Raw genomic sequence first — 57,671 nt, 5'->3', positions numbered from 1 at the left:
ACTTTTTATGGTACCCATCGGACTTGGTACAAAAGGTATGCGCTATGAGGTGGTTATAAGTTAGCGTTAACGTCGGGACTCTGTAAAAGGTAGGAGGGAAAGCACAGGACAATAACAATGCATAAGCCAAATGCATTAAATATAAATCATTGATAACATTGCATTTTATGACCTTAAATACCTTGAATTCAACTTAAATCACATTGAAATCAGGCGGAGTTTTTAAGGCCATTTTATTGAATTATGGGCGCATAATAACTGTCCATAAATTAAAATCAGATTTACTTCTCAATCAAAGAAAAGCTCTATGTCATGAAATTTACACTACCTTTTTCTGTGAGTATTCTGCTCAGTTTATTGATCGGAATCCTGAATCCTCCTGAAGATACATTGTCTATTGCTGCCCAAAAGAAAAATGCAGCCATTCATACAGGTAAGCATACCCCCGTTAAAGAGGGGGGGGGCACTTATTCATTTGGAAGGGGAAATCTAAAACCTTCCAATTCGCAAGAATTTAGCCCCTTCATTTACCAACCCAATGAATCTTCTTGGGAGGTAAATAGCGTTTCTTCTTTGCTTGCACCAACCATAACGGCAATCAAAAGTTTTGTATTACTCGAAAAAGCGGGAGGCTCAGTTGGCCCAACTCCAGGAGATACCCTCAAATATACCGTCGTTATCAGTAATGGCGCGGTGGCAGGTGCTGGAAACAATGCCTCTGGGGTGATTTTTACTGATCAGATTGATGCCAATACCACGCTTGTGCCAGGTTCACTAAAGTCAGGCCCTATTGCGATTGATGACAGTTATTCGACCGTAGGTAACGTTTCCATTGCTGTGCCCGTAGGTGCAGGCTTAATGTTAAACGATGTTAATTTGAACGGTACGCCCATGACGGTGACTGCCATTGACGATACTGGTACGATGGGAGATGTTACTTTTAACGCCAATGGGAGTTTTACCTTTAATCCTGACCCGGGTTTTGAAGGAACGACCACTTTTACCTACACCGTTGACAATGGTTATATGACCTCCACAGGGACCGTTACCGTTACCGTGACAGGCATGATTTGGTTTATTAATGCTTCTGCTGCTCCGGGTGGAGATGGACGCCTTAGTACACCCTGGAATAGCATGAACAACTTCAACGCATCTTCTCTGGATGATCCGGGCGACAATATCTTTGTCTATACAGGAACTTATAACAATACGCTCGCCACCATTTTGTTAGGACAACAAAAACTAATCGGTCAAGGTGCAGTTGGTGCGAGCCTCGCTGCTTTGGCAGGGGTCACTTTTTCAACTCACCCGCCTATTTCACCTGCTACCATACCCGCCGTCAACGGTACCAACCCTATCATTAATCAGGCCGCAAATAACATCAATATGCAGTCGCAGAATCAGGTACGTGGGGTCAATATCAACAACACCGGGGGCACGTCGCTGTTAGGGAGTAATTTTACATCTGCTTTGGTTCGGGAGGTTTCTATAAACAATACGGGTGGGGTGGCGATCAACTTCAACAATGGCGCGATGGATGCCATTTTTTTAAGTGTTTCTGCGTCAAATAGTGCCAATGCAATCAGTATCATCCAGACTACGGGTAGTGTGCAAATAACGGGTACGGGCATCACAGACGCTTCTGGAGGAACCCTGACCAATATATCGGGGCGGGGTATTGATTTGCGTAATGCAACCAATATTACCCTAAAAAACATGAACCTGCCTTCGGCCAATTCAACGAGTGATGGTGGTTTTGATACTCAATGTGACGAAGACGATGTAGCGGCTTGTTTTGCGGCTATTTACATGAATGGAGTGAGCACAGTTAGTCTAGATAATATCGACATTGGCGCTACAGAAGAACATGGTATTATGGGCCTCAATGTGAGCAATCTTACCATAAACAATTGTACTGCCACCAATAATGGCAACAGCAATGAAGAAAATGCACTAAAACTGCGCAACCTTTCGGGTACCTGTTCTATTACCAATTCGACTTTCCAGTTGTCGGCTTTCAGAATTGCTCACATAATTAATATAACGGGTAATTTGAATCTGACAGTAGACAACTGTACATTCAACAACACGGCCGCTTCAGGAGTTGGGGCGGATTGTTTTGAATTGCGTACCCAAGGCACTGCAACAGGTACTGTTAACTTGAAGAACAGCAATTTTCATAGAGCTAGAAGTAAAGGAATTCAGGTTTTTGCGGAAGGAAATTCTACTTTGAATCTCAACATAACAAATTGTAGTGTACAGCGATTTGGAGGACTCATGGCGGGAATTGAGGTCGGCTCCAATGGGGCTGCGGCTACCTTGAATTATAACGTCAATAATAATTCAAACATTGAATCTGCGGGTGAAGTGGCCTTTCTGGCTTCAACTTTTATCACTTCAGACCTCAACGGTCGTACAAATAACAACACTAATATTACCAATACAATCAATGAGGCAAATACGTTTTCTAATATAAGGGTTTTGCACGAAGGAAACGGGCAGGCAATTTTAGAAATAAAAGATAATTCCAATGTTTTATCAAACAATCTTGATATTCCAGTAGATTTTGTTGCTTTAAATGGTGCTGGGCCTGCTGCGCGCTTTGATATTACATTGGATAACAATAACATTACCAACACAATCACCGATGTTACGATGCCAATTGCTACTGGTTTGGAGGGGGTTGTGCTGCGAGCGGGGGATGGTACGGGGGGAGATATTAACACCCTTTGCGGATATATTGCCCGTAATGACCTGAACTTGGCTCCTTCGGTTGCGCGTGCTTTTCGGGTCAGGCACTTAGATGCAACCATAATGAATTTACAAGGTACTGGACCCACTACGGCCGACAACTGGATTAGCAATATGAATACCAATAACAATGGTACCATTAGTGCTTATGGGCCCAATGTGGGTATTACGTTTGGGGGTGTCTGCAATGTGCCAGCCCACGCTGCTCCAGCTTCTATCATGGATGAGCAGATTTTGGTAGCGTCAATCGGAAGTAATGACTCGCTAAACAATGTAACAGTAGCGGCCAATGAGCCTGAAAAACAGGAATCGAAAGCACCGCAACTTCAAAACGTCAAACCAGAATCTGACAAATCGCCACGGTTGTCAGCACCTGAGGTATCCCTTTCTGGTGAAACAGTTACGGTAGGAGGAATGTCAGGTTTCGCACTCCCAGCTGGCAAATCCATTACGATTGAATTTAAAGCAATAATCAATAGCCCACTGCCTCTAGGTACTTGCCAAATCTCAAATCAAGGAACTGTTACCGCCGCTGGTGGTATCAATGTTTTGACAGGAACTGCTATTGGTAACAATAACCCAACCGTAACTACCCTCAGCACCCATAGCTTAGGGAATCTTGTTTTTAAAGATAACAATAAAAACGGCACTTTTGATGGAGGTGATTTGGGAGTCAATGGGGTAACGGTTAACCTTTACCGCGACAATGGCACCACCGCTGGTACATTGGACGCAGGAGATGTATTTGTAGCCACACAAATAACGGCTGGTGGAGGTTTGTATAGTTTTACAAATCTTTGTTCTGGTGATTATATTGTTCAAATTCCTGCCGCTGAGTTTGGTGTTGGACAAGAGCTAGAGGGTTTACTTTCTAGTCCACAAGGAGCTGCTTCGGATCCCGATAACAATACTGATAATGACGACAACGGGCAAGATGCTCTTTCAGGGTCAATTGCGAGTCAGGCCATTACGCTAGACTTTTCTAATGGTTTAGTAGAAAACAATACGACCCTTGATTTTGGGTTCAAAACACCGATAAACGTTATCATTTCTGATGTAACATTGGCGGAAGGTAACGGCGGAGGAACAACTACATTTGGATTCACGGTTACGCGCAATGACGTTACAACCGCTTTTGATTTGACGGTTAATACCTTAGGAGGTACCGCCGTCAGCGGAACGGATTTTACCGCAATCACAAATGGTACCGTGAGCTTTGCGGCAAATGGTAGCCCAACGGCCACGGTGAATGTGTCGGTCAATGCCGATGAAATTGTCGAGTTAAGTGAAGCCTTTTCGGTGATTTTGTCGGGAGCACCCGCTGGAGTAATCCTGACCGATGCGACTGGAGCGGGAAGCATTACCAATGACGACCAAGCCACCTTCTCGGTCAATAGTGTCTCTCAGAATGAAGGAAATGCTGGAACCCAGAATTACAGCTTCACTGTTACCCTCGACAAAGCTATTGATGCCGCTGCGTCGGTGAATATCGCCACTACAAACGGTACCGCGACCACCGCCGACAATGATTATGTGGCCAACAGTACGACCCTCAACTTTACGGGTACGGCTGGAGAAACCAAAACATTTAACGTGGTGGTCAATGGTGACCTGAAAGTAGAACCCAACGAAACCTTCAGCGTTTCACTCAGCTCAGCAAGCGCCTCTGGTCGTAACGTTGTAATATCGGGCATACAGAATACAGGCACTGGTACGCTTACCAACGATGATGCTGCTACAATTTCCATCAACAATAAGACGCAGGCGGAAGGGGATGCAGGTACCACTACTTTTACCTTCGACGTAACCCTCAGCCAAGTGGTAAGTTCTGCTGTGACGGTTGATTTTGCCACCGCCCCCGGCACTGCTAACGCTGGTGGGGATTATACCACTAATTCTGGTACATTAACGTTTCCGGCAAACGGTGCTGGACAAACCCAAACGATTACGGTTCAGGTGATCGGAGACGCCGTGGGGGAAGCCAACGAAACCTTCTTTGTGAATTTGAGCAATATTATGGGAGCAGCGGGGGTAACCTTCGCTGATAATCAAGGGTTGGGAACCATTCTTGATGATGACCTTTCTTTCAGCATCAGCGATGCGACCATTTCAGAAGGAAATTCAGGAACAAAAACCCTGACTTTTACGGTAACGCGTAACAGCACAGCAACGGCTGAAACCATTGATTATCAAACAGCTGATAATACGGCCACCACTGCCGACAATGATTATGTTGCCAAAAATGGAACGCTTACTTTTGCAGTTGGGGATGCCTCAGAGGATATTGTCATTACGCTCAACGGAGACCTAAAGGTAGAACCCAATGAAACATTCTTCGTAAACCTGTCCAATTTAAGCAATGGTTCCATTTCCGATGGGCAAGGGCAAGGTACCATTACCAACGACGATGCGGCCGTAGTTACGCTCAGTGGCGGCACTGCCAAAAACGAAGGAGCAGCAGGAACGACCAGTTACACCTTCACGGCGACGCTTAATAACCCCGTACAGGGTGGCTTGTCGGTAGCTTATACCACCACTAACGGCACCGCTTCTACGGCCGATAACGATTATACCGATAACGACGGTACATTGACATTTACGGGAACGTCGGGAGAACAAAAAACGATTACTGTGTTGGTCAATGGCGATAACAAAGTCGAATTGGATGAAGCCTTTACGGTGGCTTTGGGAGCTATTACGCTTGCTCCTGTGGAAGTGACTACGGCGGGCAGCCCACAGACAGGCACCATAACGAACGACGACGCGGCCACGGTAGCTTTGGTCGGCAATGTGAGTCAGTCAGAAGCGATAACACCCCAGGTGTTTAGTGTTTCATTAAGTAATCCAGTGGATGTAGCAGTGACGGTAAATTTCTCAACCACAGATGGCACCGCCACCACGGCCGATAATGATTACACCAGCATCACCAACCAAGTAGTAACCTTTGCTGCGGGTACAACGACGGCACAGACGGTGAATGTGACGGTGGTCAACGATGCTAAAGTGGAAGCAAACGAAGGGTTTAATGTAGGACTTTCCAGTTTGGGTGCCTCGGGCCGCAATGTGATTTTGGGTACGAGTATAGGCACAGGAACGATTCAAAACGACGATGCAGCAACGGTGACCTTATCGATTCCGAGCACGCCTTATTTGCAAAACGAAGGGAATTCTGGCACTACAGCTTATGTCTTTACCGCTACGCTTAACAATCCCGTACAGGGAGGTTTTCAGGTAGCCTATACGACCAACAACGGTCTGGCCATAGCGCCCGAAGATTATACCGACAACGATGGTACATTGAGTTTTGCTGGGACGGCGGGCGAAATTAAAACCATCACGGTGCTTGCCAATGGGGACCTGAAAGTAGAAGCCAACGAAGATTTTAGCGTTGAGCTGGGGTCCATTACGGGCGCTCCTGCGGGCGTTACGGTTGTTGGTACCCCCAAACAGGCGGTGATTACCAACGACGAATTAGACTTTGGCGACGCGCCCGATACGTATAACACCTTGCTAAGCAATAGCGGTGCTCGCCACAATACTTCCATTATCTTCCATTTGGGAGCCACGGTAGACGGAGATGTGGACGGGCAACCCACCTCAACTGGCAACGGTGACGATATTGATGCTGAAGGTGACGACGACGATGGGGTGACGCTTCCGTCGGCCTTTATTACGGGTACTACTGCCAATATCACGGTCAATGCCTCAGGGGCAGGCTTTTTGAATGCTTGGGTTGATTTCAACAATGATGGTGATTTTGGTGACATGGGAGAGCAGGTTTTTACCAATCAAGCTTTAGCCACAGGCGACAACAACTTGACGATTGCCGTACCATCGGGGGCCGTACCCGCGCTGACGTTTGCGCGTTTTAGATACACGACTGCTACCGTAATGACGCCCTCGTTCGTTGGCTTACAAACGACGGGAGAAGTGGAAGATTATCAGGTAAATATTTTGAATACGCAGTTTTCAGTCAGTAGCCCAACGGTAGCTGAAGGCAATGCGGCTACCACGAGCCTTATCTTTGTTATTACCAGAACCAACAACGCGAATGCGGCTTCGGTAGATTATGCCATCACGGGGGGCACGGCTAGCTCCGGAACGGATTATGTGGCTTTAGCGTCAGGCACGGCCAATTTTACCGCAGGAGGAGCTTTGACTCAGAACGTGACGGTGACGGTCAATGGTGATTTAATGGTTGAAGACAACGAGACGGTTATTCTGACGTTGTCAAATCCCGTAGGTGGAGGCATTAGTGGTGCCACAGGAACGGGCAGCATTACCAACGATGACGCGGCTACACTCACGCTGAGTGGCGGCACTGCCAAAAGCGAAGGATCCGCAGGTACGACCAGTTACACTTTCACGGCGACGCTGAGTGCGGCGGTACAGGGAGGTTTTGGTTCTCCTTACACGACTACCAACGGCACCGCTTCTACGGCCGATAACGATTATACCGATAACGACGGTAGTCTGAGTTTTACGGGAACATCGGGAGAACAAAAAACGATTACGGTATTGGTCAATGGGGATAACAAAGTGGAATTGGATGAAACGTTCACGGTGGCCTTGGGGACCCTGACGGGTCTGACGCCAGTGCAGCTGGGGGCGATTACGATGGCGGGCAGTCCACAGACGGGTACCATAACGAACGACGATGCTGCCACGGTGGCTTTGGTCGGCAATATCAGTGAGTTGGAAGCGACAACTCCCCAGGTGTTTAGTGTATCATTGAGTAATCCAGTGGATGTAGCAGTGACGGTAAACTTCTCAACCACAGATGGCACCGCCACCACTGCTGATAATGATTACACCAGCATCACCAACCAAGTAGTAACCTTTGCTGCGGGTACAACGACGGCACAGACGGTGAATGTGACGGTGGTCAACGATGCTAAAGTGGAAGCAAACGAAGGGTTTAATGTAGGACTTTCCAGTTTGGGTGCCTCGGGCCGCAATGTGATTTTGGGTACGAGTATAGGCACAGGAACGATTCAAAACGACGATGCAGCAACGGTGACCTTATCGATTCCGAGCACGCCTTATTTGCAAAACGAAGGGAATTCTGGCACTACAGCTTATGTCTTTACCGCTACGCTTAACAATCCCGTACAGGGAGGTTTTCAGGTAGCCTATACGACCAACAACGGTCTGGCCATAGCGCCCGAAGATTATACCGACAACGATGGTACATTGAGTTTTGCTGGGACGGCGGGCGAAATTAAAACCATCACGGTGCTTGCCAATGGGGACCTGAAAGTAGAAGCCAACGAAGATTTTAGCGTTGAGCTGGGGTCCATTACGGGCGCTCCTGCGGGCGTTACGGTTGTTGGTACCCCCAAACAGGCGGTGATTACCAACGACGAATTAGACTTTGGCGACGCGCCCGATACGTATAACACCTTGCTAAGCAATAGCGGTGCTCGCCACAATACTTCCATTATCTTCCATTTGGGAGCCACGGTAGACGGAGATGTGGACGGGCAACCCACCTCAACTGGCAACGGTGACGATATTGATGCTGAAGGTGACGACGACGATGGGGTGACGCTTCCGTCGGCCTTTATTACGGGTACTACTGCCAATATCACGGTCAATGCCTCAGGGGCAGGCTTTTTGAATGCTTGGGTTGATTTCAACAATGATGGTGATTTTGGTGACATGGGAGAGCAGGTTTTTACCAATCAAGCTTTAGCCACAGGCGACAACAACTTGACGATTGCCGTACCATCGGGGGCCGTACCCGCGCTGACGTTTGCGCGTTTTAGATACACGACTGCTACCGTAATGACGCCCTCGTTCGTTGGCTTACAAACGACGGGAGAAGTGGAAGATTATCAGGTAAATATTTTGAATACGCAGTTTTCAGTCAGTAGCCCAACGGTAGCTGAAGGCAATGCGGCTACCACGAGCCTTATCTTTGTTATTACCAGAACCAACAACGCGAATGCGGCTTCGGTAGATTATGCCATCACGGGGGGCACGGCTAGCTCCGGAACGGATTATGTGGCTTTAGCGTCAGGCACGGCCAATTTTACCGCAGGAGGAGCTTTGACTCAGAACGTGACGGTGACGGTCAAGGGTGATTTAATGGTTGAAGACAACGAGACGGTTATTCTGACGTTGTCAAATCCCGTAGGTGGAGGCATTAGTGGTGCCACAGGAACGGGCAGCATTACCAACGATGACGCGGCTACACTCACGCTGAGTGGCGGCACTGCCAAAAGCGAAGGATCCGCAGGTACGACCAGTTACACTTTCACGGCGACGCTGAGTGCGGCGGTACAGGGAGGTTTTGGTTCTCCTTACACGACTACCAACGGCACCGCTTCTACGGCCGATAACGATTATACCGATAACGACGGTAGTCTGAGTTTTACGGGAACATCGGGAGAACAAAAAACGATTACGGTATTGGTCAATGGGGATAACAAAGTGGAATTGGATGAAACGTTCACGGTGGCCTTGGGGACCCTGACGGGTCTGACGCCAGTGCAGCTGGGGGCGATTACGATGGCGGGCAGTCCACAGACGGGTACCATAACGAACGACGATGCTGCCACGGTGGCTTTGGTTGGCAATATCAGTGAGTTGGAAGCGACAACTCCCCAGGTGTTTAGTGTATCATTGAGTAATCCAGTGGATGTAGCAGTGACGGTAAACTTCTCAACCACAGATAGTACCGCTACAACTGCCGACAGTGACTATACGGGAATTACGAATCAAACGGTGACATTCATGGCGGGTAGCACCTCTGCTCAAACAGTAAATGTTAGCATTACCAACGATACCAAAGTAGAAATAAACGAAGTCTACAAGGTTGCGCTAACAAATCTTGCAGCGAGCGGCCGCAATGTGATTTTGGGCACGAGCATAGGTCGGGGTAATATTCAAAACGATGACGGTGCAACGTTGACGCTAAGTGGCGGTACTTCCAAAGCGGAAGGTAACAGTGGCACGACGAGTTTTATCTTTACAGCAACGCTCAACAATGCAGTTCAGGGGGGATTCTCAGTAGCTTATACCACAAACGATAGTACCGCAACCGTGGCAGACAATGATTACACCGACAATGACGGTACACTGACGTTTGTGGGAACCGCTGGTGAAGCAAAAGACATCACCGTGTTGGTCAAAGGAGATTCTAAAGTAGAAGCTAACGAGGCATTTAAGGTCATTTTAGGCGCACTTTCGGGTACGGTATTAGATGCCTCTATTGCTAGAAAAGACACCATACAAATTGGAGACATCACCAATGATGAAATAGATTTTGGGGATGCTCCCGCATCTTATGGTACATTAACGGCCAATAATGGGGCACGTCACGCTACTCTTTTGGGAATGTATTTGGGGACAGCTATCGACGGTGACGAAGATGGACAACCCACTGCTACTGCCAACGGTGATGATACAGATACCGACGGCGATGATGAAGACGGGGTGACCTTCCCTAACTTTTTATTGACTGGAACCAACACCTCCGTTACTGTGACAGCCTCCGTAGCGGGTAAACTTGATGCGTGGATTGATTTCAATCAAGATGGCGATTTTGATGATATTGGAGAACGAATCGCCAATACTCTTTCATTGACCGCTGGCAGCAATCAAGTTAACTTTAGCGTACCAGTCGGCTCGCCCGATGGTAATGCACCAGCCCGTTTCCGTTTTAGTAGTATGGGTGGTTTAAATGCAACTGGCTTAGCCCCCGACGGGGAAGTGGAAGACTACGTGGCTGCGGTCATTAATACCCTTCGTATTTATGTCAACGCTGCAAATGTCAACCCGTCGCAAGATGGGTCTACTTGGGCGAAGGCATTTTCTAATTTACAATCGGGCCTGAACGCCGCAGCTACATCGATGTTTCCTGATATCGAAATTTGGGTAGCCCAAGGTACTTATAAGCCTGGTACACTGCGCACTGATGTCTTTAAGATTCCTTCCAAAGTACGGGTTTATGGAGGGTTTGTCGGTACTGAAATAAATCTATCAGAACGTAATTGGGTAACGCATCCCGTAATTCTCAGCGGAGAAATAGGCACCATACAACGCAACGATAACTCTTATCATGTGGTGCTGTTTAAGTCTACCGATTCATTGACACGTCTGGATGGATTCCGCATTGAAAGAGGCTTCGCTGAGTTTGTAGCGGGCACTCAAAATATCAATGTCCCTGATTTACTTGCCTCAGGGGGCGGAATCTTGGCTATTGAAAAAAGCAAAGGGTTGATTACTAACTGTGTTATTACTGACAACCGAGCCATCGGTGGCGGTGGTATGTTGCTGCGCGACAGTTCGCAGTTAGCCATTACCAAGACCATTATCTACGGAAATGAAGCTACTTTCGGGGGTGGGGTATACGTATTGGGTGGTAGTAAACCCTATTTTGAGAACGTATTAATGGTGATTAACAAAGGCTTAGGCGGCGGTATGTACGTTAACAGCAGTCAGCCATCTTTGATGAACTGTACGATTGCTTCCAACAAGGATGATGGAAACAATGCGGGAGGTATCTTCAATGCCAACTCGCTGACGACAGTGAAAAACAGTATTTTGTGGGGTAATACAGCACCTCAAAGTACCTCGGGGAGCGAGATTACTTACAGTACGGTCGAAGGTGGTTTTTCTGGGGTTGGTAACAGTAATCTGAATCCTCTGTTTGTCAATGCCAACCCTGTTGGGTTGGCCCCGTTGGGTACCTTGGGTGATTATCACCTGCAAATATGCTCACCTGCTATCAACGGTGGTGATAATGCGGGAGCTCCTAACGAAGACTTGGAAGGTAATGTAAGGCCATTCCCCGTTGGTTTAGGTATTGTCGACCGTGGTGTGTTTGAAAGTCAAAGTAGCGGCAGCAGTGGCCCAGCCAATTTGACGGTGACAGAACCTATCACGAGCGGAACGGTGCTGAAAGTTGCCGACAAAATAGTAGCGACTAATCAGGTATCAGGCGCAACGGTGGTATATCAGGCGGGAAAATCAGTGACGTTATTACCAGGCTTTACGGCGACTGTAGGAGAGGGCAACAGTTTTCAGGCACTCATCGGCGGCTGCGATAAATAAACCAAAATGAGCAGAAAATGAAAGCACTGACTACTCCAGATTCAATAATGTCACTTGAAGGTTTGCTGTATTTACCACGCTTCCAAACCAAAGACGGCAATAGAAGTGTTGATTTGAGGCGGATTGTCTATTTGAGTGCGCAGGTCAATTATACTATTTTTCATTTGGAAGATGGAGAAAGTGTAATTACCTCGCTTCCCTTAAGTTTCTATGCTTCTTTGTTAGAAAAATATGGCTTTCTGAGGCTTCATAAATCATCCCTTTTGAATTTGCATTATTTGAGTCAATGTCACATTCTGCGTTTTGAGATGTTGATTTTACCTTCGGGACATTCCATTGAAATTGCCCGTAGGCGCAAAGCAAAACTCAGAGAAATGATGAAATCTTGTTAATACTTGATGCAGATAGGGCGATTTGATGAGCTTTGAATCCAAACTCTAAAGGAGGCTAAGAATAAACTTTAAAGTGGTGCCGGCGTTTTTGAAGACGGCACCACTTACAACCAAAACTTTGTAGTAAACTACTCAATCAACTTTACTGCCAATTTGTACGCCTCTGTGCCGAAGATATTTGTAGAGGGTCATTTTTGAAATTTTCAAATCAGCGGCAATTTCATTGACCCCCAATTTACGTTCATTGTATAATGTTTGGGCAAGCATTGCTGTTTTTTCAGCTTCCTTAGACAAACCCCTTCTGCGGCCTCCTTTTCGGCCCCGGGCCCGAGCCGCCTCCAATCCAGATTTTGTCCTCTCTCGGATGAGGTCTCTTTCAAACTCTGCCAAAGAAGCAAAAATATTGAAAATGAGCCTGCCCTGGGCAGTGGTGGTATCAATGTGGTCATTGATTGAAACCAGACCTATGCCTCTTTTTGAAAAATCGGAGGTAATTTCAAGCAAGTGCTTTAAAGAACGCCCCAACCGGTCGAGTTTATAAATATAGATTACATCCCCTTGTCGGAGCATTTGCTGCATGGCTTGCAGTTGGGGTCGGTCCGATTTTATACCAGAAGCTTTTTCCTGAAATATCTGTTCACATCCCACTTTTGTCAAGGCATCAATCTGCATTTCCAAATTTTGATCTTGGGTAGATACCCGGGCATATCCTATTTTCATTTGTCTACTTAAACTTATTTTATACTTCAAAAATAATAAATATATGTAGATTTCTATACAAGTTTATTTTACAAACAAGTAACTTTTCAAGAGAGGATTTACTTCCCTTTAAGAAACAAAAAAGCCATCATTGCATATCTGACTTTGCAATGATGGCTTTGATTTATTCGTACTCTATTTATGATTTTGGATTAGATTGTTCTGAGGCAAACGGCTGGTTATAATAGCGTTTACCCGTCGTTTTAAACAACGCATTGGCTACTGCCCCAAAAACTGGTGGGAATGGCGGTTCGCCAAGACCCGTCGGGTCAACATCGCTTTCTACAAAATGTACATCAATTTTCTTCGGCGCTTCGTTGTGGCGAATGATGCGATAATTGTGGAAATTACTTTGTTCGGGGGCTCCGTCTTTGTGGGTCAATGCTCCGTAAAATGCATTACCGATACCATCAACTACCGCACCTTGTACCATATTTCGAGCGGCATCGGGGTTGACAACGACGCCACAATCAACGGTACTCGTTACTTGTTCAACATACGGTTGGCCGTCGCGCATGACCATATCAACCACATGACCAGCATACGAAGCGTGACAGAAATAAGCAGCTACGCCACGTTTTTTGCCAGCATTTTCGGGTTTGCCCCAGCCTGATTTTTCTTTCAGTAGTTCCAAAACGCCAATGTATCTGCTTGCATCGTAATCATTGTTTTTGCCTACTGGATTTTCTTTTGCCTTTTTCAATAAATCTAGGCGAAGTTGAATGGGGTCTTTGCCCATGGCTTCGGCTAATTCATCCAAAAAAGATTGCTCAGCCGCCGCATTGAAGTTGGAACGGGGCGCTCTGAAGGCTCCAATGGTCACGTTTGAAGGAATTTCCCACCCCTCAGCCAAATAGTTATCAACCGCTCCCGCTGGGAAACGATTGGCATGAACTGGGTTTTCGGGAATTCCGCCGCCAATGACATGAAACCCAATTAGATTTTTGTTGGCATCCAACGCTGCACGATACGTAGCGGTGTACATCGGGCGATAAATGCCGTACGTCATATCGTCTTCACGGCTATAAATCAGTTTGACGGGTGCTTTGAGTTTTTGAGAGATTCGAGCCGCTTCATATACGTACGACCCGTAGGCTCTACGACCAAATCCCCCACCCATTCGAGTCATTTGAATTTCAATCTTTTCGGCTGGCAGGTTTAAAATTTTGGCAAGGGTAGGCTCCATCCAACCGGGCGCTTGCAAAGGCCCAGCCACCACCGCTTTATCTTCCATTACATGCGCAAAGAAATTCATCGGCTCCATGCAGTTATGTGCCAAAAACGGTGCATTGTAGGTGCGTTCGATGATTTGAGCCGCATTTTTGAAAGCTGTTTCGGGGTCACCGTCTTTTCTTAATTGCTGGGCTGGTTTTTTTGCGTATTCGGCCATCATTTCAAATTGACGGCTTGTGGTTTCTAATCTACCTGGAACGCTTACTTCTCTTTTTCCGCCTCTTCCCGACATGGTTTCTTTTAAGTCGCCGGCGGCTTCCCATTGTACAATCAGCTTTTTGCGAGCGTTCATGACTTCCCATGTACTATTGCCCACTACGGCAATCATTTCATTGAAAGTACGGGTATCAAAACCGCCTTGTTCAAAACCATCATCGTATAGTTTAAAGCTAAATACATCTTTGATGCCGGGCATTTTCAGAGATTGCGAAGCATCAAAGGATTTAAGTTTCATACCGAAGGCTGGCGGATGCTGAATCATGGCAATCAACATACCATCAACCCGATAATCCATTCCAAATAGTGGTTTGCCCGTAACTACTTTTAGGCCTTCCGTATTTTTCTTTGAATTTCTGACAATTGAAAAATCTTTGGGAGCTTTCAATTTTACCTCTTTAGGCACGGCAATGGCGGCGGCTTTGCTTGCCATCTCTCCATATTTTGCCGTTTTCCCGCTTGTATGCGTTAAAACCCCTGCCTTGGTTGTGATTTCAGACGCAGGAACGCTCCATGTTTGAGACGCGGCTTCGATGAGCATTTGTCTGGCCGCTGCGCCAGCGTTTCTCAAGGGTTTCCAGTACATTCTAACCGAATTACTACCGCCCGTAAATTGTGGTCCCAATTTCACGTTGTCGTGCGGTCCCATTTCCACGACTACGTTTTTCCAATCTACATCCAATTCCTCCGCCACAATCATTGGTAATGAGGTCATTACATTTTGACCGAATTCGGGGTTTGGACAAAGAATTTTAACGACATTATCGGGGGTAATTTTAACATAGCCCGTTAGTTCTGACCATTGGTCGGGGAGATTTAATCGGGCGGCGTTCCGCTCCTGTATTTTTTCGGCGGCTTTCGCATTCGAAAACCAGCTGAAACTTAGCATCATTCCACCACCAGCCAACGCCGAAGATTTGAGGAATGAACGGCGATTATGTGTATTTTTCATTGCTATTTTGCTTTTTTTTAGTGCTACCGCTACACAATTTATACTTTAGAGGCCGTTTTTATCGCTTCTTTGATTCTCAAATACGTTCCACAACGACAGATATTCCCACTCATGGCGGCATCAATATCGTCATCGGTTGGTTTGGGATTACTTTTGAGCAACGCCGCTGCACTCATAATTTGCCCCGATTGACAATAGCCGCATTGAGCCACGTCGTGTTCGAGCCATGCTTTTTGTACGGGGTGGTCGCCGTTGGCAGAAAGGCCTTCGATGGTGGTAATTTCCTGTTTGCCAATCGCCGAAACGGGCAACACGCACGAACGAACGGCATTTCCGTCTAAATGAACAGTGCAGGCGCCGCATTGAGCCATGCCGCAGCCAAACTTAGTACCTACCATGTTGAGACTATCGCGTAGTACCCAAAGCACTGGCGTACTTGGATCTACATCCACTTGGCGGGCTTTGCCATTGATTTTAAGATTATACTTTGCCATGAGCAGGAATATGTTATAAAAAAATTTATCAAAATTATACCGAAAATTCCGTAAAAAACAACACTTTTCAATCGAATACTTACAAAAATCAAACAGAAAAATAACGAATTTGTTGCTGCTTTTTTCTGCCGTAAAAAAGGGTTATAGTATCTTTATTTTCTGCAACCACTTTTTTTAAATCATACAGATGTAATAAACTTTTTATGGGCGGTGGCAATTTCATCCACCAAGTAGGAAACCTAACAAACACTACGTTGTATTGGGCTATGCTGTCAATCTTTGTTTTGAGCGGTGGCAAATACCCTTTTTCATTTTCTTTGACTACCTGCGGCACCGTTTCCGTATAGTTTTCGGGATAAGGGTTTGTCAACTTCAAAGCTACCAATGTTCCACCTACTTCTTTGTGGATGATTTCGGCAATTGCTTTGGTATTGTTGGTGCGGAACAAATACACAATCAGTACTTTTTTGTCAGTAACCAGCGCTTGTGCCGACGAACTACCTGTAAAGAGGCAAATAGCGGTTGTAAAAAACAAGAAGAAAACTAAGTTGTTTTTCATGAGGATATTACCTCTTTTTACTGATTCGTAAAGAATTTACTTCTTAATCTGATGCGTATCGCGTACACTGCTAAATGTCAGGGCCAACATTTTCCAGCTTTCACCTTGTTTTTGATAGACTTCTGTGACGGTAAATTCAGTGATGGCCTCATTTCCTCTAACCATAGCTACCAGCGTAATTCTGTTCCAGACAATGGCTGTATTTCCCGAAACTTCTACCGCTGTATCATGCACTTTGGCCTCTTTGTACCAAATGCTGCCGGTTTTAATGATTTCCAGTTCTTCATCCGTTTTCCATGTACCGCTCATGTGAACAAACTTGGCTTTGGCATCAAATAAATTTTTTAATTTATCCACGTTTTTATCCGCCATCCATTGCCATTTGTCTTTAGAGAGTTGGATAAGTTCTTGTTCTTCTTTTGTTGATTGAGCAAAAGCCGAGATAGAACAAAAAAAGAGTAATGCTAAAAATTTGATATTTGTTTTCATTTTAAAAATGGTTTTGTTTTTTGAGATACAAATCTCTATGAACTTTCTTGCTTTGATAGTATATAAATTACTGCTTTTTCTACCATTTTTACTGATTACGGTATTTATGCGAAGTATGGTATTTTTTATATCTTAATTTTGAATGGATTTCAAAAGAAAAGGAAATGGAAAAGATAGTAAACATAGACAGCATCAGCGCGTTCAATGCCGCCAATAATCACAAAACGCTGCACCCGCTGGTAACCGTAATTGATTACTCAAAGGCGAATCCGCGAGAATGGGGAGATGTGGATTCCATAAAATTTAATTATGGATTGTACAGTATTATTTTGAAAGATGTGGTGTGTGGAGATTTGCGGTATGGTCGCCATTACTATGATTATCAGGCCGGTACACTGGTTTTTTATGCCCCTGGTCAGTTTATAAGTATGGAAAACCCCAAAGTTAAGTATCAACCTATAGGATTTGGATTATTGTTTCATCCTGATTTTTTGATTGGTACACCTTTGGGAAAAACCATTCAAAACTATAAGTTCTTTAACTATCAAACCCATGAAGCCCTTCATCTATCTGATGATGAGAGAACAATGATTCTTGATATTTTTTCTAAAATAGAATTTGAATTGAAACAGCCCGTTGATAAACACAGTAAAAAGCTCATAGCCAGTAATATAGAATTGTTTTTGGATTACTGTCAGCGATTTTACGACCGCCAGTTTATTACTAGAGATGTGGTTCACAAGGGCATTTTAGAAAAATTTGAAGAGCTCTTAAACAATTATTTTTTGTCCGAAAAACCACAAACTCTTGGCTTGCCTTCGGTGGCTTATTTTGCAGATGAACTTCATTTGTCGGCCAATTATTTTGGAGATTTATTCAAAAAAGAAACCGGACAATCTGCTAAAGAATTTATACAAGATAAAGTGATAGAAGAGGCAAAAAATAAGGTGTTTGGGAATGATAAAACGGTAAATGAAATTGCATTTGAGCTGGGCTTTAAATATCCACAACACTTTACAAGGTTGTTTAAACAGCGCGTAGGATATACCCCGAACGAGTATAGAAATCTTAACTGACGTTCAAAGTCATCTCATTGAATCGGGCTGTGATTCTCATCAATAATCTAAGGTTTAAATGAATGCCTCAGGCTAGAATCCAAATCGAATCCCCATTTTTTGGGGACTCAATTTGAGGCATTCAATCACCCTTTGTCATACTATTCAAGTAAAGCAGGTGTGAATGGCTGGTTATAAAATCGCTTACCAGTAGCTTTGTAAAGGGCATTGGCCAACGCCCCGAAAACTGGAGGATAGGCTGGTTCGCCCATTCCTGACGGGTCTATGGTGTTTTGCACAAAATGTACGTCAATTTCTTTGGGCGCTTCGTTCATGCGTATCATGCGGTAGCCGTCAAAATTGCTTTTATCGGGTACTCCTTTCGTAAACGTCATATTGCCAAACAAGGCCGTACCTATGCCATCCACTATTGCCCCTTCGGCCATGTTTTTGGCCGCATCTGGGTTGATAACGATACCACAGTCTATGGCACAATACACTTTTTTAACAACGGGCATTCCTTCTTTCATTTCCAAATCAAATACATGAGCGGCGTATGAATCATGGCAGAAATAAGCTGAAACACCTAAATGTTTGGTGTGCTTTGCCTGTTCATACCCTGATTTTTCCCGAACCAACTCCAAAACCCCTGCGTAGCGTTCGGGTTCGTATTCGTTATTTTTACCTACTAGATTTTCTTTGGCTCGTTTAAGCAATTCCAATCTGAATGTTATCGGGTCTTTGCCTGCCGCTTCGGCTACTTCATCTAAAAAAGACTGCTCGGCAGCCGCCATAAAATTTGAGCGAGGAGCCCTAAAAGAGCCAACGGTAAGGTTGGTTTCGACGCTCCAATCTTCGGCCAAATAATGGTCAACGGCCCCCGCAGGAAAACGATTGGCATATAAAGGCGACTCTGGCACTCCGCCCGCTTTTACATGGAAACCGATTAAATTATTGTTGGCATCCAAGGCCGCACGATAAGTGGCCGAATAGGCAGAGCGATAAATACCCGAAGTCATATCATCTTCTCGGGTGTACAGCAGCTTTACGGGGGCTTTCACTTTTTGAGAAATCAGGGCGGCTTCTATTAACCAATGCGCATACGAACGTCGCCCAAAACCGCCCCCAAGGCGAGTCATCTTAATGTCAATTTTCTCTAAGGGCATCCCCAAACGAGCAGATAAAGCCTGTTCTGTATTTTCTGGTTTTTGGATTGGACCCGCCAATTCGGCTTTTTCATCGGTTACATGCGCAAAGAAATTCATGGGTTCCATGCAATTATGGGCCAAAAAAGGGCCAGTAAAGGTGCGTTCCAGTACTTTTGCCGCGTTTTTGAAGGCAGTTTCAGGGTCGCCGTCTTTGCGACGGACCGTGGCGGGCTTGCCCATTCTTTCCGCCATTTTGGCCGTATGGTCTGTCGTACTTTCCAATCCTGCGGGAACTTTGGCCGTTAGCTTTCTTCCCATCATATTCTTTTTTTCGGAGTAATCGGCAAAAGGCTCCCATTCGATTTTTAGGGCTTTTTTGGCTTGCATCACCTCCCATGTAGAATTACCCACGATGGCCACCACTTCCAAAAAAGTAGTGGTATCGAAAAACTGCCTTTCGTAATCGTCTTGAAATATTTTAACGGGAAAAATGTCTTTAATCCCTTTCATTTTCCTGACAACGGCCTCGTTTTGGATAGACTTAAATTTCAATCCAAAGGCTGGTGGATGTGTAATCATCGCAATGAGCATACCTTCTTTTTTGGTATCAATGCCAAATAAGGGTTTTCCTGTGATGATTTTTGGGCCTTCTACATTTTTTTGAGAATGGCCAACAATCCTAAAATCTTTTACATCCTTCAATTTTACGTCTTTGGGTACTGGAATCTGAGCGGCGGCAGTGGCCATTTCGCCGTATTTTGCTGATTTTCCGCTTTTCTTGTGATATAAAACCCCCAATTCTGTACTAATCTCTGCCACGGGTACTTGCCATTGGTTGGCGGCTGCTTCTCGAAGCATCTGTTTGGCGGTGGCCCCTGCCATCCGTAAAGTCTGCCAGCCTTGGTGAATCGCCTGACTACCACCTATAAACTGCCGGGTAAAATGCTTAGTATCTAAGTCTGCTTGTTCCACAACTACCTTTTTCCAGTCTGCGTCCAATTCCTCCGCCACAACCATGGGCATGGAGGTTTTTACATTTTGTCCCCCTTCGGGATTAGGCGACATGATTTTGATGACGTTATCGGCCGTAATTTTCACAAAACCATTCAGTTCATTCCAATCAAGAGGAAGACCAGTTAGGTCTGGCGATTCGGCAGGTGTAAAGCCTGATAACCACCCAATACTAATCAGCATTCCTCCGCCCGAAAGGGCTGAGGCTTTCAGGAAAGAACGCCTGTTATAAGTTGTTTTTGCATTTTCCATGTTTAAGGTTGTTTTATCCCCAAAAGGTTGTTCATTATTTAGTACCTGTCAAATCAAGGTGATCACGCAGCACCCAAATCATAAGAGTAGAAGGGTCAACTTCCACTTGCTGGGCTTTTTTAAGTTATATTTAGCCATAATATGCTTAGGTTAAAAGTAATTGTTTTGGCACCCCACAGGCCATTTAAAGATTAATAATCAAGTAGTTGGTTCTTTTGTACTTGAGCAATTTACTGAAAAATACTGCTTTTTGGGTTTTAAGATTTGCTTTGACGGGAAATTGTACTTTTCTAATTAAATTTGGGCATTTAAATTGTAATTTTTAAGTTAAAAGTGTACCTAAACAATTACAATTAAAAATTGGCAAAAAATAGTTGGATGCAGGGCTTTCTCATAAAACTTTTTTGATTTTCAAAATTGAAACAACTCCTTTATTTTATCAAGAAACAGATCAATAAGAGCGCTCATACTCTTGTTTTGGCCGCTTAGTAGGCACACTGCCATAGGACTCACGGTAGCCATGACCTTCTGCACACTTGTCTTGAGGGACCGAAACGCATCCTCGCTCAAAATAACATCTCGCTTGCAGTGCATCTCCTCTACGCCCCAATGCCCTCTAATGGCCTCATAAAGGTTGTTGGCCTGACTTTGACAACTCACAGGGGCATTGCAGACATAGTAACTTCGCGTCTTATACATTAGGGCGTCGCAGCGCGTTCGCTTTACCTCAATCAGGGTGCATAAGCCCGCCTTGTGCCAGGGCTTGTCAAGTGACAAGCCCTGCAGTGAGTTATACTGATTTTGACGTGTCTGATGGCGGCCATGCTTGAATTGGGCTGAATCAAGCTCGACAAATTCGGTGGGTCTGAGCTGCGTTCTAACAATACGGCTACGCAACAGAGGTGTCATTAGGCCGGGGGTCAGGTACAAGGCATCAAGGGTTATCTTACAGGATAGTAAATCATTGTCTGTCAGTAGATTGATGATAGCAGAACGTTCACTCTGCTTACGGCAGTCGTAGTAACTTTGAGCCACAGGTAGTTGGATTTATTTCTTGGCCGTCCAAATGAATGCAATTAACTACTACAACCTGCTGTATCTATCGGAGCGTTTACGGCAATGCTCGACCGAAAGTGAACTGCAGGAGTTGTTGCGCACCATCCTGCAATCGTCGACCCATTCCTGGCATCACATCAATCTGAGAGGGGAATATGATTTTACGGATTGAAAGCCTGGAAACTGTTTTTGATCTGGTGGCTCTGTTAAATTTCCCCTTATCTAGACCTTCTTTGCCAACCCAATCCGCCAAATGACGAATTATCTCCAATTCCGCAGAACTACCCCACTTAGAGAAGTTAATTAAACTTTATGATAATCGGCATTGATTGAAAAAGACAATGTTCTCAAATCTAAGTTTGATCGCTGCGGCCTTTAGATTTGTCAGAGCATTTTGGCTGCCTAAAATCTCTCTTTATTTCCAGCGGCTTCTTGCCACTTTCACTTTATAACATACAGTTATAAGCACTAAAGTTGTGTCAACACTCTCATCAGAATTTGTTTGATTTCCTCAATATTCACCGTAAAATCATCTTCTAATCCGTCGGCCCAATACTTGAGAGGAACATCCTGATCATAATAATATGCAGTGTATTTAAGCCCCAACAATTCTGCCAAATATCGAAAATAATCTGGGGTGTAGGTTTTGGAAAATAATTCAAAAAGATGTGTGCCAGATCGACACCATATGATGTTGGAAAATGAAGCGCCGTGAGGCCCAATGATAAAAGTGGCATTTCGGTAAAGAGCTATTTGCTCGAAAACCGTCCGTGGTCGGTCTTCAATAATCTGAAAATCATACTTCTTTAAGAGGGTAATCAATTCATTTTCGTTCTTAATTCGACGACGACCGCTACGACTTATATAAATCCGCGCTTCTTTGTGTATTCCACTTGGGTCGACAAACTTAGGCAGAATGTATTTACGAAGGGCGTGTATGTCTGCCGCATTTGGATAAAACCAATGCCCATTGTTTCCAAGAATACATTCTTTAGGCGTAATTCGATAGCTTCTACTGTCTTTTACGCGGTGCAAATCAATTTCTAACAATTCAAAATACTCGCGCTCATAAGAAGTATTAAAAAGGGGGTAGGAGATGATTGCCTTGTCGAAGGTTGATGGTGGTAATACCTCTTTCATTCGACAAAGTTTTCCAACCACCAGCAGTAAAAAATCATAATATCCTCCCCATACAAATCCGTCGATATAGTGGCTCCACGGTACAATCAGTACCTCAGCGTCAAGATGGATTCGTTTTTTTCGATGCAATGTGTTACGATAAAAGTCAGTATTATTGGTATCGGTACAAACTACTTTATTGCTTAGGTGGACTGCGCCATAAGGAAGTAAAGTAATTTTACCATTCTGGGCGGCAAACTTCCAGACCATGATACGGTCGGTTTTAGCCAAAGTGGGTAAAAAGTAACGTTTTTTTGTATCTATTACATCAACTACTTCTGGCATGTGAAGTAGGTTTTCGGGGTGCTCAATCAATTGAAAAGGAGATAAAAAATCGTCCGTTTCCTGCTTGTTTAAGAGTCTGACCCCCAAAACCCCATAAATCCAGAATAATCCTCTCGTCAACATCATGTGACGAAACAAATGATAGGCTCCCCTGATTTTTTCTATTGAGCGGCCTAATATCAAGAGCCATTTTTTACCCTTGCTGGAGGTTATAACCATATTTATAAAATGTGGTGTATATTTTCTTTAAAACGCTATCGAATTCGAAGCATTTGCGCATTAATAGCCACAATAATGGTGCTGAGGCTCATAAAGACTGCACCAATGGCGGGCGAAATAACGATGCCAGGGATGAAACCAGTAGCAAGTGGCAGCGTAATGACATTATAAGCCGTTGCCCAAACTAAGTTCTGAATCATTTTTTGGTAGGTGGCTCGTCCAAACTGAATCAAAGAAGCCACATCTTTGGGGTCGCTGTTGACGAGGATAATATCGGCAGTTTCGGCGGCCACATCTGTCCCCGAACCTATAGCAATCCCAATATCTGCTTGCGCAAGAGCGGGAGCATCATTGACGCCGTCACCTGTCATGGCCACGAACTCCCCTTTTTGTTGTTGCTCTTTGATTTTATCTAATTTTTGATGAGGCAGTACTTCCGCCATAAAACCAGTCATGCCCAATTTTTCACTCACCGTTTTGGCTACTGTTTTGTTATCTCCCGTAAGCATGAAGGTTTTTATTCCTTGGTCATTAACTATTTTAATGGCTTCGGCTGATGATTCCCGCAATTGATCGGCCAATGCAATGAATCCTCCTAATTGACTATCAATCAAAATAAAAACAATGGTTTCGGAGGCGTCGCCAATGGCTTTATTGGGAATCAAAAGTTGGTTTTCCCGCAAATAACCAGGGCTGACGATCAACACCTTTTTTTCTCTTACTTTTCCTGAAACGCCTTTTCCAGTAATGGCTTCAAAGCCGTCTACGGTTGGAATGTCGAGGTTTAGTTTCTTAGCTTCATTGATTATTCCCGTCGCAATCGGGTGCTCTGAGTTTTGTTCTAAGGCCGCCGCCAATCCCAATAGTTCGTTTTCAGAAACTGAAGGTAAAAAACTGCCCATGCGGGTTACGCCAAAAATACCCGTGGTAAGTGTTCCTGTTTTATCAAAAATCAATGTTGTTATTTTTCGGGCGTTTTCAAACGCCGTACGATTACGAATCAACAATCCATTTTTGGCGGCAAGGGTGGTAGAAATAGCCACGACCAACGGGATAGCTAATCCTAATGCGTGCGGACAAGAAATCACCATCACCGTGACCATCCTTTCAATAGCATAAGCCCACGTTTGACCCAATACCACCCAGGCAGTCAGGGTGCCGATGCCCATCACCAATGCCACGATGGTAAGCCAAAAAGCGGCACGGTCGGCTAATCGTTGGGTAGAAGATTTTGTGTTTTGGGCTTCTTTTACCATTTGAATTACCTTCGCAAGGTACGTTCCTTCTCCTGTTTGCTCTACGCTTATGTCGAGTGAACCATTCCCATTAATGGCTCCTGCAATTACTTTTTCCCCTGACTTTTTTAGTACGGGGGTCGATTCTCCCGTGAGCATAGATTCGTTTAGGTAGCTTTCACCTTTCACAATGATGCCGTCTACGGGTATTTTTTCGCCTGGACGAACCAGAATTCGGTCGTTGGGTTTGAGTTCTTCTACGGGCATATCGTGCAACATAGCCCCGTGATACATGTGCGCTTCGGCGGGTATCATCTTTACGAGTAGCTCCAACGCTTTTGAAGCCCCCGAAACGGAACGCATTTCGAGCCAATGCCCCAATAGCATGATGACAATAAGGGTGGCCAGTTCCCAAAAGAAATCCATCCCTGGAAATCCAAAAACGGTAGCTGCACTATATACGAACGCGACAATAATCGCCATTGTGATGAGGGTCATCATTCCCGGTAAGCGATTTTTTAGTTCCTCCCAACAACCCTCCAAAAAAGGTTTTCCTCCGTACCAAAAAAGTGCGGTTGAAAGGGCTAAAAGAAGGTATTTTCTCCCCTCAAATTCTAATTGAAAACCTGACCAGTGCTGAATCATGTCTGACAACACCAAGATTGGAACCGTAAGAAATAAACTTACGTAGAATCTCTTCTTGAAATCGTCAATCATGCCAGAATGGTCATGCCCCGCTTCACCGTGTTTTGGGTTTTTACCATGTCCAGAATGTTCCCCCAGATGCTCAGCGGAGTGAGCTGCGTGGCCAGCAGGTGGTTGGTTCCCGCCGTTGGTCGAATGATTATGTTTGTGGTTCATAAATAGTATTTATCAAACGTAGATAATCAACTCATTTTCTGGTTCTTTTTTTGAACTGTGGTTTTTCGACTCACCCAAAATAAGGTAAACCCCGAGGCAACTGTCAGTAACCCGAAGAGAGAAAAGGCGCGTAACAATCCATTGGATAAATTATCCCGGCTTTCATAATCCATCAGGTGCAACATCCACAAAAAATCAAAAATCCGCCATTTGGTATTACGGTATTTCTGGACAGTGCCCAGCTCCGCAGCGATATAAACCGTAGTACTTACGGGTTTTCCAAAAGTAACGGCATAGGCGGGCAAAGGAAGGTTACGGTATTCATGGTGCCCATTTGTTTGGGTCAAAAATTCTACTTTTTCCACCTTGGGGTCGCCGACAAACCGATTTTGAGCAAGCACTACCGCCTCAGCCTGACTAAGCGCGGGGCGAAGTTTACCAGTTTCGGCATTGGCTAGGCAAACGTGGCTGCCCGAATGAAGGTGCACTTTTGATACAGTATAGTGAATTTGATAAAATGGCTTTCCAAATAACTCAATGCTTTCTAAACCAATAATGGAGTCAACGGGCGCATGGGCCCGTAAGGAATCAATAATAATGGAGGGAGAGACCCACGCTTGATTGACCTTAAACAACGGGACGGCGCGTTTTTGAGGGTCGCCGTGGACATCATCCATGTTGGACCAACTGAAATACAGCCCGCTGATGGTCCAAAACAAAAATTGGATTCCAAGAGCCACCCCTAAATAGCGGTGGCTCTTGCGAATCTTACGGTGGAAATCACTTTTTTTCATTAAAGTGTTTCTTTCACTTTTCCGCATTTAAGCATGGCATCTCCAAAATAGGGATTGGCGATTTCTTTCTTTTCGCTCAACCAATAGCCGCCTGTGTTATTATTGGCCATCGGACAGAAATCATAATACACCGTACCTCCGGGCTTCATGGTTTTAGCGGCGGCATATACTGCCTTTGTCAAGGTGCCAAGTTGGGCGCGTTGGGTATCAATATCCGAGCTTTTTGCCATGGCATCGGCGGCTTTGACGGCATCGGCACCGATCATTTTACCCGCTTTTTTTACGGCTGCTGACAATACCTTGGCTTCAGCCGCCGTGGCTTTGGCATCAGACGCGACCAGTGCATTTTTGACTTTAAAGTATGCGGTCAAAACGGGTTCAATGCCCATTTTAGTCATGTTGTGTCCCTCGTGTTGGGCAAACGATACTGCTGAAACCAAAAGTGCAAAGGCGAAAATGATTGTTTTTTTCATTGGTTTGAATTGGTTTTAAAAGATGAATAATTGAAAATAAGAGAATTAATAAACTAAGTTTCTCAAGTTGACTTTTACTACTAAATAAAAGATTTCATCAGCAACAACTCTGGTTTTGTTGAATCGATGGACAAGGCACATCACCATAACTACAATACACGCAACAATCACCATTTTTGGGCTTCAGTACGGTTTTGCAATGCTCACAATCATAAAAGAATTGACAAGTATCCGTAGGCATGGTTTCTGTTTTTTGATGGCCACACTTAGGGCAAGTAATTTTGGATTGCAAAATGAAAGTTGTCATTTTACTAAAGTTTTATGTTTAATTACTTTATAGCCTATTGCTTAAATATTTTGGATGATTTGGTTGAAAGTTGCTTGGGTAATGTCGAATTAGTGTTTATGTTCCATTTTACTGCCGCTGTTACCCATATCCGCGATAAACGCCTCCGCGATTTTAGCAGCGGCTTCGTTTTTGTCGGCACGAGCAACCTCTGCTGATTTTTTTGCGGATGCTATCGCTTCGCTGTGTTTACCCGCTTTCATCTGGATACGAGCTTGGGTTATCAAAAAATTAGCTTTGGCTTCCTGCGCCGTTGCTTGCTGAATCCATATAAGTGCTTGCTGGATATCTTTATCGTTTTCGTAGTAATAATTAGCAGCTTGAAACAATAGCATGGGACGACTTCCTTTATCGTCAATGATTTTTTTCTTGATTTCTGCCATGATTTTTTCATCAGCAGTAGTCTGGATGGGGATTTTTATTGAGGTATTTTCCCAAGCCAAATACAGGTTGGCGTTGTTTTTAATAATATCCTGAATTTCAATCGTAAAAGCTTCATAATAACGACCCACCATTTCAGGTTTTGCTTTGAATCGGACTAAATCTTTTGTTTGATCATATCCACCCGTACCGTGCAAGGTCGTATCACGATTTAGCACAATCGTCCATTCATTCGCATTTGGAATTGAGAAAAGTGAATAGTTTCCTGCGGGTACTTTTTGACCACCAATTGTAATGTCTTCACTAAATTTAATGGTGGAGCAATCGCCTGCGCCTGTTCGCCAGAGTTCGCCGTCATAGGGCACTAAGCCTCCCATGATTTTGCGTCCACGCGCCAAAGGGCGCTCATATTTAACCGTAATACGAGCAAAACCAACTTGCTGTGTAAAGTGGGCTTCGGGGCTTGGGGCAGGGAAGTTCAATTGGGCATTTGCCGAAAGGCCTGTTGCCATAAAGGCGAAAATGAGTGGTTTCTTCATTGAATTTTGAGTTGTTAAATTAGGGGGTGAGTTGAAACAACTTACCCTATTTTTGTTGGTGTTTTAAGCGGCTACCGTCAGCATTTTTAGCCATGCTGTTTTGAAAGCAATGAATCGAACAGGCACTGCCTTTGAAACTATCGTGTACATAGCCGATTACCTTGCCTTTGTTGTCAATGATTTTGCCGTCTTTATGGAGATTAAAAGACTGTTTGTAATTTACCTGCGCAAAAACTGACATTGAAACGAAAGACAGCAGGGTGATAAAAACCCCAATTCGGAAAATTTGGGAGTTTGTCATTTTTAGAAAAATTGAGTTAAAATTGGTTTTTGATTAAAAAAGTACTCTTAAAGGGCACAGCTAGAACAAGGGTAGCCCAATGACATCAATTATGTTTTTTGATCGCCTTTAAACGGTTCATTCTTCCTGATTTTCAATATCTTTGATACTACATTTTATGTCCTTCCATTGGGTTGCTGCCTTTTTTGAAAATGTATTCGCTGTTGAGCAGATAGGCCCCGGAAATCACCACTTTTTCACCTGCTTTTAGGCCGTCGGTGATTTCTGTATAATCTTTATTGGTCATGCCTACGCTTACCATGCGGCTTTCAAATGCACCTTCGGCATTTTCTAGCCACACCGTCACGCCGTTTGTGTCCTGAATAAGCGCGTTTGTCGGTACCGCAATCATATTTTTTACGGTTCCTTTCAGCGTAACGTAGGCCTGCATTCCTGGTTGATATTCTTTTTTTCCATTGGCGATATCCACCCGAATGGTCAGGATTTTGCTAGAAGTCTGCACTTCTGGATTGACGAAATTGACTTTTCCTTTGAGAATACGGCCTGGGAAATAGGGCATCTCCACTAAAGCCTCTTGGGTTTGGTTCAGAATAGACAACTCCGTCATATACAATTGTCCCTCTGCCCAAAGGGTGCTCAAATCGGCGAGCTTTAATACGGTTGTACCTTCACTTATGTAGGTTCCTTCGTCGGCCAGCACCTCCGTGACGGCTCCCGCGTAGCGGCTGAAAACCGTCAACTTTTTCTGAGGAAGTCCTTCCTTTTCCAGTTCTGCAATCTGCCCCTCATTCATCCCCCAAAGCAACAGTTTGTTTTTGGCGGCTTCGGTCAATTGCCTGAAATTGACATCAGCATCTTTCAGTACTTTTTGTTTTTGAACGGCTATAAGGTAATCCTGTTGCGCCGCCGACAGTTCTTCACTATATACCTCATAAATGGGTTGTCCAACGCGCACAAATTCACCGACATTCCGCACCAATAAGCGCTCAATACGCCCTGCCACCCGTGCCGTCACAGTAGCGAGTTTATCTTTGTTTTCGGTCAGGATGGCGGCTAGCGTAATCTCTTCCCCCAAGGGGCGCAGGGCAACCGTTTCGATTTGAATATTGGCCAATTGCTTTTGTTGGTCGCTCAATTTCAGCCCCGCATTTTTCATATTTGGGTCTACTACAATTTTGGTCAATGCCATTTTGCAGATGGGGCAGGTACCAGGCTTTTTTTCCATCACCTGTGGGTCCATAGAACAGGTGTAAAATACGTTATCTGGCACCTGCTCGCCGTTTTTGGACATGCAAGCTTCCCATACTACCGTGAGACTTGCCCAACTGACTGTATGTATAAATGCCCTTCTTTTCATCTTCTTGATAGTTCATTTGATTTGACAAAACTTTCGCTGTCCATCAGGAATTGGGCATTTTCTGCGATGGTTTCCTCGCTCGTAAGGCCCGACAACACCTCCACCCAGTTTCCTTCCTGCAATCCTGTTTGGACGGTTCGTGAACGAAAAACGCCTGCTTTACGCACAAATGCCATTTTTTCGCGACCCATATCGAGAAGCGCAGAAGAAGGGACCCATAGCCCGTTTTGAGTTCCCGCATTGATTGATGCTTTGACCAATGAACCAATTTTTAGATTACCACTTGGATTGGGCACATACACCCGCGCCCTTGGATTTCGGTTGTTGGTCGTAATCAGGGGTTCGAGGTAATTGATTTTACCGAAAAATTGATTCTCCGCCCCCCCCTCAAGTTCAAGCATTACCGATTGTCCCACCTTAACCTTGGGAACATCCGTCGGATAGAACTCTAGCATTGCCCATACCGAATGAGTATTTTGAACCTCAAACAAACGCTGTCCTTTTTGTACGTACATTCCTTCTTTTAATGCCAATTCGCCATTTGTAGTTATGGGTGGCGGTGCAATCTGGGCGGCAGACTTGTTTCCCCCCATGCCTTCATTCATTCGATTGCTTCCAGCAGAAGGCATGGGTATCTTCCCTGCGCTGCCTTCAACGATGATGCCGCTGTAGGGACTATAAATGCTGAGTTGCATGATTGGTTTTTTACTTTGCTCTACTGATTTGAGTTGGTCGGAAGTTAATCCCAAAAGGAGCAGGCGCTGACGAGCATTATCAATAAGCGTTTGATTTTCGGCGTCATTTTGGAGTAGAAAAATTAAGTTTTGTTGCGCTGTAACGATGTCAGGGCTGTAAATGTCCATGATTTTTTGGCCTTTGCGTATCGTTTGAAAAGGGTAACGGATGTACAAACGCTCAATTCTACCGCCAAATCGTGTGGCAATACTGCTCAGTGCCTGAGCATCATAGGATAAAAAACCAAAGGCATTAACCACCAACTGTTGCGAGCGACGTTGGGGCTGAACGGTCTTGACACCACTTAATACGTATTCGTAAGTAGGTTTGACCAGTATTGCCAAACTATCGTCGGCGGAGAGTTGTTCGTCAGTGACGGTCTCTTTTTTTTCCACCAAATCCATCCCGCACACTGGGCATTGTCCAGGGGTATCGTAGGTTTTTTCGCCTTCGCATTTCATGGTGCAATAGTACTTTTTGCCCGTTTTTCGTCGTTGGCCCATCATTACCACGGCCGTATCGGCGTGCGATGAATGAGAAGTCACTTTGACCAAATCCATGCCACAGACGGGACAAGAGCTAGGGGCGTCGTAGGTTTTATTGCCTTCGCATTTCATGGGGCATGCATAGGTATCTTGGGGCTGGGTGACTTCTTTTTTGAAGTATTGGCCGACAAAATCACAACCCGTTAGCCCACTGAGCAGCGCCACGATAAGCCAATGGAATAGCTTACCTTTTTTCCAGTTCTTTTTCATATTCTACGTGGGTTTGCAGTAATTGTTGCACTAAATCCAGCTGGTTCATTCGCGCCATTTTAAGCTCCATCCAGGCATCCAACACCATAAACAACTCGTCGGTATTTTGTTCATACGCTAGTAGTGTGCTTTGATAGCGCTTGCGCAAAACGGGAATCTGTTCCTTTTCGTATTGGTCGATTTGTGCCTGAAAGGTCTCCATCATTACCCAACGGTCTGCCAAGTTTCCTAAAATTTGATTGGCCAGTCCTTCGCGTTGTTTTACGTACGTTTGACGTTGATAATCAAGTCCTTTAAGGTTGGCTTTAATCTGTCGGCTTGACCATTTTGCAAACGGAATCGTCACCATGCCCATCAGGGTAAATTGCCATTGATTGCCAAACGCAAACATGTGTCCGTACTGAACGCCGTACATAGGTTTGAGCTTTTGCAGTTCTATTTCCTTTTTGTTGCGGGAGATCAACAGGCTTTGTTCAATCATCCGTAAATCACTTCGATTGCCAATTATACCAGTATCCAGCGCCATCAAACCATTGGTGAACGATGAGGTCGTCGTGAGCGTATCAATGTAAAAATCAAAGGTTCTCTCTTTAAGCATCAGTGTATTGAGCATTACTTTTTGCTGACGAATATCTCCGTCGAGCATCAGTTTCATGCGGTTCAAATCGCTCAGGGCGGCTTGGGCTTTGTAAATACTGCTCAATTTTTCTTGATTGAATTTGTAGCGAATCTCGGCCGATTGAATCATGTAACTGAGCAAGGATTGGCTCTCGCTCAACACTTTTTTTTTCTTTTCAAGCACCTGCCATTTGTAATAGGCCGTTTTGGCTTCGGCAAAGAGCATATTACGCACCATGCCTTTTTGGGCCGTTTCCATGCCTGACATGGATTTCATGTAGCGTTCTTCGGCGTCGAGCATCTTACGGTTAGGAATCATCTGCTCGCCCTGCACCATAAAAGAACCCATCCCCTGACTCATTCCTTCGTGGTAAAGTGCGCCCTTTCGACTCCACATCATATAATTATAGGGCGTCATGAAAAAGCCCGCCCCAAACTTGGGGGCTTCCCAGTTTCGGGCGCCTTCAGCGTAAGCATCCAGTTCTTTTACTTTGGCATCGAGTTGCTGTAAATTGGGGTGAGAAACCTCAATGTGTTGTAATATTGTTTCCAACGATAGCACCGATTGCGCCTGAGTGGTTGTTGACCAAACAATCAACAAACCCCACCACATCTTATTCTTTGACATCGTAAATTTCAATTTTTCCATTGCGTTTGAGTTCCCATTCTTTGGTCATTTCAAAGATGACCGGCGTCACCAGCAGCACGTAAATAGTGGACGAAATAGTCCCGCCAATCAGCGGAATCGTAATCGGCAGCATCACATCCGAACCTACACCCGTGGCCCACAAAATGGGAATCAACCCAAAAAGCGACACCGAGACGGTCATCAATTTAGGACGGAGGCGTTGCGCAGCACCCCGAATCACGTACTCCCGCAGGTCAGCATTGGTAATCGTTTCTTTGGAGTTTCCTTTTTCGGACACCAAATGCTGCATGGCTTCGTTTAGATAAATGGTCATCAGCATCGCGGTTTCGATGGCCATTCCGAAGAGCGCAATAAAGCCGACCGCCACCGCTACGGAAAGGTTTACGCCATAAAAATACACCATGAACACCCCACCGATGAGGGCAAATGGCACAGTAATCATCGTGATAAGCGCCTCTTTCATAGAGTTATAGGTAAAATAGAGCACGAAAAATATAATCACGAGTACAATCGGCAGGATGATTTTGAGCGTACGATTGGCCCTAAGCTGATTCTCCCATTGCCCGCTCCATTCAATAAAATAACCCTTGGGTAGTTTTTGGACCGAAGCCTCCAATTTCTTCATTGCTTCTTCAACGGTGCTTCCTAAATCCCGGTCGCGGACGTTAAACAGGACGGTGCCCCTCAGCATGGCATTTTCAGAATTAATCATGGGAGGGCCTTCTGAAATCTTTACTTCGGCTACGGATTCCAGTGGAATCGGGCCATAACCTGCCGTCTGTACCTGCATTCGTTTGAGGGCCTGAATGTTGTTTCTGAAATCCTGTGCAAAACGGGCATTGACCGTAAACCGCTGTCGCCCTTCAACAGTGGTGGTGAGAATCATACCCCCCAATGCACTTTCTACAATCATGTTTACGTCATCTACACTCAGGCCGAAGCGGCCAATTTCCTCCTTCTTTACCACTACGTCGATGTATTTTCCGCCTGTAATTGGCTCTACATACAAATCTTTGACTCCTTCTATTCCTTCCAGTTGTTTTTTGAGCATCTGCGAAACCCCGTTGATGGAGTCCAGACTTTGGCCGTAGACTTTCAAGCCAACATCGGTACGAATGCCCGTAGAAAGCATATTGATGCGGTTGATGATGGGCTGCGTCCAGCCGTTGGTTACACCTGGAATTTGGAGTTTGGCATTCAGCTCGTTGATAATGTCGTCTTTGGTTTTACCTTCTCGCCATTCATTTTTGGGTTTGAGAAGCACAATCGTTTCCAACATGCTGATGGGTGAATTGTCGGTAGCGGTATTGGCCCTACCGGCTTTTCCCATCACATGGCTTACTTCGGGAACGGTTTTTATTAATTTATCCTGAATTTGTAACAAACGTTTTACTTCCGAATTGGAAACGTCTGGCAGTGTGACGGGCATGAAGAGCAGCGAACCCTCATCGAGCGGCGGCATGAATTCGGTTCCGACGTTGAGCATCATCGGCACGCTTACGGCCAACGCCAACAGATTAATACCAATTGTTGTTTTTCGGTACTTCAGACACCATTTGAGAATGGGCGTATAGATTTTTTCCAAAAAACGGTTGATAGGATTTGCACTTTCGGGTTTTAGTTTCCCCCTTAGCAGCAACACAATCAATACTGGAGTGAGGGTGATAGCCAAAAACGCATCAACGAGCAAGATAAACGTTTTGGTCCAAGCCAAAGGCGAAAACAACTTTCCTTCCATGCCCGTCAGCAAAAAAACGGGCAGGAATGACGCAATCGTTACGACAGTCGAAAAGAACACCCCTGGACCCACTTGTTTTGACGATTTTTCGATAATCTCCGCTCGTTCAGTGGGGGTAAGTGGGTCCTTTTTGAGACGAAATATGTTTTTAAACCAACTCATAGCGACTCATTTTTTTCTTTTTTCAATTGGGCTTCTGAAAGGTGGCGGTAGGCGTTTTCCACCATCACGATGCCGTCGTCTACTACTACCCCAATGGCCAGCGCAATCCCCGTTAGCGACATGATGTTTGATGAAATCCCGAAAGCGTTGAGCAGAATAAAACCGATAGCGACCGAAATCGGCAACTGAATCAGAATGATGATAGCACTGCGCCAGTGGAGCAGAAAAATGAGGACCACAATCGACACGGTAATCATTTCTTCAATTAATGTGCCTTTCACGGATGCAACGGCTGCTTCGATAAGTTCACTTCGGTCATATGAGACCTTGAACTTGACATTGGGCGGCAGGCCTTTTTCGACCTCTTTCATTTTAAGCTTTACGTCTTTGATGACCGCATCGGCATTTTCACCGTAACGCATCACTACGATACCGCCCACCACTTCGCCTTCTCCGTCGACGTCGAAAATACCCAAACGCAATTCTCCACCCATTTGTACCGATGCTACATCTCTGATTCGAACGGGAACAGAACCGTAATTACCGATGGGGATGTCTTCAATATCCTTGGTATTTTTGATGTACCCTAATCCCCGAACGATGTAGGCCATGTCTGACATTTCAAATTTTCGACCACCCACGTCATTGTTGTTTTTCCGCACTGCGTTGAGTACATCCATGAGCGGTACGTTGAAATAATTCAGTTTGTAGGGGTCAATATTAATCTGGTATTGCTTGCCAAAACCACCGAATGATGCCACTTCACTAACACCTTTGACCGTTTGCAGTGCAAATTTGACATACCAATCCTGCAACGCCCGCTGTTCACCCAAATCCATCCCCGGCGCTTCGAGGTGATACCAGAAGATATGCCCAACGCCCGTTCCGTCAGGGCCTAATGAGGGAGTAACGCCCTGAGGCAGCAATCGTTGGGCGTAGTTAAGTCGCTCCATTACCCGCGTTCGGGCCCAATAGACGTCAACGTTGTCTTCAAAAATGACATAGACAAAGCTCATTCCAAACATCGACGTACCGCGTACATTCTTGATTTTGGGAATGCCCTGAAGGTTGGAAACCAACGGATACGTAATCTGGTCTTCAATCAGCTGCGGACTACGCCCCATCCATTCGGTAAAGACTATTACCTGATTTTCAGAAAGATCTGGTATGGCGTCAATGGGGTTGGTCTGGACAGAATAGATACCCCAGCCAAACAAAAAGAACGACAGGGTGAGCACAACAAATTTGTTGTGAACCGCAAACTGGATGAGTTTCTCTACCATGATTCTGCTATTTTACTTCAAAATTGAGCATCATCCCGTCGTCCTCGTGTTCGAGATTATGACAGTGAAAGGCAAATTTTCCAGCATTCGTAAACTTGATGATGATGCGGACTTTCTCGCCTGGCATGACTAACACAGTATCTTTCAAACCTTTTTCGGAAGCAATCAAACGACTACGTCCACCCGTGCGACTGACTACCTGAAAGAATGTACCGTGCAGGTGCATAGGGTGCGGCTCGTCGCCGGCGCTGTTGTTAAATTCCCAAATTTCGGTGCTATTGAGGGGTACAGATTCATCAATTCGCTCACCGCTGTATACTTTTCCGTTGATGGTGTGCATTCCTTTCATCGCCATTGAACCACCATGGCCGCCCGATGTGCCCATGCCTACCCCAATATCAAAGGTTCGGATTTTGGTGGTTGCAGATGAAGAAATCGGAGCAATCTCTGGGAGTGAAGTCGGTAGTTTGAAACTATCCGTTTCTGCTTTATTGACGACAAATTTTACAATTTTGAAGGCTTGACGACCCTGAGAATTTACCCCCGAAAAAACGCTGCTTTGTAGATATACCTCGCTGTTGAGGGCTGATTTGCTGAAATCGACCAATAAATCAACCCGCTCCCCAGGTGCTAACAAAAGGTCTGTGACGGTTTCAGGGGCAGGGAGTAACCCGCCATCAGAGCCAATGACCGTAAAGGCATTTCCGTTGCTCAAGGCCAAGTTATAAATACGTCCGTTGGAACCGTTCAGAACGCGCAAACGGTACGTACGAGTGGCCACATTGTGAAAAGGCGAATGAACTCCGTTGACGATAATCGTTTCGCCCATGTAGCCAATCATTACCTCATCCATGGTAGGGCTGTAATCAATTCCCCCGCTCGTATTTAAGCGCTTATCTTGAATCACCAGCGGCAGTTCGTATGCACCTGCGGGTAGATTGAGGGCTTTTTCCTCGGCAGATTCAATAATAAATAAACCCGCCAAACCCATAAAAACCTGCTTCCCCGTTTTTTCGTGCGGGTGCGGGTGGTACCACGATAGGCCAGCCCGTTGGTCAATTTTAAAGGAATAATTAAACGTTTTTCCAGGCATTACCATTTGGTCAGGGTGACCATCCATGGCCGCTGGAACCAATAGGCCGTGCCAGTGAATATTGGTTTCTTCGGTCAATCCATTGGTAAACGGAATCGAAACAGTGCTTCCACTTTGGATACGGAAAGTAGGCCCCAGAATGCCGTTTTTATATCCCCATGCCTGTGTATTTTTTCCCGTAATAGTAGTGATGTTTTGGCTGCCAGCATTTAAGGCGGTACCCGTCAGAGAAGTTTCAGGAAATGATAACGGTGTTGAAAAACTCCCCTCCAATACATCGGGAGCTACGGCAGGGGTCATGGTTTCCATGTCGTGGTTCATGCAACTGGATAATATGGCTCCCCCAGCCAGTGTGCTGACCGTTCCGAAACCAAGTGTTTTCAAAAATGTGCCTCTTTTCATCTTAATTGTGATTTATCCGTGTGAGGAATGCTACACTATAAATTATCCAGCGACTTTCGCTGATTATCCCGTAACTGTTTAAATTGACTGGGTGTCATGCCTGTCACGGACTTAAACTGGGTTGACAAATACGCCAAACTGCTGTAATTGAGCAGGTCTGCAATTTGGGAAAGCGACAGCTCATCGTAGACCAGCAACTCCTTAACGCGTTCGGTTTTTTGGTTGATGATAAACTGTTCAATTGTTATACCCTCAACTTCTGTGAAAAGCGTGCTGAGGTAGCGGTAATCGCGGTTGACTTTTTCGGCGAGGTAGTCGGAGTGTTTTTGTCGACGCAGCCCATCGTTTTGCTGATGCACTAATTCGACAATGGCCGTTTTGACCAGTTCGATAAGTTGCTGTTTTTTATTGCTCAGCAACTCAAAATCGTGCTTAAGCAAACGTTCGGTGATGCTTTCGAGTTGCGCCTCTGTTGCAGGTTTTTTGAGGGTAACTTCCCCTAACTCAACCGTGAGGACTTCGTGCCCGAGGGCTTCAAGTTCTTGGCGGACCACTGTTTTACAGCGACTGCACACCATGTTTTTAATGTACAGTTTCATCCCAACTAGGTGATAAGAATAGTGATAACATTGTGAATCAGGTGATATTGGTGGAAAGAAGAAAACACCAACAGGCAACGAAGAGGGTTGCCCTTAGCTACGGAGCTATTACCTAATCAAATCAGAAAAGACTGGATAAAAACGAGCATACTACGCCCGTGAAGCGGAGGCGCCGCACTGTAATAATGCGGAAGACGAAACGAAATAGCTGGACTGAACCAAGTCCTTGGTGAAAAATAAAGGGGTAATGAAGCCAAAATAGCCCCCACATATTGACCCACCAAATCCACTGAATGACCATGTGCAGAAGGAGTCTGTATCTTTTGAAGTGACACCTTTTCGGCACAACATTTACTGCGTTGAATCGAGTTGGTGCACTCTTTAGAATATGGCTTTAAGATTTCATTGTGCCGAATCGAGCAGGTTTGTTTATGAACGAGAGAGACCGTTTTGGAGCCTCTCATCAGGCACCAATGCTCATACATTGCAAATCCAGTACTGGCTAGCAGTACTTGAAATGCCATGTAAAAACATAAAATACGCTTGAAGAGAGTCATTTGCGGTTTTGTATTTTATACTGCAAATATACAACACTGTATGCTCTGTCTTGATTACATGTTTACCTGAATCATTTATAGAATTTTCAGATTATGACTGTAACTGATAAAATCTAGCTTAATTTATTAAGAATGACGGTTGAGTTTTTGGCAGTTGACAACGGCATAATCTATCACAGCGGATGGGAGTAGAAGTTGTCGAGTTCGAATAAACGAGGGGTGACCTCAGATCATTCTTTGTAAATGGGCTTAAATGTATTGATTTATACTAAGGTTTAAATCCTTTTATAAATACCGTCTGCTATGCCGTATTCTAATGAATTTTTTGATAAGCGAGATAGGCGCTGATCATTGAAACATCAGCTATATACTACCACTTTCATCGATTCGATTACTCAAAAAAGCCTTTGTTAAGCTATTTCTGGGAAATACACTTTTCAGTGCCCGCTTTAGTAGCTTTTTTGCCTGCTTCATACAGCAATTACGGGAGGCGGTTAGTCTGGGAACATAGTTTTGCTGAAAAAATGCAAACTATTATGTACTGGATCTCTTTTCTAATCCTCTTACAATTATTCACTTCTTCCATTGTTTCTGCACAAAGTAGGTTCACCATCAGCGGTACCGTAAAAGATGCCAAAACGGGAGAGTTGATGATCGGAGCAACCGTTCGAATCAGGGAATTGACCAATGTAGGCATGTCGTGCAATGAGTACGGGTTTTATTCGCTGACAATACCTCAGGGTTCGTACACGCTTTCAGCGGGAATGATGGGGTATGAAATCCAAGAAGTAAAAGTTGTTTTGACATCAAACCAAAAAATTGATTTCCGGCTCTTGGAAGAAGCAGCTCTGCTCAATGAAGTAGTGGTAAAAGCTTCGGAAGCCAACGAAAATGTGAGCAATCCCATCATGGGATTTGAAAAGCTCAATATCAAAGAAGTGAATCAGCTTCCCGTATTGATGGGAGAACGAGACCCGCTGAAGATCATACAACTATTGCCCGGCATCAAATCGGCAGGAGAAGGAAGCAGCGGGTTCAACGTGCGAGGGGGAAATGTGGATCAAAATCTGATTTTGCTGGATGAAGCCCCTGTTTATAACGCCTCACACTTACTGGGTTTTTTCAGTACGTTCAATGCCGATGCTATCAAGGACCTGAGTATTTATAAAGGCAATAGCCCCGCACAATACGGCGGGCGACTGTCGTCGGTATTAGATATCAAAATGAACGATGGCAATAACCAAGACTACAAAATCGGAGGAGGCATTGGATTGATAGCCAGCCATTTGTCGGCAGAAGGTCCGATTCAAAAAGGAAAAAGTTCATTTTTGGTGACGGGGCGACGAACGTATGCTGACGCGTTCCTTAAATTATCAAATAACAAAAACATAAACAAAAACACCCTTTATTTTTACGATCTTAACGCCAAACTCAACTACACATTTTCGGACAAAGACCGTTTGTATGTATCGGGGTATTTTGGACGGGATAAGTTTGGGATCAATGATTTATTTAGCCTTGATTGGGGCAATGCCACGGGTACTCTGCGCTGGAACCACCTGTATTCTGAAAAACTTTTCAGTAATACATCGCTCATTTACAGTAAATACAATTACGAAGTCGGTGTTGCGAACGGAAGCAGTCAGTTTACTTTGACGTCTGATATCAAGGATATTAATCTGAAACAGGAGTTTAGCTACTTTCCCAATCCGCAAAATTCCATTCGCTTCGGTGCCAACGTGATTCATCATACGCTTACTCCCCGAACACGTGAATCAATGGGAGAAAATTCAAGCGTAAACACAACCGACGAACCCAACAAAACGGCATTTGAATCAGCCCTGTATGCATCAAACAGGTGGAGCCCAACGGAAAAATTTAACGTCGAATATGGTCTTCGTTTAAGTGCCTTTACGGTCATGGGAGGCAGTGATTTTTATGAATTTGATGCGGCAGGAAACATCGTCAATACGCTCAAATACGACCGCAACGAAATAGTAAAGAACTATTTTAATCTTGAACCCCGGATTTCAGCCGGTTATTCAGTAAGTCCGACCTTTTCGTTTAAAGCTGCCTATAGCCGAAATACCCAACATTTACACCTGCTCAGCAGCTCCAATGCCGCCTCTCCGACGGACCGCTGGCTGATGAATACCAACAACATTAAACCCGAATTGGCCGATCAGGTTTCGGTCGGAGTTTTCAAAAACTCGGAGGACAATATCTATGAATTCAGTTCGGAAATTTATTATAAATCCCTGCAAAATCAGGTGGATTACAAAGACGGAGCTGATTTTATCCTATCTGACAACATTGAATCACAGTTGCTTTTCGGCAAAGGCCGTGCGTATGGAGCAGAGTTTTTGGTCAAAAAGAAATCGGGCAAACTGACGGGTTGGATTGGATATACCCTCTCACGAAGTGAACGACAGATTGAAGGCATCAACAACGGGGCATGGTACTCGGCCAAACAGGACCGTACGCACGATGTATCGATCGTTGGCACTTATCAATTGTCAAAGAAATGGACGCTTTCGGGCACTTGGGTCTATAACACGGGCAATGCCGTGACATTTCCGACGGCCAAGTACCGAATTGACGGGGGAGTTGCGTTTCTGTATTCGGAACGAAACGGCTACCGAATGCCTGATTATCATCGCCTTGATGTAGGAGCAACGGTTAATCTCAACAAAAAGGCAAATCGTGAATCAAGTCTTTCATTGGGAATGTACAACGCCTACGGTCGCTCCAACCCTTACGCTTATAATTTTGGCCAAAGCATTGACAATCCGGAGGTGACGGAAGTAAGCCGCGTGACACTCTTTCAATATGTACCCTACATAACCTACAATTTCAAATTTTAAGAAACGATGAAAAATCTAAGCCTGCTTTTATTCCTCATTCTATGCATGACATCCTGTATAGAAGTCGTTCAATTGGACTTAAGAAGCGTAGAACCACAAGTCGTTATTGAAGGAAAAATCACCGACAGCGCTGTTGGCAATGAAGTGAAAATTACGTTGACCCAAGACTTTCAGCAAAAAAATGAATTTCCTCCCATTACCACTGCCGAAGTAACCGTGACCGATGTGACAACAGGTCAAAGCGAAACCCTCGCTCAAACGTTTTCGGGAGTCTATTCGATTCAAACCCTCAAAGGAGTGCCCGGTCATCACTACAAAATGGCTGTGAACTATAATGGCAACGTATATGAAGCTACGTCAACCATGCCTGCAAAAGTGCCGTTTGACGAGTTAACATACCGGGAAGTATCTCGTTTTCAGACCACTATTCGGATGGTAGCCGTGTATAACGACCCAAAAAGCCAAACCAATTATTATCGCTGGGCCACCATTGGAAACGACGGCATTCGCAGTCGCGCGTATTTTGTACGCAGTGATGCATTCAATAATGGCAATCGTATTGAACAGGTGATTGACAGCGGCATCGACATCCATACGGGCGATACCATCACGATTGAAATGCAGTGTATTGACAAAGCTACTTTTGAATATTTCCTGACGCTTGCTAAACAACAGGGACAAGGGCCCAATAGCGGCTCATCGGGTGTGAATCCACCGACTAATATTTCCGGAGGGGCATTAGGGTATTTCGGGGCTTATACGGTAGCGCATAAAACAACAGAAATCAAGTGAAAAAGCAAATCGTTCACCTAGTCACCTTCTGTTTTTTCGCCGGGCAGCCATGCATAGCCCAACGAAAACCTTTTGTGTTTACGCCCGACCAAAAGTGGCATTATGTAAGTGCCGGTGTCGGCTTGCCGTTACCTACTTTTTTAGGGTATGAGTATCGACTGAACAAATGGTCATACGGCGGCGAAATCGGCATTATTCATACCGGATTTTTAGTCGGTTTAAGAAGTTCTACCAATACAAATCCCAAAAATTTGTACATAAGAGAAAACCTGCAAAGAGGCATAAGCTATTCGGCCGATTTTAAGTACCATTTCAGTGAAAAAGCTCATTCGTTTTATGTGGGCAGCCACTTAAGGATGGTGAGAATAGGCTTACATCAAGATACACCAAGAGCTATGATTGGGATTTTTGCTCCGGATCGTTTGGACGAAATCGAAAATAAGCTGAGTAATAACCGCATTTTGAATAATCTATTGGGTGGCAAAAAATTTTTAGACGAAACAGCAATGCAGCCCAACTTTGTATTAATGATGGTTGGGGTAAGTCTGGGGAAGAATATCAAACTGGCTAAAAAACTAATTTTCGAGCCAAAACTGTCTTTTGATTTTAAAATCAACCAATCTGCCAAGTTAGACTTTGACTCCGACAGCCCTCAAATTGACAGGATTTTGAGCAATCAAGTGTCGCCTTACATTACAAGATCTATTAAAAATCAAAATATCATGAATTTCCTGCCCACATTGAGTTTGGGTTTTAAATACGAATTGAAAAGTAGGTAATAGTATTTCCAGAATCATGATTTTGGAGGAAAAACAGGGGATTAAACTGCAATTTTGTCAATATTCTCAAGAATCTTATGCATGCTACAAGTTCAAAATATGTTGTCCTGTTTCTGCTCTGGAGCATAAACACGTCCTTTGCCCAATACCCTTTTGGAGACAAATGGTACCAAAATCCCTTGGGGTTCAGCCCTCTCAACCTGCATACTTCAATGGCTTTCTTTATTCCTGCCGTAGCAGTAGGCGCTTCTGTTTTGCTCACGAAAAAAGACCCTGATCTGAAAAACAGACTGAGTGTATACAACGAATCGGGGTTTTCGTGGGGGTATAAATATCCGAATACCTTTATTCCTCAAAACAATACGGGCATCAATTTTATGCTGCGAAAATGGCTCTCGATCGGCGCCGATTTTGAGGCTGTTTTTCCGAGAGATAACTTCAACAACACTACGGGATTAGCGATTCGACCCTTTGCTCGTTTTTATCCTGTCAGTCGCTCTAATTGGCGTCTATATTTTGAGTCGGGGGGTGGTTTCATCTATTTGTTTGATGAATTTCCCAAACCCACCGACCGGGATGCTCGCTTAGGTACTCACCTGAATGGAATTACCAAATATGGAGTAGGCTCAGAAATAACGCTTAGCGGCAAAGCCGCTATTCTGTTCGGCATTCGTCATTTGCATATTTCCAATGGCAATACAAGCGGCGTTGAACGAAACCCGTCGCACGACAGCAATGGATTCTTTGTCGGATTTTCGTGTAGTTTGTAATTTATTAGTCATCAACCCTTTAAACAGTCATTTATGGAAAAGCATTTTGAACTGACAGATGAGCAATTTGAGCAACAGTTTCATGACTCTTTGCTCGCTCTGGACTTATTTACACATGAAGCCCACGTACGGCTTGCCTGGATTCACGTCAAAAAATATGGGGTAGAGCAAGCCCTCCAAAACATAACGACTCAGCTTCGGGCCTATGTTGAGACATTAGGAGCTACCGATAAATACAACGAAACGCTGACAGTGGCCGCCGTCAAAGCAGTATATCATTTTTATTTACGAACCGAAAAAGGCAGTTTCCAGGAGTTTATTTTGAAAAACAGAAGACTCAAAGAAAATTTCAGAGAATTGATGAATGCGCATTATGCGACCGATATTTTCAGGTCGCCGGCAGCCAAAAAGCATTTCTTAGCACCCGAACTGTTGCCTTTTGATTAAGCCATGAATTTCTCCACCTTTTTACTTTCTGCCATCAGTGCCTTTGGTATTTTTCTGAGTTTTGGCTTGGCTTTATTGCTGATAAAACACCGAAATCAAAACAGCCGCCCGGCCAATGTCCTATTGGCCACCTTATTGGTATCGGTTTCGTTGCGTGTAGTAAAGCCCCTACTGCTGCTGTATGCCGAATTGCCCTTTTGGTTAGAAAAAATCGGTTTGACCGCCATGCTTTTGGCAGTGCCTTTGCTTTTTTTATACCTCAAATGTTTACTCGAAAACAAACAAAAATTACAGTGGCTTGACAGCCTCCACCTGCTTTCGGCGCTGATTTATTTGGTTATTACGCTACCCGACAACGTTTTTAACGATCGTGTTTATCCGTTCATTTTAGCCCAAAATTTAGTGTATTGGGGGGCTTGTGTTTATTTGGTGGGGAGTCATTGGCAAGCCCACAAAAAAGACCTTTACAATTGGGCACTTATCATTACCCTGTCCATTGGCTTTATCATCGGCAGCTATGTGTTTGCGTTTGTGTATGATGGCAGCATCTATTTTATGTGCAAAACCTCCACGTTTTCTTACTCGTTATTAGTCTGTCTATTGGCCCTTGCCATGCTCATGCGGAAGTTTGTGTTTGCCCTGCCCAAAACAGAAAAATACCGAAATTCAAAAATCGGTGAAACCCAACGAAGTGAATTATTTGAAAAAATTTCCTGCCATGTACTTCAAAATCAAGTCTATTTAGATGCCGATTTGACCCTCCAATCGCTTGCACAGCAGCTTCAATTGGGGACAAGGGAAATGTCACAAATTATCAACGAACAAACAAAAACCAATTTTTCAGATTGGATCAATGAGTTCCGCATCGAAGATGCCAAGCGGCGAATCCTATCCAAAGAATACCGACAACAGAAAATTGCGGCGGTCGCTTTCGATTCAGGTTTCAATACTTTGTCGTCGTTCAATGCCGTTTTCAAAACCAAAACAGGATATACCCCTACCGAGTATCGTAATTTTCATAATGTAAAAAATTTGAACTGAGAATCGTTTCCAAAATCACGATTTCGGGAAATGGAGCCGGTTTTTCACAAGAGTTTTGTGTTGCAAACCACAAAACAATCCATGAAAACAGCGCGCTCAAAAACACAATTTCTCCTTCTGTATCTGTGTATCTCCATTTTAAAAAACGGTTATTCGCAAAGTGATTTCCACCAAAAATTCCGGCTCATTCCTCAAAAGTCTACCGATAGGTACCTCCAAGTTGATGGAAAATTGAACGAAAAGGTTTGGGCAACAGCTCCTCGAACCACTCCTTTTTGGGAAAGTAAACCCAATGATAAAGACGTAGCCAAAACCCAAACTACCGTGCAGGTGGCTTACGATGCAAAATACCTGTATGTGGCGGCCAAAATAGAGGGCAGCAATTTTGTAAGTCAAACCCGTAAACGAGACCAGGGCTTTTGGGACAGTGAGTCTTTTGCGGTCATTCTCGACCCGATGAATCAGCGTTCAAATGGATTTTTCTTTGGTATTTCGGCTAATAACGTCCAATCAGACGACCTGCTTTCGAGTGCATTGTTTAGAGACATGACTTTTTCCTGGGATAACACCTGGCTTTCGGCCACCCAAGTTCATGCCGGTTTCTGGACACTCGAAATAGCAATCCCATTCAGAATCCTGCCTTATAAAAGCGAAAAATCGGAGTGGGGTATCAATTTTGTTCGACCCGATTTCAACAATAATGAGATAACTACCTGGACCAACGTTCCCGTCAACTTTTGGCCGATTGATTTAGGACAAACGGGAGCTTTATGTTGGCAGGAAGCCCCACCCAAGCCAAGCAAAAACATCGCACTGATTCCTTATACCACTGGTGGCCTTAGCCAAGAGAGGGAAGTCAGTACACAGACAACCACGCTGAATGCAGGTTTTGACGCCAAATATGCCCTTACTCCTTCCCTGAATTTGGATTTAACTGTAAATCCTGACTTTTCCCAAATAGAAGTAGATGCGCAACAAACTAATTTGGGGCGTTTCAGCCTTTATTTCCCCGAAAAACGCACCTTCTTCCTCGAAAACGCGGATATTTTTGCTGATTACGTCATTCCCCAATTTATGACTCCTTTCTTTTCAAGAAAGATTGGATTGGACGATGACGGAAATCCTATCCCGATTCAATACGGGGTACGATTGTCGGGCAACCTCACGCCTACGCTCCGAATCGGCGCTATGAATATGCAAACTGCTTCAAAAGGCAACTTACCTCAACAAAACTATTCGGCAATTTCGCTTTACCAAAGACTATTGAAGCGTTCGACCTTAAAAACCTATTTTCTGAACCGAACCTCCCACATGAGTTCGGAAGAAAAACGACTCAATCCGATGCTTTCCTACGGCCGGAATGCAGGTATTGAGTTTCAATACATCAATACTGCGGGCACTTTTTCTATTTACCCGTCTTTGCATTATTCCTGGAAAGAGGGCATTACCAACGAAAATTGGTTTTATAACATCCAAGCTCGTTATCGCGAACGCAACTATCAGGTCTTTTCTGACTTTATCAATGTAGGTACGAATTATTATGCTGACATGGGTTTTTCGACCCGACTCAAGACCTACGACATGGAGCGGGACACAAGCTTTCAGGTGGGATTTAAAGAATGGTTCAAGCGGCTTGATTATTACATCCGCCCCCAAAAAGGGAAAATCAATACCATTACCCTCAATGGATGGGACAGCCAGGTATGGAATCCTGATTATTCTAAAAACGAACACATTATGGAATTAACTACCGAGATAGGATTTAAAAATCGTTCGCATTTTTATCTGAAAGCTAACCGAAGCCATATCTTTTTAGCCTATCCCTTTGAATTGACCGATCGGTTGGCGGTCGATAAAGCTACGTATGTGTTTAATAAACTGAGTGTTCAATATGCCTCTTCCAATAGCAAACCGCTGTATTTCACACTTCGTTTGGGAATGGGAGGATATTACGGTGGCAAAATAGAAACCCTGAAGCCAAGCCTTACGTATCGGGTTCAACCTTGGGGCAACTTTTCACTTAATGCGGAGTGGAACCGGATTCGACTCAAGGGAATTCAAGAGCATATTTTACTCGTCAGCCCCAAAGTCGAAATTAACTTCACCAATAATCTGTTTTGGACAACTTTTGTGCAATACAATACCCAAGCCACAAATGTCAATATCAATAGCCGTTTGCAATGGCGCTATAAGTCTATGTCCGATTTTTTTCTGGTTTATACCGACAACTATGCTTCTGACCCCTTCTTAAAAATCAAAAATCGGGCATTGGTATTTAAACTTAACTATTGGTTGAATTTATAAAATCACACTTTATTTATGAAGAATCGCACCGTCCCTTTCCTGCTTTTACGCGCCATGAGTGCCATAAATCTCAATGCACAGCCTTCAGGATTTTTGTTGTCTGATGCCATTCCTGCAAACTTTGTTCATCACTATTACGAAGCTTACTGCGGTATGCCTACTGCCGAAAAACTCTCTACGTTTTATGCTGACGAGGCAGTGATTTACGACCCTACGTATGATTGGGTTGGAAAAAGCAAAGTTGATATTTTCAGGAATTTTGATGCCAACAATTCAAAAAATGAAAATGAATGGCATATACACCAAGAAATCAGGCAAGGCAATACATTGGTAACGGAAGGCTTGCTTAAAGCCAAGTATGGAGGTATTGCTTATGAAATGCGATTTGTGAATATTTTTCATTTTGAAAAAGGCCTGATTATCAAGTAGTACGATTATTACGATAACAAAGAATGGTATAAAGCCGTAGCCCAGTATAATAAACGGCAACGATGAGCAAACTTGCCGCTTTACTGAAAGCGACCGTTTATCCATCTGATATCTCCGGAGGCTGCAATAACGACCTATTGAAAACCAATGGGTCGTTATTGCGCTGTTACGCCCATGTACGTGGTGTCGGCAGTAAACGGTTTCTATTTTTGAATTTTCCCTTTCTGCCCGTTTCAGTGGTTGAAATGCCCGCTTTGGTTTAAACGCCCCAATAGTTGTTTTTTAGGCATTTACTTTTGCTCAACCAAATTTAAAAGCGATGAAAACAGGCGTAATTGCATTCATTTTAACCGCATTTTTTGCCTTAAGGGAGGTTCATGAACCCACAATCATCGGCAAATGGCAAAACGAAGACGGAACACGAGCCGTTGAGTTTTATCCGTCAGGTTCGTTGATAGAGGGCAAAATCGTCAACGATAAAAACCCTGATTTTGAAGGAAAAGTAATTTTCACAAAGTTGAAATTCGACGGAAAAGCCTACCAAGGTTCCTGTTATTTGCCCAAACGAAACCGTACCGTTCACTGCTCTCTGAAGCTCACTTCTCCCAATACCCTGGCCATTACGGGCAAAACAGGCATGATAAGCGATACAAAAATATGGAAGAGAAAATAAGAGCTTTGGGTAAAAAACTCGCTTTTGTTTTTATCGTAAGCGGATGGCTGAACGCCGGGTATGCACAGTCGGGTATTCGGATTGAGAAGTTGGAGGATTTGCTTGACTATGCGCAAAAACACAGTTCGGTTCAATCCATTAGCGCAAAACAACGGGAATTGGCTCAGCTTACTATCAAAACGGCAGTAGGTAATGTTTTAAATCCAAGGATACCCACTGCGGTGTCGATGATTGATAACTCAAAACAACCGGTGAGTTTTATTCCTGCCGATATTTTTGGCGGTCCTGCGGGAACATATCGGGAGATTACAATGGGGCAACAATACGTGTCGACCCTCAACCTCTCGCCTCAGTTTGAAATCCTGAATTTTGGAAATTATGCGCGGATACAATCAGCTAAAATCAACGGGAAAGTGGTTGAAAACAATGCGCAAATGGCTGAGAAAACCCTACTTGAGCAGGTAAATGCCGTTTATCACAACATTGTGAGTTACAACGCTCAAATCGAAATATTGAGTGATAACAGGAACATTGCCGATTCGATTCTGATGATTGTTATGCACCGATACGATCAGGGATTGGTAAGGGTTCAGGATTTGAACGAAACCAAGATTAATAAAATCACCATTGAGGACAAAATCCAACAAATGGAAGCATCGGTGCGCCAACAGTATACCGTTTTGCAGGTGCTTTGTGATACGAATGAGCCCATTGACATTACAGAACAGTTGAATAGGTCGTCGCTTGAGCTAACTGCATCTGTGATAGCCAACAGCGATTTGGTGGTTCGAACGGCTGCTTTACAACACCGGTTTATGCAGGCTGAACTCAAATCGGCCAAGTGGCAGCAATTGCCCACGCTGTCATTTGTGTCAAATTTTGCGTGGCAATACAACAGCAACAGTCGTTTTTTCGACCCCAAGGCCAACCTCGTAAAAAGTAATTATTGGGGATTGCGCCTGAATTGGGATCTGCCAACGAACGTAAATAAACTATCTGCTTATAAGACTGCCCAAATAAATACTCATTTGGCTGATATCTCCCAACAGCATAGTCATTTTCAGAAAAACGCAGAAAATGACCAATTAGAAACAGAATACCGAAAAACGATAAGCCACTACCGAAATCAGCAAAAATTGGTGGCTTTGAAGCAGGAAAACTTTGAAAAAAGTCGAAATCAATACCGGGAAAATATTCTGAGTCTTGATAAACTGCTGATGGCCCATAACGAACTCATTTTACAGGAATCAAGCCTTTTAAATGCCAAAAGCGCCGTGTTGTTTGCAAAATCAAAAATAGAAATCAATAATAGGTACTGAGATGAAAACACTAATCAAAAAAACAATCTCCACCATCATAATCATCTGTTTTGCAATAGTTTACAACACATTTGCGCAACATAGAGATGTAGTTGTTGTTAAAAGAAATCCTAAAAGAAATGTAATTTATGTAAACCCCTCCCCCAACGTAAGAGTTGTCCGGGCGGTTCCGTCTGAAGCCCGTATTATTCATTTCAGAAATGTTCCTTATTACTTTCATGCCGGCTTGTATTACAACTTTATCGGCGGACGATACGTGGTAGTTGCCCCACCCCGGGGTTTGCGCGTGAGTGTGCTTCCATCTCATTATTTCTATTTTCAGGTAAGCGGGATGTCTTACTATTATTTGGAGGGAGTATACTATGCACAGAAAGGGAAAGAATTTGAAGTAACACAGGCTCCTGTCGGAGCACTCGTGCCGAAACTGCCCCATGAAGCCGAAAAAGTTACGATTGAAGGCAAAATTTTCTATGAATTCGACAATACCATTTACAAATGCATCGAAACAAATCAAGGGTTTCAATACGAAGTTGTTGGCGAAAAATAAGCTCATTCGATGAAAAAAAGCCTTCTTATACTGCCGGTCCTACTTGTCTGGTCCTGTTCATCCAGTCAAGACAAAGAAGTACAACCCGCTCGGCGGGATATTACGGAATATGTATTTGCAACAGGTACCCTGCAACCCCACCAACGCTATCATTTGGTCGCTCAAACCGATGGGTATTTGAGTAAAGTAAATTTTAACGAAAATGATACGGTCAGTACGAATCAGGTACTGGCGGTGATTGATAATCAGAGCAATGTGATCAATACCGAAAGTGCGAATGAACAATTAAAAATTGCAGATTATAACCTCACATCAAATGCCCCGTCACTTAAACAGCTGGAAGCAAACATTGACTTTGCCGAAAAAAAACACCTTCAGGACAGGAAACAGCAGGAACGATACAAAACGCTGTTGGAAAGCAATAGCATTGCCCGTGTAGAGTACGAAAGCAGTGAATTGGCGACGCAAAACTCGCTGAGCAATCTCAATGCGCTCAAGGAACAGTATAAAAACCTGAAACAGCAGGCACAACAGCAAATGCTGATTCAGCAAAACAATTACCGACTCAGCAAAACAAATGTATCCTATAATCTGATCAAAGCTTTGGCAGGCGGTACGGTGCTGAAACGCTACAAACAGTTAGGAGATTTTGTCCGCAAAGGCGATGTAATTGCCACCATCGGTGATCCGGCATCAATTATTGCTCAACTGAACGTGGATGAATCAAACATTGCCAAAATTAAATTCGGGCAAAAGGTACTGATCCGCCTCAATACGCACCCCAATGCAAAATATGAAGCCCTGGTAAAAGAAATACTCCCGACTTTTGATGAGGCCACGCAATCATTTATAGGCAGGGCCGTGTTCGTCAAGCCCCTTGATTTCAGCGTGTCGGGTACTCAATTGGAGGCGAATATCGAAATTGCTCAACGTCGAAACGTATTGGTCATTCCGAGAGAATACATGGGCTTTGGTTATAAAGTACAACTGAAAGGAACCAAAGAAAGTAAAATCATCATCCCCGGAATTGTATCAAATGAATATGTTGAAGTGCTTTCGGGGCTTACCGAAAAAGATATTCTCGTACCGCTAAAACCCTAAATCAATGTCCGGGATAAATTCAGAAATAGCCTTTACCTATATTAACACCAACCGCAAACTCACCGCAGTGGCAGCTATGGGAATTTTGCTGGGCATGGCAGTCTATATTTTTATGAACTCCATGATGGCAGGCTTTGGTAAAATGTCCGATGACTCTATTTTTAAAGTTTCGCCTCATATCCGTATCTTCAATGAACAGAAAATCAGTCAACCCATCGCCACAGATACGCATGGGCTGTCTTTGTTGGTCAACCCCAAAATAAGAAATACCCAAAACACGATTCTGAATCCCAACCGCTTAATGGATTTGCTCAAAAGGCAAAAAAATGTAAGCATTGTTACCCCTCAGGTTAGCCAAAATGTATTTTTTAATATGGGTATGAGCCAACTTTCAGTGAGAGCGGTAGGCATTGTACCCATCGAAGCAGAACAAATGTTCAGTATTTCGGAATCGATGGTGGAAGGGAAAATGGAAAACCTGAAACATAACCTCAACGGCATCGTGATCGGCAGTGGAATCTCTGAAAAACTTAGCCTGAAAATCGGGGATAATATCAGCGTTTTGTCTTCTAAATCAGTCAGTCGAATTTTCAAAGTGGTGGGTATTTTTCAACTCAACAACAAAAAAGAAGATGACAGCAAGGCATATATCAATCTGATGGCAGCCCAACAGCTGCTCAAAGAAAACAATGCCTACATTACCGATATCAACGTAAACACCACGGATGCCTACCAAGCCAAATACATTGCCCCACAACTTGCGGCATTGGCAGGTTACAAAGCCGAAGATTGGGAAACCGCGAATGAGACCCTGATGGCGGCATCAAAAATGCGAAAAATCATCATAACGTTTGTTTCCACTACGATCCTGATTATTGCCGGTTTCGGTATTTATAACATCTTAAACATGACCGTAAGCCAAAAAATAAACGACATAGCCATCCTGAAAGCCATGGGTTTCGAAGGGCGGGATGTGATTAGAATCTTTGTTACGCAGGCATTGGTGATTGGTATGATAGGCGTGGTACTGGGCGTTCTGGTGGCATTGCTCATGGTGAATCTGCTGCAAAAAGTGTACATAGGCGGCGATATCGGTTATTTTCCCATTCACTTCGAGCCACTTAAATTCGTTCAGGGCATCGTATTCGGCTTAGTTATTACTTTCCTGGCCGGTTTTATACCCGCTCGCAAAGCGGCAAAAGTTGATCCCGTCAGTATATTCAGAAAATAACATGGAAACGGCACTCAAAACCGAAAATATAGAAAAATACTTTTACGATCCTGTTAGATTTCAGGTTTTGCATCATGTGGGTTTCGAGGTTCGTAAAGGCGAATTTTTGACAATGGCAGGAAAGTCCGGGTGCGGGAAATCTACCCTGCTGTATATTTTATCTACGATGGACACCGATTATTCTGGCAAATTATACATTGACGATCAGCTTGCCACGGGCAAAACGCTTGATGAATTAGCGCGAATTCGAAATGAAAAAATAGGTTTTGTTTTCCAGTTTCATTACCTTTTACAGGAATTTTCCTGCCTCAAAAACGTAATGATTCCTGCCCTTCGATTGGGGAAACGGAGCGTAGAGGAAATTGAACACAAAGCCTATCAAAAACTGGAAATGCTGGGAATGAAGGAGCAGGCGCTGAAACCTGCCAACAAACTTTCGGGTGGCCAACAGCAACGGGTGGCAATTGCCCGGGCGCTCATCAACGACCCGCTGATCATCATGGGAGATGAGCCTACGGGTAACCTCGACAGCAAAAACACCCAAATTGTGTTCGATATTTTTCAGGAATTGGCAAGGACCAACAACCAGACCATCGTGGCGGTGACGCACGATAATGATTTTGCCAAAAAATCAGACCGAACCATTGAAATGCTGGACGGCAGAATAATTAATTAACCCGTACATGGCTCATCGGAAGTTATACATCCAAACCATCATATTAAGTTCGCTGAGCATAGCGTCCATTTACCTGGTGCTCGGTCTGATCCGCAGTACGCAATATGTATGGCTTCTGTTGTTGGTTGATTTTGTCCGCATATTTACTTTTTCGGTGTTTTTTTGGGTCTTCAATTTGGGGTTGTTTTCTTATTTCAGCCAAAAAATGACCCAAAACTGGGCTTACTTCCTTGTAATTTTCATTACCAGTGTCTGCGCGTATTTTGCCATGTTATTTATATCTGATTCGCTGAGTATCATTGCTGAAATAAAAGGCGTAAGACCTGTAGGGATCGGATTCAGAGGGGTTGTTGCCAATTTGTTGATCATTACATTTTTATATTCAACCACCATCTTCAGTAAGTTCAAAGAAATTGAATCAGAGAACGAACGTCTTAAACGGAATCAGTTGGAAAGTCAGCTGTCGCAATTGAAGGCACAATTAAATCCCCATTTTCTTTTTAATTCGTTGAATACGCTGAAAGCAATGGTTGAAGATAAAGACGAGAACAGCGTAGAATATCTTATCAAGCTTTCGGAGGTTTACCGTTATTTTTTGGATAATTCTGAGTCACATTTGGTAACGGTACACGCAGAGCTGAAGATCGCCCAAGCGTATTTTTTTATGTTAAAAAATCGTTTTGAGGATAATATTTCGCTCAAAATCACCCTTTCCCCAAAAGCATCGGAACAAAAAATACCGGCCATGTCGTTACAACTGCTCATCGAAAATGCCGTAAAACATAATGTAATTTCGCGGAGTAAACCCCTGGAGATCTGCATTTATGATTCAGAAGATCAGTTGATTGTAAAAAATAATTTTCAACCCAAACGCAGTGTTGAACGATCTACAAAAATTGGTTTGCAAAACCTTAACAATCGCTCTAAACTATTGTCTCACAAAGAAATAAAAGTGGATAAAACTGACATTTCGTTTATTGTTAACATCCCTTTTGCATGAAAATTGTCATCATCGAAGACGAACCTAAGACGGCCGCCAACCTGGAAAAAATACTGAGATCAATCAACGGTAGGTTCGATATTGCAGAAGTTATTGATTCAGTGGAAACGGGTTTGGAGTATTTTGAAGAAGCGGGCTTTCCCGATTTGATTTTTTCAGATATCCAGATTGCCGATGGATTGAGTTTTGAAATTTTTGATACACACCCCCCTAAGTGTCCCATTATCTTTTGCACGGCTTACGACCAATATGCATTGCAAGCCTTTAAAGTCAACGGAATAGATTATTTATTGAAGCCATTCAGCGAAGCAGACGTTCAAAAATCAATTGAAAAGTATCAGGATTTACGACAATCCGAAGACTCAAATGATACATTAAAGCAGCTTTTTGCTCAACTTCATAAGCCACAAAAACAAAGTGTTTTAGTCAATTATAGAGAGAAAATTATCCCTGTTAACTTTCACCGAATTGCTTACTTCTACTCTTCTCAGCATACAACTGCCATTGGGTTTGAAGGGAAAGAGTTGGGGGTCCATTATACCTTGGATGAACTCGAAAAAATGCTGGACAGTACAAATTTTTACCGCGCCAATCGCCAATATATCATTAACCGTGCTTTTGTACGTGAAATCGAACATTACTTTGCGCGCAAATTAGTGGTCCATTTGACCCAACCCACCCCCGAAACCATTATCATAAGCAAAGCAAAAGCGTCGGAGTTTTTACGATGGATGGAGGGGTAATCCTCAACTATTGCATCTCCCGACATACAAGCAGAGGAATACCTATTTTTGTTTCGCAAACTGGCGTTTGGTTGGCCGACTTCTATCAGAGACTCATTTGATTGCCCGTATTTATCAGATGATTTTCTGCCGAACAGGGCGGATTTTGGTGATTTCAATAAAATACCCAGCTTTTTGGAGAAAGGTATACCTATTTTCAAAATGCTTTAAGTCCACTAGATTTAGAGCATTTTTTATGAGAAGTCTTCGATATGCCTAAAAACAGGGATTAAAGCTTTCCCCTTTTCAGACAAGGTATATTCAATGTGAAGCGGTTTGAGCTTTATGACTGTTTTGGTTAATAGCTGCTGTTCCTCTAATTCCTTCAGTGCTGTAGCAACTGATTGCTTATTGGAGCCTTCCAATTGACGCAGAAGCGTATTGAAGCGAACAGGCTCCGTTACAGCTATCCGTATAATCTGAGGTTTCCACTTCCCTGAAAGTTGTTTTAGCAACGTTTCCGCAGGGCATTTATTTTCATCAATTGAGTGATTTTCCATATCTACGCAGTTAAAGGCCTTACTATCAAAGCCATATTTCGATTGCAAAACGCTAAGCCCTACTGCTTAGTTTCCATTATCGGTCAAAATGTCGATAAAATGAAAAAAGTAGATAGTCATAAAAATTTGACTAATTGACTCAAATTAAGCCAATAGCGAGCTTTGCAGTCATAAAATTAATCGTACCAACTTTTTATGGCTACAATAACTTCACAAACACCAATCGGCTCTCATCGATTGTATGATATTGCCCTTTTAACAGTAAGAATAGGCATTAGCCTAATGATGCTAACTCATGGGCTTCCTAAATTGGAATTGCTGCTATCTGACGGAGGTTCTAAGTTTCCCTCAGTTGGGGGGATGAGTCCTGCTTTAACGCTCGGATTAACTGTCTTCTCCGAGTTCGTATGTTCTCTTTTACTTATTTTTGGCTTATTCACTCGATTTGCATTGGCAGCCTTAGCTTTTACAATGTTCGTAGCGGCTTTGGTGGTACATGCCGCTGATGACTTTTCAGTCAAAGAAATGTCACTCCATTATTTGTTAGTTTATAGTATGCTTTTGCTGACAGGTGGGGGGCGCTTCTCAATAGATCATTGGTGGAAGCTAGAGCGAAATAAAAAATCTATAAATAGCTAAGCTATTGTCCAACAATGAAACAATCCCTATTTCTTATACCCTTTTTGCTCTTGTTTGCAATAGGCTGTAAAGGTCAATCAAATTCAACCATGGAAACGAAAACAAGTAATCCGCTCTTATGTGATATTGAATCAGGAATGTGTGAAATCCCTGATTCTGCTTCTGTTACGCAAAAACAGAATGTTTCACCAAAAACAAAATCGGTCAAAGTTGTCTACTTTACCGACCCTATCTGTTCCTCCTGTTGGGGAATTGAACCGCAATTACGCAAGCTGAAACTCGAATATGGTCACAGTATTGATATTGAATACCGAATGGGTGGCTTACTGCCTGATTGGAGTTATAACAGTGGTGGTATCAGTAAACCATCTGACGTAGCTCACCATTGGGACGAAGTAAGTTTACATTATGATATGCCCATTGACGGAGATGTATGGCTTGAAGATCCTTTAGATTCTTCCTATCCCCCCTCCATTGCGTTTAAAGCGGCTCAATTACAGGATCAACACAAAGCCATTCTCTTTTTGCGGGAAATACGGGAAATGGTTTTTCTGCAAAAAAAGAATATTGCCAAATGGGATCATCTGGCAACTGCCGCTCAAAAAGTGGGTTTGGATTTGAATCGGTTTCAAATCGATTATCAGGGGAAAGCGAAAGAGCTTTTTCAACAGGATTTGGCTTTAGGAAAGCAGTTGGGAGTAAGAGGCTTCCCCACGATGTTCTTTGTAGACGGTGAAGGACATTCGGAGAAAGTATACGGCACAAAACCCTATTCCGCTTATGAAACCGCGCTGCATCAACAATTGCCTACGGTAGCTAAATCCTCAATTAATACCCATTGGAAAAAGCTGTTTTTAAACTATCCTACGATGAGCTCTCGGGAATTTTCAGAACTTTCGGGAATTAGCCGAAATGAAACTGATGCCTATCTTCAAAAGTTAGTCGATTCAGGTCAGCTGAGTAAATCAACATCGAAAAACGGAGTTTTATGGACTCTTAAGTAAAAGTTTATTTCGATTTCCCGTCTCGTAAAACGGGCGTTTGTGTGAGACAGAAGCCAATGCTGCAAATTCTTCCAAATAATCCTTCAAAAGTGCCTCATTTGATTATCTCACGATTCAAGGTATAATTTCTCATTTTACTATGAGTTATTGATACATTTTTAGGTGTTTTAAATTTTGTGGCGTTTTACGAACGGTTGTTTGTAAAAGGTAACAGATACTTCGAGGAGTATGCTCTTGCTGAGGTTACTTGCCAACCGGCAGGTAACCTCACGTAACCTCACGTAACCTCACCTTTTGCGATTTCAGGTAACCATAGGTTACCACCGGGTTACCTAAAGGTTACCATTGGTAACCTGAGGTTACCTGAAGAAATGGCCAGGTTAGGTAACCTGATTTTTGAGTGTAACAGAAAATCTTATGATACCTACAGGTTACCTTATGATACGTATAGGTTACCTAAGGTTTCGGATGCCAGGTAACGTACATTAACATACCTTTTTCTGCCTCCTGTTTTCCTCGTCAGTATTACGTTACCTTACGTATCCTTACATTACAATGGGGATCACCTGTTGCCGCAGTAATGCTAATGCTTCCGCCCCTGCTATGTCTATTTTTCAGGATCAGACAAACGGTTAACATTTTTTAGGACGATACAAGATGTCTTGTCCTAAAATAGATTGACCATCTACACAAGCAGATGGGACACATATTTTTGCTTCGCAAACAGGCACACGAACTACGGATGCGCCAGATGGTTGAAGAAATCAACCTGAACCGATTGACTA

Annotated in this window: 46 protein-coding genes (1 of these 46 running past the window's edge); 24 read left to right on the top strand and 22 right to left on the bottom strand. The window is 43.8% G+C overall.

Features of this window, described 5'->3' with window-relative positions; all coding sequences use genetic code 11:
- From DVG78_RS27120 to DVG78_RS27110, 3 genes are all read left to right on the top strand, one after another.
- A protein-coding gene (locus tag DVG78_RS27120) for a DUF6916 family protein (RefSeq protein ID WP_114464135.1) crosses the window boundary here: on the top strand, positions 1–64 show its 3' portion. It extends 233 nt beyond the left edge of the window; only the last 64 of its 297 coding nucleotides appear in the window; its start codon lies beyond the left edge, outside the window; the stop codon is at positions 62–64.
- A 248-nt stretch (positions 65–312) separates the two neighbouring features.
- Complete coding sequence (locus DVG78_RS27115; RefSeq protein ID WP_114464134.1) at positions 313–11,811, top strand: Calx-beta domain-containing protein; 11,499 nt, start codon at positions 313–315, stop codon at positions 11,809–11,811.
- Positions 11,812–11,828: 17 nt separating this feature from the next.
- Entirely contained in the window at positions 11,829–12,203 is a 375-nt protein-coding gene (locus tag DVG78_RS27110; protein WP_229598331.1) for a LytR/AlgR family response regulator transcription factor, read from the top strand.
- A gap of 132 nt (positions 12,204–12,335) precedes the next feature.
- On the opposite strand, the gene DVG78_RS27105 is transcribed toward DVG78_RS27110, so the two are convergent.
- From DVG78_RS27105 to DVG78_RS27085, 5 genes are all read right to left on the bottom strand, one after another.
- A complete protein-coding gene (locus DVG78_RS27105) occupies positions 12,336–12,923 on the bottom strand; it encodes a recombinase family protein (RefSeq protein WP_114464132.1) in 588 nt (195 codons plus the stop codon).
- 178 nt (positions 12,924–13,101) lie between these two features.
- Positions 13,102–15,363, bottom strand: a complete 2,262-nt coding sequence (locus tag DVG78_RS27100) for a xanthine dehydrogenase family protein molybdopterin-binding subunit (protein ID WP_114464131.1) — start codon at positions 15,361–15,363, stop codon at positions 13,102–13,104.
- A gap of 38 nt (positions 15,364–15,401) precedes the next feature.
- Positions 15,402–15,857, bottom strand: coding sequence for a (2Fe-2S)-binding protein (locus DVG78_RS27095; protein ID WP_114464130.1), 456 nt, complete (start codon positions 15,855–15,857; stop codon positions 15,402–15,404).
- 88 nt (positions 15,858–15,945) lie between these two features.
- Positions 15,946–16,416 carry a flavodoxin gene (locus tag DVG78_RS27090; protein WP_114464129.1) on the bottom strand — a complete coding sequence of 157 codons (471 nt, stop codon included), beginning with the start codon at positions 16,414–16,416 and terminating at the stop codon, positions 15,946–15,948.
- Between the two features lie 36 nt (positions 16,417–16,452).
- Complete coding sequence (locus tag DVG78_RS27085) at positions 16,453–16,905, bottom strand: nuclear transport factor 2 family protein (protein ID WP_114464128.1); 453 nt, start codon at positions 16,903–16,905, stop codon at positions 16,453–16,455.
- 164 nt (positions 16,906–17,069) lie between these two features.
- Here DVG78_RS27085 and DVG78_RS27080 point away from each other — a divergent pair, with 164 nt between their 5' ends.
- Positions 17,070–17,981, top strand: a complete 912-nt coding sequence (locus DVG78_RS27080; protein WP_114464127.1) for a helix-turn-helix domain-containing protein — start codon at positions 17,070–17,072, stop codon at positions 17,979–17,981.
- A gap of 140 nt (positions 17,982–18,121) precedes the next feature.
- Here DVG78_RS27080 and DVG78_RS27075 read toward each other — a convergent pair whose 3' ends face one another.
- Positions 18,122–20,371, bottom strand: coding sequence for a xanthine dehydrogenase family protein molybdopterin-binding subunit (locus DVG78_RS27075; RefSeq protein WP_114464126.1), 2,250 nt, complete (start codon positions 20,369–20,371; stop codon positions 18,122–18,124).
- Between the two features lie 1,066 nt (positions 20,372–21,437).
- Between DVG78_RS27075 and DVG78_RS27060 the strand changes: the two genes are divergently transcribed.
- Positions 21,438–21,599 (top strand): Tn3 family transposase, encoded by a 162-nt coding sequence (locus DVG78_RS27060; RefSeq protein ID WP_114464124.1) that lies wholly within the window; start codon positions 21,438–21,440, stop codon positions 21,597–21,599.
- Between the two features lie 296 nt (positions 21,600–21,895).
- Here DVG78_RS27060 and DVG78_RS27055 read toward each other — a convergent pair whose 3' ends face one another.
- From DVG78_RS27055 to DVG78_RS26985, 15 genes are all read right to left on the bottom strand, one after another.
- A complete protein-coding gene (locus tag DVG78_RS27055; RefSeq protein ID WP_229598330.1) occupies positions 21,896–23,110 on the bottom strand; it encodes a glycosyltransferase family 61 protein in 1,215 nt (404 codons plus the stop codon).
- A 35-nt stretch (positions 23,111–23,145) separates the two neighbouring features.
- Positions 23,146–25,206 (bottom strand): copper-translocating P-type ATPase, encoded by a 2,061-nt coding sequence (locus tag DVG78_RS27050; protein WP_114464123.1) that lies wholly within the window; start codon positions 25,204–25,206, stop codon positions 23,146–23,148.
- Between the two features lie 26 nt (positions 25,207–25,232).
- Entirely contained in the window at positions 25,233–26,000 is a 768-nt protein-coding gene (locus tag DVG78_RS27045) for a hypothetical protein (protein WP_114464152.1), read from the bottom strand.
- Positions 26,000–26,473 carry a DUF3347 domain-containing protein gene (locus DVG78_RS27040; RefSeq protein WP_114464122.1) on the bottom strand — a complete coding sequence of 158 codons (474 nt, stop codon included), beginning with the start codon at positions 26,471–26,473 and terminating at the stop codon, positions 26,000–26,002. Before DVG78_RS27040 ends, DVG78_RS27045 begins: the two co-directional genes overlap by 1 nt.
- 97 nt (positions 26,474–26,570) lie before the next feature.
- Positions 26,571–26,780: a GDCCVxC domain-containing (seleno)protein gene (locus DVG78_RS30430; protein ID WP_114464121.1), complete on the bottom strand. Its 210-nt coding sequence runs from the start codon at positions 26,778–26,780 to the stop codon at positions 26,571–26,573.
- An 89-nt stretch (positions 26,781–26,869) separates the two neighbouring features.
- Positions 26,870–27,739: a DUF2911 domain-containing protein gene (locus DVG78_RS27030; RefSeq protein WP_114464120.1), complete on the bottom strand. Its 870-nt coding sequence runs from the start codon at positions 27,737–27,739 to the stop codon at positions 26,870–26,872.
- 46 nt (positions 27,740–27,785) lie between these two features.
- Positions 27,786–28,040 (bottom strand): hypothetical protein, encoded by a 255-nt coding sequence (locus DVG78_RS27025; protein ID WP_114464119.1) that lies wholly within the window; start codon positions 28,038–28,040, stop codon positions 27,786–27,788.
- A 148-nt stretch (positions 28,041–28,188) separates the two neighbouring features.
- Positions 28,189–29,397, bottom strand: coding sequence for an efflux RND transporter periplasmic adaptor subunit (locus DVG78_RS27020; RefSeq protein ID WP_114464118.1), 1,209 nt, complete (start codon positions 29,395–29,397; stop codon positions 28,189–28,191).
- Positions 29,394–30,887: a heavy metal-binding domain-containing protein gene (locus tag DVG78_RS27015; RefSeq protein ID WP_114464117.1), complete on the bottom strand. Its 1,494-nt coding sequence runs from the start codon at positions 30,885–30,887 to the stop codon at positions 29,394–29,396. Before DVG78_RS27015 ends, DVG78_RS27020 begins: the two co-directional genes overlap by 4 nt.
- A complete protein-coding gene (locus DVG78_RS27010; RefSeq protein WP_114464151.1) occupies positions 30,862–32,133 on the bottom strand; it encodes a TolC family protein in 1,272 nt (423 codons plus the stop codon). Before DVG78_RS27010 ends, DVG78_RS27015 begins: the two co-directional genes overlap by 26 nt.
- Positions 32,120–34,054: an efflux RND transporter permease subunit gene (locus tag DVG78_RS30520; protein ID WP_114464116.1), complete on the bottom strand. Its 1,935-nt coding sequence runs from the start codon at positions 34,052–34,054 to the stop codon at positions 32,120–32,122. The genes DVG78_RS27010 and DVG78_RS30520 overlap by 14 nt, the downstream gene beginning before the upstream one ends.
- Positions 34,051–35,337 carry an efflux RND transporter permease subunit gene (locus DVG78_RS30515; protein WP_114464115.1) on the bottom strand — a complete coding sequence of 429 codons (1,287 nt, stop codon included), beginning with the start codon at positions 35,335–35,337 and terminating at the stop codon, positions 34,051–34,053. The genes DVG78_RS30520 and DVG78_RS30515 overlap by 4 nt, the downstream gene beginning before the upstream one ends.
- A 7-nt stretch (positions 35,338–35,344) precedes the next feature.
- Positions 35,345–36,832, bottom strand: a complete 1,488-nt coding sequence (locus DVG78_RS26995; protein ID WP_114464114.1) for a multicopper oxidase family protein — start codon at positions 36,830–36,832, stop codon at positions 35,345–35,347.
- A 35-nt stretch (positions 36,833–36,867) separates the two neighbouring features.
- The gene (locus DVG78_RS26990) at positions 36,868–37,431 is read right to left on the bottom strand and encodes a helix-turn-helix domain-containing protein (protein ID WP_114464113.1); all 564 of its coding nucleotides are present in this window, start codon (positions 37,429–37,431) and stop codon (positions 36,868–36,870) included.
- A gap of 116 nt (positions 37,432–37,547) precedes the next feature.
- Complete coding sequence (locus DVG78_RS26985; protein WP_114464112.1) at positions 37,548–37,988, bottom strand: HYC_CC_PP family protein; 441 nt, start codon at positions 37,986–37,988, stop codon at positions 37,548–37,550.
- Positions 37,989–38,524: 536 nt separating this feature from the next.
- Between DVG78_RS26985 and DVG78_RS26980 the strand changes: the two genes are divergently transcribed.
- The 17 genes from DVG78_RS26980 to DVG78_RS26905 all read left to right on the top strand — a co-directional run bounded on the left by DVG78_RS26980 (position 38,525) and on the right by DVG78_RS26905 (position 54,704).
- Positions 38,525–40,852 carry a TonB-dependent receptor gene (locus DVG78_RS26980; RefSeq protein ID WP_114464111.1) on the top strand — a complete coding sequence of 776 codons (2,328 nt, stop codon included), beginning with the start codon at positions 38,525–38,527 and terminating at the stop codon, positions 40,850–40,852.
- Positions 40,853–40,897: 45 nt separating this feature from the next.
- Positions 40,898–41,644: a DUF4249 domain-containing protein gene (locus tag DVG78_RS26975; protein WP_158550120.1), complete on the top strand. Its 747-nt coding sequence runs from the start codon at positions 40,898–40,900 to the stop codon at positions 41,642–41,644.
- A complete protein-coding gene (locus DVG78_RS26970; RefSeq protein WP_114464109.1) occupies positions 41,641–42,423 on the top strand; it encodes a hypothetical protein in 783 nt (260 codons plus the stop codon). Before DVG78_RS26975 ends, DVG78_RS26970 begins: the two co-directional genes overlap by 4 nt.
- 212 nt (positions 42,424–42,635) lie before the next feature.
- The gene (locus tag DVG78_RS26965) at positions 42,636–43,193 is read left to right on the top strand and encodes an acyloxyacyl hydrolase (RefSeq protein ID WP_158550118.1); all 558 of its coding nucleotides are present in this window, start codon (positions 42,636–42,638) and stop codon (positions 43,191–43,193) included.
- Positions 43,194–43,226: 33 nt separating this feature from the next.
- Entirely contained in the window at positions 43,227–43,640 is a 414-nt protein-coding gene (locus DVG78_RS26960; RefSeq protein ID WP_114464107.1) for a hypothetical protein, read from the top strand.
- A 3-nt stretch (positions 43,641–43,643) separates the two neighbouring features.
- On the top strand, positions 43,644–44,681 hold the full coding sequence (locus DVG78_RS26955; protein ID WP_114464106.1) for a helix-turn-helix domain-containing protein: 1,038 nt from the start codon (positions 43,644–43,646) through the stop codon (positions 44,679–44,681).
- Positions 44,682–44,762: 81 nt separating this feature from the next.
- The gene (locus tag DVG78_RS26950) at positions 44,763–46,985 is read left to right on the top strand and encodes a carbohydrate binding family 9 domain-containing protein (RefSeq protein WP_158550116.1); all 2,223 of its coding nucleotides are present in this window, start codon (positions 44,763–44,765) and stop codon (positions 46,983–46,985) included.
- Between the two features lie 15 nt (positions 46,986–47,000).
- Positions 47,001–47,414: a nuclear transport factor 2 family protein gene (locus DVG78_RS26945; protein ID WP_114464104.1), complete on the top strand. Its 414-nt coding sequence runs from the start codon at positions 47,001–47,003 to the stop codon at positions 47,412–47,414.
- Between the two features lie 62 nt (positions 47,415–47,476).
- Positions 47,477–47,677: a hypothetical protein gene (locus DVG78_RS29950; protein WP_147277184.1), complete on the top strand. Its 201-nt coding sequence runs from the start codon at positions 47,477–47,479 to the stop codon at positions 47,675–47,677.
- 56 nt (positions 47,678–47,733) lie between these two features.
- Positions 47,734–48,087 (top strand): DUF2147 domain-containing protein, encoded by a 354-nt coding sequence (locus DVG78_RS26940; RefSeq protein ID WP_114464103.1) that lies wholly within the window; start codon positions 47,734–47,736, stop codon positions 48,085–48,087.
- Entirely contained in the window at positions 48,072–49,406 is a 1,335-nt protein-coding gene (locus DVG78_RS26935; RefSeq protein ID WP_114464102.1) for a TolC family protein, read from the top strand. The genes DVG78_RS26940 and DVG78_RS26935 overlap by 16 nt, the downstream gene beginning before the upstream one ends.
- A 1-nt stretch (position 49,407) precedes the next feature.
- Entirely contained in the window at positions 49,408–49,953 is a 546-nt protein-coding gene (locus tag DVG78_RS26930) for a DUF6515 family protein (protein ID WP_114464101.1), read from the top strand.
- 9 nt (positions 49,954–49,962) lie between these two features.
- Positions 49,963–51,054: an efflux RND transporter periplasmic adaptor subunit gene (locus tag DVG78_RS26925; RefSeq protein ID WP_114464100.1), complete on the top strand. Its 1,092-nt coding sequence runs from the start codon at positions 49,963–49,965 to the stop codon at positions 51,052–51,054.
- A gap of 4 nt (positions 51,055–51,058) precedes the next feature.
- Positions 51,059–52,285, top strand: a complete 1,227-nt coding sequence (locus DVG78_RS26920) for an ABC transporter permease (protein ID WP_114464099.1) — start codon at positions 51,059–51,061, stop codon at positions 52,283–52,285.
- Between the two features lies 1 nt (position 52,286).
- The gene (locus DVG78_RS26915; protein WP_114464098.1) at positions 52,287–52,961 is read left to right on the top strand and encodes an ABC transporter ATP-binding protein; all 675 of its coding nucleotides are present in this window, start codon (positions 52,287–52,289) and stop codon (positions 52,959–52,961) included.
- A gap of 7 nt (positions 52,962–52,968) precedes the next feature.
- Positions 52,969–53,961, top strand: a complete 993-nt coding sequence (locus tag DVG78_RS26910; protein WP_114464097.1) for a sensor histidine kinase — start codon at positions 52,969–52,971, stop codon at positions 53,959–53,961.
- Entirely contained in the window at positions 53,958–54,704 is a 747-nt protein-coding gene (locus DVG78_RS26905) for a LytR/AlgR family response regulator transcription factor (RefSeq protein ID WP_114464096.1), read from the top strand. The genes DVG78_RS26910 and DVG78_RS26905 overlap by 4 nt, the downstream gene beginning before the upstream one ends.
- Positions 54,705–54,937: 233 nt before the next feature.
- On the opposite strand, the gene DVG78_RS26900 is transcribed toward DVG78_RS26905, so the two are convergent.
- Positions 54,938–55,243, bottom strand: a complete 306-nt coding sequence (locus DVG78_RS26900; RefSeq protein ID WP_114464095.1) for a winged helix-turn-helix transcriptional regulator — start codon at positions 55,241–55,243, stop codon at positions 54,938–54,940.
- A gap of 195 nt (positions 55,244–55,438) precedes the next feature.
- Here DVG78_RS26900 and DVG78_RS26895 point away from each other — a divergent pair, with 195 nt between their 5' ends.
- Positions 55,439–55,882 (top strand): DoxX family protein, encoded by a 444-nt coding sequence (locus DVG78_RS26895; protein ID WP_114464094.1) that lies wholly within the window; start codon positions 55,439–55,441, stop codon positions 55,880–55,882.
- Between the two features lie 14 nt (positions 55,883–55,896).
- The gene (locus tag DVG78_RS26890; RefSeq protein ID WP_310589139.1) at positions 55,897–56,886 is read left to right on the top strand and encodes a ClpXP adapter SpxH family protein; all 990 of its coding nucleotides are present in this window, start codon (positions 55,897–55,899) and stop codon (positions 56,884–56,886) included.
- The last annotated feature ends 785 nt before the right edge of the window (positions 56,887–57,671 follow it).

It is taken from the genome of Runella aurantiaca (assembly GCF_003339505.1).
Lineage (GTDB): Bacteria > Bacteroidota > Bacteroidia > Cytophagales > Spirosomataceae > Runella > Runella aurantiaca.
Note: the sequence above shows the minus strand (reverse complement) of the source record. Positions and strands in the feature narration are given on the sequence as shown.

Coding starts and splice junctions, on each gene's coding strand:
- DVG78_RS27115 (WP_114464134.1), top strand. CDS start 313: ATGAAATTTACACTACCTTTTTCTGTGAGTATTCTGCTCAGTTTATTG.
- DVG78_RS27110 (WP_229598331.1), top strand. CDS start 11,829: ATGAAAGCACTGACTACTCCAGATTCAATAATGTCACTTGAAGGTTTG.
- DVG78_RS27105 (WP_114464132.1), bottom strand. CDS start 12,923: ATGAAAATAGGATATGCCCGGGTATCTACCCAAGATCAAAATTTGGAA.
- DVG78_RS27100 (WP_114464131.1), bottom strand. CDS start 15,363: ATGAAAAATACACATAATCGCCGTTCATTCCTCAAATCTTCGGCGTTG.
- DVG78_RS27095 (WP_114464130.1), bottom strand. CDS start 15,857: ATGGCAAAGTATAATCTTAAAATCAATGGCAAAGCCCGCCAAGTGGAT.
- DVG78_RS27090 (WP_114464129.1), bottom strand. CDS start 16,416: ATGAAAAACAACTTAGTTTTCTTCTTGTTTTTTACAACCGCTATTTGC.
- DVG78_RS27085 (WP_114464128.1), bottom strand. CDS start 16,905: ATGAAAACAAATATCAAATTTTTAGCATTACTCTTTTTTTGTTCTATC.
- DVG78_RS27080 (WP_114464127.1), top strand. CDS start 17,070: ATGGAAAAGATAGTAAACATAGACAGCATCAGCGCGTTCAATGCCGCC.
- DVG78_RS27075 (WP_114464126.1), bottom strand. CDS start 20,371: ATGGAAAATGCAAAAACAACTTATAACAGGCGTTCTTTCCTGAAAGCC.
- DVG78_RS27060 (WP_114464124.1), top strand. CDS start 21,438: ATGAATGCAATTAACTACTACAACCTGCTGTATCTATCGGAGCGTTTA.
- DVG78_RS27055 (WP_229598330.1), bottom strand. CDS start 23,110: ATGGTTATAACCTCCAGCAAGGGTAAAAAATGGCTCTTGATATTAGGC.
- DVG78_RS27050 (WP_114464123.1), bottom strand. CDS start 25,206: ATGAACCACAAACATAATCATTCGACCAACGGCGGGAACCAACCACCT.
- DVG78_RS27045 (WP_114464152.1), bottom strand. CDS start 26,000: ATGAAAAAAAGTGATTTCCACCGTAAGATTCGCAAGAGCCACCGCTAT.
- DVG78_RS27040 (WP_114464122.1), bottom strand. CDS start 26,473: ATGAAAAAAACAATCATTTTCGCCTTTGCACTTTTGGTTTCAGCAGTA.
- DVG78_RS30430 (WP_114464121.1), bottom strand. CDS start 26,780: ATGACAACTTTCATTTTGCAATCCAAAATTACTTGCCCTAAGTGTGGC.
- DVG78_RS27030 (WP_114464120.1), bottom strand. CDS start 27,739: ATGAAGAAACCACTCATTTTCGCCTTTATGGCAACAGGCCTTTCGGCA.
- DVG78_RS27025 (WP_114464119.1), bottom strand. CDS start 28,040: ATGACAAACTCCCAAATTTTCCGAATTGGGGTTTTTATCACCCTGCTG.
- DVG78_RS27020 (WP_114464118.1), bottom strand. CDS start 29,397: ATGAAAAGAAGGGCATTTATACATACAGTCAGTTGGGCAAGTCTCACG.
- DVG78_RS27015 (WP_114464117.1), bottom strand. CDS start 30,887: ATGAAAAAGAACTGGAAAAAAGGTAAGCTATTCCATTGGCTTATCGTG.
- DVG78_RS27010 (WP_114464151.1), bottom strand. CDS start 32,133: ATGTCAAAGAATAAGATGTGGTGGGGTTTGTTGATTGTTTGGTCAACA.
- DVG78_RS30520 (WP_114464116.1), bottom strand. CDS start 34,054: ATGAGTTGGTTTAAAAACATATTTCGTCTCAAAAAGGACCCACTTACC.
- DVG78_RS30515 (WP_114464115.1), bottom strand. CDS start 35,337: ATGGTAGAGAAACTCATCCAGTTTGCGGTTCACAACAAATTTGTTGTG.
- DVG78_RS26995 (WP_114464114.1), bottom strand. CDS start 36,832: ATGAAAAGAGGCACATTTTTGAAAACACTTGGTTTCGGAACGGTCAGC.
- DVG78_RS26990 (WP_114464113.1), bottom strand. CDS start 37,431: ATGAAACTGTACATTAAAAACATGGTGTGCAGTCGCTGTAAAACAGTG.
- DVG78_RS26985 (WP_114464112.1), bottom strand. CDS start 37,988: ATGACTCTCTTCAAGCGTATTTTATGTTTTTACATGGCATTTCAAGTA.
- DVG78_RS26980 (WP_114464111.1), top strand. CDS start 38,525: ATGTACTGGATCTCTTTTCTAATCCTCTTACAATTATTCACTTCTTCC.
- DVG78_RS26975 (WP_158550120.1), top strand. CDS start 40,898: ATGACATCCTGTATAGAAGTCGTTCAATTGGACTTAAGAAGCGTAGAA.
- DVG78_RS26965 (WP_158550118.1), top strand. CDS start 42,636: ATGGCTTTCTTTATTCCTGCCGTAGCAGTAGGCGCTTCTGTTTTGCTC.
- DVG78_RS26960 (WP_114464107.1), top strand. CDS start 43,227: ATGGAAAAGCATTTTGAACTGACAGATGAGCAATTTGAGCAACAGTTT.
- DVG78_RS26955 (WP_114464106.1), top strand. CDS start 43,644: ATGAATTTCTCCACCTTTTTACTTTCTGCCATCAGTGCCTTTGGTATT.
- DVG78_RS26950 (WP_158550116.1), top strand. CDS start 44,763: ATGAAAACAGCGCGCTCAAAAACACAATTTCTCCTTCTGTATCTGTGT.
- DVG78_RS26945 (WP_114464104.1), top strand. CDS start 47,001: ATGAAGAATCGCACCGTCCCTTTCCTGCTTTTACGCGCCATGAGTGCC.
- DVG78_RS29950 (WP_147277184.1), top strand. CDS start 47,477: ATGAGCAAACTTGCCGCTTTACTGAAAGCGACCGTTTATCCATCTGAT.
- DVG78_RS26940 (WP_114464103.1), top strand. CDS start 47,734: ATGAAAACAGGCGTAATTGCATTCATTTTAACCGCATTTTTTGCCTTA.
- DVG78_RS26935 (WP_114464102.1), top strand. CDS start 48,072: ATGGAAGAGAAAATAAGAGCTTTGGGTAAAAAACTCGCTTTTGTTTTT.
- DVG78_RS26930 (WP_114464101.1), top strand. CDS start 49,408: ATGAAAACACTAATCAAAAAAACAATCTCCACCATCATAATCATCTGT.
- DVG78_RS26925 (WP_114464100.1), top strand. CDS start 49,963: ATGAAAAAAAGCCTTCTTATACTGCCGGTCCTACTTGTCTGGTCCTGT.
- DVG78_RS26920 (WP_114464099.1), top strand. CDS start 51,059: ATGTCCGGGATAAATTCAGAAATAGCCTTTACCTATATTAACACCAAC.
- DVG78_RS26915 (WP_114464098.1), top strand. CDS start 52,287: ATGGAAACGGCACTCAAAACCGAAAATATAGAAAAATACTTTTACGAT.
- DVG78_RS26910 (WP_114464097.1), top strand. CDS start 52,969: ATGGCTCATCGGAAGTTATACATCCAAACCATCATATTAAGTTCGCTG.
- DVG78_RS26905 (WP_114464096.1), top strand. CDS start 53,958: ATGAAAATTGTCATCATCGAAGACGAACCTAAGACGGCCGCCAACCTG.
- DVG78_RS26900 (WP_114464095.1), bottom strand. CDS start 55,243: ATGGAAAATCACTCAATTGATGAAAATAAATGCCCTGCGGAAACGTTG.
- DVG78_RS26895 (WP_114464094.1), top strand. CDS start 55,439: ATGGCTACAATAACTTCACAAACACCAATCGGCTCTCATCGATTGTAT.
- DVG78_RS26890 (WP_310589139.1), top strand. CDS start 55,897: ATGAAACAATCCCTATTTCTTATACCCTTTTTGCTCTTGTTTGCAATA.